Here is a 55,824-nt window from a genome sequence, read left to right on the forward strand (position 1 = left end):
GACCCGGTCGGCGCCCGCCACCAGCCGGCGCAGCTCGTCGAGGGTCGCGGGCTCGTGCCGCGCGCGGGCCGACCACGTGACGTTGCCCGCCCAGTTGGTGCCGGTCATGCGGTGGCCTCCCGGTCGGTGCTGGCTTCCTCGGTGAGGGCGGCGCAGAGCGCGTCCAGCGCCGCCTCCACCTGCGTGGTGGAGTATCCGCGCAGCGCCACGGGCAGCCCGGCGGCCCGGGCCCGCTCGATCTCCGCCCGGGCGGCCCGCCGCTCGGACGGCCCGCCCTGGGCGAGCGCCTCCCGGGCGCGGTTGACCAGCCGGTCGACCTCGCGGACGTCGTAGCCGCGCAGCCCGACGGTGAAGTCGAGGTCCACGCCGGCCGGCCCGGTGCGCGCGTCGGTGAAGCGGTCGCCCGCGTACCGGGCCAGCGCCGCGGTCACCTCGTCGGGGCTCTCCCGCACCTGCGTGAGGTCGAGCAGCTCGACGGCGGGACGGCCGTCGCGCGGGTGCCGGGCGGTCACGGGCAGGCCCGGCGGCAGGCCGGCGCCGGGCACGCCGACCAGCCGACCGGCGTCGTCGAGGGCGAGCGCCGCGAACTGCTCCCAGCGGTACGTCCCGCGCAGGCCCGGCCGGCGCACCTCCAGCCCCTCCGGGCCGAGGACGCAGCGGAACGGACGCAGGGCGCCGACCAGCACCTTGACGCCGATCGCCACGATGCCCAGGGCGACCAGCATCCGCAGCACCGGCCCGTCACCGGCCACGGCGAGCACCATCACCCCGCCCGCCACGCAGACGAGGGCCAGCGGCAGGACCCCTCGGTTGCGGTGCAGCTCCACGTCGTTCCCCCCGTTCCCGTCCCCGGTGTCCGGGTGCATCATCCGCCAATCGCGCAAGCCGCGGTTGCCCCGCCGCCTCGTAGGGCACCCTGTGGACATGAGCAGCTACCGCGACCCGAGCCTCCGCGGCGACGTGTATCCGTCGGAGGAGGAGATCGACCCGACCGGCGTGGGCCCCGAACCGGTCGGTGGGCCGTACGCCACGGCTCCGGCACCGCCGCCGGCCCCGGAGCCGGAGCCCGACCCGATCCCCCACCCGGGGCCGCCGCCCCGCGCCGCCGGGGGACGGTCGATCGTCACCCGGCACCTGGACGGGTCGGTCGAGGTGGTGACCGACCTCGACGGCGACGGGGTGGCCGACGTGGTGCAGTTGGATCTGGACGGCGACGGCGTCCCGGACCTCACGTACCTGGACAGCGACCGGGACGGCCAGCTCGACACGGTGCGGCGCGGGCCCGCCCGCTGAGCCCCGCCCACGCGCCGCGCGCACCGCGCGCCCGGCTCAGACCTGCCGCATGACCTCGGCGGCGACCAGCTCCAGGTGGTCCAGGTCGGCCAGGTCGAGCACCTGGAGGTAGACCCGCTCGCTGCCGGCCTCCGCGTACCGGCCGAGCTTGTCGACGACCTCGGCGGGCGTGCCGGCGGCGCCGTTCTCGCGCAGCTCCGCGGGCTCCCGGCCGATGGCCGCGGCGCGCCGGGCCACCTCGGCGTCGTCCCGGCCGCAGCAGAGCACCAGGGCGTTGGACCAGGTCATGGTGGCGGGGTCGCGCCCGGCCTCGGCGCAGGCGCCCTTCACCCGCTGGAACTGCGCCGCCGTGTCCTCGACCGAGGCGAACGGCAGGTTGAACTCGTCGGCGTACCGGGCGGCGAGGCGGGGCGTCCGCTTCGGCCCCATGCCGCCCAGCAGGATCGGCGGGCGCGGCTGCTGGACCGGCTTGGGCAGCGCCGGGGAGTCGCTGACGGGGTAGTACTTGCCGGGGAAGTCGAAGGTCGACCCGGCCGGCGTCGCCCAGAGCCCGGTGATGACCGCGAGCTGCTCCTCCAGCCGGTCGAACCGCTCGCCGAGCGGCGGGAAGGGGATGCCGTACGCGGTGTGCTCCTCGGCGAACCAGCCGGCGCCGATGCCCAGCTCGACCCGGCCGCCGCTCATCTGGTCGACCTGGGCGACGGTGATGGCCAGCGGGCCGGGGAGCCGGAAGGTGGCGGCGGTCATCAGGGTGCCGAGCCGGATCACCTTGGTGTCCCGGGCCAGGCCGGCGAGGGTCGTCCAGGCGTCGGTGGGACCGGGGTCGCCGCTCACCGAGCCCATCTTCAGGTAGTGGTCGGAGCGGAAGAAGGCACCGAAGCCGGTCTCCTCCGCGCGGCGCGCCACGGCGAGCAACTGGTCGTAGCTGGCACCCTGCTGGGGTTCGGTGAAGATCCGCAGTTCCATGCCCCGAGCATAGGAAGCGGCCGGGTTCGCCGCTCCGGCACCCAGTATTCCTTGACAGGCATATGAACGTAGCGGCATATTGGGGAGGTGTCCGGGGATGCCTTCACCGTGCTGGCCGAGCCCACCCGGCGCCGCATCCTCGACCGGCTGCGCCGGTCGGAGAGCAGCGTCGGCGACCTCGTGGACGCGCTCGGCATGAGTCAACCGGCCGTCTCCAAGCACCTGAAGGTGCTGCGGGAGGCGGGCCTGGTCAGCTGCCGCACCGCCGCCCAGCAGCGGATCTACCGGCTCGACGTCGGCCCGCTGCGCGCCGTGGACGACTGGCTCGACCCGTACCGGCGGATGTGGTCGGCGCACCTCGACGCCCTGGAACGCCATCTCGACAGTGAGGAGTGACCATGGACCGCGACAGCTTCCGCCCCGGCCCGCTCGCCGACGTCTCCTGGGCACCGGCCGGCGACCGGTGGGACCTGGTCCTCGTCCGGGACCTGCGGCACCCGCCGGAGAAGGTGTGGGCGGCGCTCACCGAGCCGGACCGCCTCGCCCAGTGGGCGCCGTTCCTCGCCGACCGCGATCTGGGCACGCCCGGCGCGGTCACGCTGAGCACCGTCGACGGCGAGCGGCGCTGGCCCGACGCGGCCACCGTGCGCCGGGCCGAGCCACCCACCCTGCTCGAGTACACCTGGGGCGACGGGCTGCTGCGCTGGGAGCTGACCGGGACGGAGAGCGGCACCCGGCTGACCCTGCGGCACCGCTTCGACGACCGGGCGCTGGGCGCCAGCATGGCCGCCGGCTGGCACCTCTGCCTCGACGTCGCCGGTCACCTGCTCGACGGCGACCCGGTGGGCCCGATCCGGGGCGCCGAGGCCAAGGAGTTCGGCTGGGACGAGCTGCGCGCCGCGTACGACGAGCGCCTGACGGACTGACCGTCAGCGGGCGGCGGCCGGCGTGTCCGGCAGGGTGATCGCGCCCGCCGCCCGGCGGATCGGCTCGGTGACCCGGCGGATCATCCGCTCCCGGCCGGGCAGGCGCGGCATGAGCCGCAGCATCGACGTCTGGAACCGGATCCGGGCCGCCGACGACAGCACCATCCCGGCCAGGTTGCGCTCGGCCAGCCGCTGGTTCGCCTCGACGAACGGGCGCATCCGCCGCTCGTACGCGGCGAACCCGGCCACCGGGTCCCCGCCCGCCTCGGCGAGCGCGGCGGCCAGCACGTACGCCCCGACCAGCCCGAGGCTGGTCCCCTGCCCCGAGGCCGGGGAGGGGCCGTAGCCCGCGTCACCGACGAGCCCGATCCGGCCGGTCGACCAGCGGTCCATGCGCACCTGGCTCATGGGCGCGAAGTAGAAGTCCGGCGCGTCGGCGGCCGCGGCGAGCAGTTCGGGCACCCGCCAGCCGGCTCCCTCGAACGCCCGGGCCAGCGCGGCCCGCTGGGCGGGCAGGTCCCGGTGGTCGGGCTCCTCGGCGGGCGAGGGGAAGAGGAAGAGCGCCCGCGCGTCGGGCGCCCCGGCGGTGCGGTAGACCCCGACGCTCCGGCCCGGCGCCGGGTGCATGAGCTCGACCCGCTCCTCGCCGAACTCGGCCGGGACGGCGCAGATGGCGATGTGGTGCCCGAGCGGGCGCAGGTGCGTGGCGGCCGGGCCGAACGCCAGCCGGCGTACCGTCGAGTGCAGCCCGTCGGCACCGACCACCAGGTCGAAGCGGCGGCGCCCGCCCCCGGCGAACGTCACGTCCACCCCGTCGGCGGCCGGCTCCAGCGCGGCGATCGAGTCGCCGAAAAGGTATTCCACGTCGCGGGTCGCGTCGACGAGCAGCCGGGCCAGGTCGCCGCGCAGCACCTCGACGTCGTCGCCCTCCCGGCCGCCGAAGAGCGCGGCGTCCATGGTGGCCAGTTGCGCGCCGGACGCGTCCACGAAGCGGGCCAGCCGCATGCCGGTGTCGCGCCGGCGCACCTGCTCCAGCAGGCCCATCCGGTCCAGCACGGTCAGCGCCGCGCCGCGGACGTCCACCTTGTAGCCCCCGTCGCGCAGCGCCGGGGCGCGCTCGACGACGGTCGGCCGGAAGCCCTGGCGGCGCAGCCACCAGGCGAGCGTGGGGCCGGCGACACCGGCGCCGGAGATCAGCACGTCAGTCATGCCACCGACGGTACAAGCGTGTCAGACGTTTGTGCAAGACACTTGTTCAAGGAATCCGTTAGGCTGCCGGCATGGGAAATCGGGAGGACCTCCTCGCCGGGGCCCGGCGCTGCCTCATGGAGAAGGGCTACGCGGCCACCACGGCCCGGGACGTGGCCGGCGCGGCCGGCACCAGCCTGGCCGCCATCGGCTACCACTTCCGCACCACGAAGGCGCTGCTCAACGAGGCGCTCGTGGAGGCCCTGGCCGAATGGGGCGAGGAGCTCCAACGCGCCCTCGCCGAGGACGCCGGCCCGGACGCCACGCCCGAGCAGCGCTTCGAGGCGGCGTGGGAGCGGATCATCGAGTCGTTCGCCCGGCTACGGCCGCTGTGGGCCGTGCAGTTCGAGCTGATCGCCCAGCTCGACCGGGCGCCCGAGCTGCGGGAGGCGTTCGCCGGGGCCACCCGCGAGGCCCGGCTCGGGCTGGCCCAGGTGTTCCACCGGCTCGACCCGGCCCTCGACGAGCCGGACGCGCTCGCGCTCGGCGCCTTCCACCAGGCGCTCATCGGCGGCGTCGCGGCCCAGTGGCTGGTCGACCCGGCGGCGGCGCCGTCGGCGCGGGACCTGACCCGCGCGCTGCGGGCCCTCGCCGCCGAGTTCCGTCAGGGCTGACCGAGGCCCGCCTCCCGGACCCCTGTCAGGGCTGACCGAGGCCCGCCTCCCGGGCCCGGACGATGGCCTGGGCGCGGTCGGCCACCTGGAGCTTGGTCAGCACGTTCGACAGGTGGTTGCGGACGGTCTTCGGGCTCAGCGTGAGCCGCCGCGCGATGACCACGTTGCTCAGCCCCTGGGCCACCAGGTCGAGCACCTCGCGCTCCCGCTCGGTCAGCTCCGGGAAGGGGGCCGCCCCGGCGCCGCGCGCCCCGGACAGGTAGCTCACCGCCCGGCTGGCGATGACCGGGCCGAGCAGCACCTCGCCGTTGGCCACCGCCCGGACCGCCCGCTCCACCTCGGCCGGGGCGGCGCCCTTGAGCAGGTAGCCCCGGGCCCCGGCGCGCAGCGCCGCGAAGACCCAGTCGTCGTCGTCCAGCATGGTCACCACCAGCACACCGACCCCCGGGTGCCGGGCCACGATCTCCCGGGTCGCCGCGACCCCGGACCGGCCGCCCAGGTGCAGGTCCATGATGATCACGTCGGGCCGGTGCTGGTCGGCGACCCGCAGCGCGGCGTCCGCGTCGGCGGCCTCGCCGACCACCTCCAGCCCCGGCGTCGAGGCCAGCAACGCGCTCATGCCGAGCCGGAACACCGGGTGGTCGTCGACCACGGCGACCCGGATCGTCTCCCCGCTCACGGCGCCACCGCGAGCGGTTGCCCGGCCGCGCCCGCCGCGGCGTCCCCGGACAGCCGCGCCACCGGCACCCGGACGCTGACCGTCGTGCCGCCCTCCGGCCCCGGCGCGACCACGCAGACCCCGCCGATACCCTCGGCCCGCTCCCGCATCGAGCGCATCCCGATCCCGGCCGGCGTGCCCGGCACGATGCCGCTGCCGCCGTCCTCGACCCGGAGGGTCAGCCCCTCGTCGTCCCGGTGCACGGTCACCCGGCAGTCCGTCGCACCCGCGTGCCGGTGCGCGTTGCGGACCGCCTCGGACACGATGCCGTAGATCGCGGTGGCCACCGGCTCGGGCAGCGGCAACGGCTCGGCCGCCACCCGCACGGCCAGGCCGGAACCCGCGTACCGCTGGGCCAGCTCGTGCAGCGCCGGGACGAGGCCGCGCTCGCCCAGCACCGGCGGGAGCAGCCCGCGGGCCAGGTCCCGGACGTGCTCCACCCGCTGGTCGGTCTCGTCGCGCAACCGGTCCAGCAACCGGCCGGCCGCCTCGGGATCCACGGTGAGCAGGTTACGGGCCGCCTGCAGGCCCAGCGCCACCCCGGCCAGCGCCGGACCCAGCCCGTCGTGCAGGTCGCGGCGCAGCTTGCGCCGCTCCTCCTCGCGCGCCTCCGCCAACCGGGAACGGGAGGCCGCCAGCGCCCGGCCGGTGGCGGCCAGGCTCGCGGCCGAGGCGACCACCGGCACCAGGTCCAGCAGCGCCGCCCGCGTCCGCCCGTCCAGCCGCTCCCCCGCCCGGGCCCAGGCGACCAGCCGGCCGATCTCGGTGCCGCCCCGGCGCAACGGCAGCACGAGCGGCGCGCCGACCGGACCGCCGGAGGACCCGTGCGCCGCGTACGGCTCGGGGCCGTCCACCTCGATGGCGCAGGCGCCCAGCCGGAGCAGGTCGGTCACACTGCTCGCCACCCCGTCCAGCACGTCCGCCGGGTCGGCCGAGGCGCTGATCCGGCGGCCCACGCCCCGGACCACGCCGAGCGGCTCCACCGCCTCGCCGTGGATGAGCCGGTCCACGCCGCGCTGCACCCGGGACCGGGCCGGTTGCGTGCCGGCCGCGACCAGCGCGGTGACCAGCACCCCGGGCACGGCCGGCGACGACGGCAGCAGCCCGTCGAGCAGGCTCACCCCGATCACGTACGCGGCGACCAGCAGGAAGGTGAGCAGGAACCAGACCAGGGTGCGGCGCACGGCGATCTCGATCCCCCACAGCCGCTGCCGGAGCACCACGGCCAGCACGGCGGCCGGGAAGAACGCCTGCGAGGCGAGCATCGCGGTCGGGGCCAGCCAGTCCGGGACCGCACGGGCCCAGGCGGCGGGGAACCCGAGCGGGGCGAAGCTCACGGCGAGCAGCAGCGTGCCGACGGCCAGCCAGCCCAGCCCGACCCGCTCCCCCGGCGGCCCGGTACGCCACCGCCGCAGCACCCCGGCGGCGGCCACCAGCCCGAGCAGCGGCACCACTCGGAACAGCCACGGCTCCCCGGCCACCACGAACTCCGCCCAGCCCGGCGCGGTGACCGGGAACGGCGCGCCGGAGGGGTGTCCCGGGCGCCCCGGCCAGGTCAGGTGGAACACCGCGATCCCGCCGGTGGCCAGGGCGCCCGCCGCCACGGCGGCCCGGGCCGGTACGGGCGCCCGCCCCTCCCGCACCAGCCACGGCACCACCGTGATGAGCGACAGCATCCCGGGCACCCACGCCCAGTCCCGGGCCGAGGTGAGCAGCACCGGCGCGGGCAGGCCGGGCCGGACGGCCAGCAGGTCCACGTACTGCGCGCTCAGCGCGGACAGCCCACCGCCCAGCCCGGTCGCCGCGAGCAGCCAGGCCACCGGGTGGCCACGGCGCAGCAGCACCAGCCAGGCGACGATGCCGTAGACCGCGCAGTCGGTGAAGTCGACCAGGAAGTAGAGCTGGGACAGGCCCCACGGCCGGCGGGCGGCCACCCAGCACACCGCCGTACCGACGAGCAGCAGCGCGCAGCCGGCGGCGACCAGCCGGGCGGCGACCGGGCGGCGGCGGTCACCGCCGGCGCGGGACGGCACGGGCGTCGGCTCGGCGGGCATGGCCCTGATCCTGGCAGTCACCGGGTCAGTTGCCGAGACCCCGCCGCTCCAGCGCGAATGTCAAGCCGGCGACAGTCGCCCAGAGCGCCGCCGGGGCCAGCGCCAGGTACTGCAGCGGCACCGCCTGCGTGACCACCACCAGCAGCGTCATCACGAGGCTGAACACCGCCAGCCACCGGCTCACCGACCGGCGGCGCAGCCCGGCCACCGCCACCGCGCCGGCGCTCAGCCCGGCACCGGCCCACACCCACGGCAAGGTGCTGTAGAGGGCGGCGAGCGCGGCGACGGTGTCGGCGTCGGTCTCGGCCAGGTGCCGCAGGTCCCAGTACAGCTCGGTGGACACCCCGCCGCCGACGAGCAGCAGCGCCGCGGTGAGCAGCAGGCCGGCCGCCGCCACGTCGGGCAGCAGGCCGCCGGCCGGCTCGCGGGCGGCCAGCCGCCGCCGCAGCCCGGCCGCGAAGACCGCCAGACAGCCGGCGGCCAGCACGGCCAGGACCTGGAAGACCCAGAGGTACGCCTCGCGGCCGTCCATGGCGGCCACGTAGCGGGCGTTGTCCGCGAGGAGCGCGGTGTCCACCTCGGTCAGCGCCGGGCTGAACTGGAACAGGGCGATGCCGGTGAGGCCGGCGACGGCTCCGGCGACCGCCCAGCCCCGGCGGGGGCGGTCGGTGGCGGCCGGCACCGCGGTGCCGTCGAGCAGGGCGCTGGTCATGGTTCCTCCTTGGGGTACGCGGGCGCGGCGGAGCGCCGCTCGGTGCAGCGTCACCGTCCCGGCGTCCCGGGCACATGGGCCGGGGTGTCCCGACCACCCGGGCGGTTCCGCCGGCGTACCCGGGTCACGCCGGTGTCCCGGCCGGCCGGTGCCGGTGTCCCTGGCGGCCGGGACACCGGGCCGCCCACCGTGGAGCGGCCACACCGATGCCGAGGGAGGCCACCGATGGCGCACGACCTGCTGACCGCCGTACGCGAGCTCACGCCCGAGCTGACGGCGCGGGCCGCCGAGATCGAGCAGGCCCGGGAGCTGCCCGCCGACCTGCTCGACCGGCTCCGCGCCGCGGGCTGCTTCCGGATGTTCGTGCCGCGCAGCCACGGCGGGTACGAGCTGGACCTGCGCACCGGCATGGCGGTGCTGGAGACCCTGGCCCGGGCCGATGGTTCGACCGGCTGGACGGTGATGATCGGTGCCGAGACGCCGCACCTGCTGGCCCTGCTGTCGCGGGAGCGGTTCGACAAGCTCTACGCGGCCGGCCCGGACGTCGTGGTGGCTGGTGGCTTCGCCCCGCAGGGCCGGGCCGAGCTGGCCGACGGCGGCTTCCAGGTCAGCGGGCGCTGGGCGTTCGCCAGCGGATCCCGGCACGCCGACTGGATCTTCGGCAACTGCCTCGTCACCGCCGACGGGCAGCCGCTGCAGGGCGCGGACGGCGGCCCCCCGGAGACCCGCTCGATGCTGTTCCCGGCCGAGCGGGTGACGGTGGTGGACACCTGGCATGTGCTGGGCCTGCGCGGCACCGGCAGCCACGACGTGGTGGTCGACTCGGACTTCTGCCCGGCGGAGGCGAGCTTCGACCTGTTCACCGGCGCGCCGTGCCTGCCCGGGCCCGGGTTCGTGGCGCCCCTGGCGCAGTTCGTCCTGCACCTCGGCGCCGTGGCGGTCGGCATCGCGCAGGGCGCCCTGGACGACATGACCGCGCTGCTCACCGGCGACCGGCAGCGGCTCTACGCACGGCAGCCCCTCGCCGACTCCCCTTCCTTCCGGATCCACCTGGGCCGGGCCGACCTGAACGTACGCGCCGCCCGGACCCTCCTCGCCGACCTCGCCGACGAGCTCTGGGCGGCCTGCGCCCGCGACCCGGAGCGCATCCCGGCCCTGCAACCGACCATCTCCGCGGCGCTGCCCTGGGTCACCGAACAGGCGATCGACGCCGTGGCCACCTGCTACCGGGCGGCCGGCGGCGGCGCGGCCCGCGACTCGTCCCCGCTCCAGCGCCGGTTCCGGGACATCCACACGTTCGCGCAGCACGCGGCCGCCGCCGAGGGCTGGCTGGGCAACAACGGCGCCCAGCTACTGGGCCGGCCGGTGACCCTGGCGTACTGACATCTGTCGTGGTCTTCGAGGGCGCCCCGGCCCGGCCGCTTCCGGTCACCGTGTCGCCCGGCGCCGGCGTAGCCAGCCGGTGCCGCCACTGACCACCGTCGCGCCGATGGCGGTGCCGATGGCGACCAGCGCCGCCCCCACGGCCCAGAGCCCGGTGTCGTCCGTGGACGCCGCCCGCGCCGCCCAGGCCGCCGTGAAGGTCACCGTCAGCACCGGCGCCACCAGCCACGGACTCCAGAACCAGCCGCCCACGGCGGCGATCACGATCAGGGTGAGCACGGCGGCGGCGACCTGCCAGACCGCGTACGGGCCGCTGGTCGCGCCGGTCTCCGGGTCGACGGTGTAGCCCGACTCCCAGCCCAGCCAGGCCCACCAGGCCCCGACCGTCGCCGCTGCCAGGAGGAGACCGCCGAGCAGGGTATGCGCCGTCTTCGTCACGGCCCGATCCTGCCGGGTCGCGGAGCCGGACGGATGAGCATCCGTACTCGGGTGGTGGTTCGCTACGGCGGCACGACCCGCACCCCGGGCCATCGCCTGCCCGGCTCGTGACGCGCGAGGCGTGCGCGGGACTGCTCGACCGTGACCCGCCGGGGGTTGCGCCGCCACACCCCGTCGAGCAGGTCGTCCAGCCCGACCGGGGCACAGACGTGCAGCGTCCCGGCGGCATCGAGACGCACCGCCACGGAGGTCGCGGTCTCCGGCCAGGTGGCCACCGCCTCGGCCACGGAACGGAGCGCGCCGACCGGGCCGGTGCCGAACACGCTCTCGTACCAGGTGTGCACGGCGGCCTGATTGGTCGCCTCCCACGGGACCGCCGGTTCGTGACGGCGCAGCAGGTCGGTCGCCGCGAGGTCAGCGCTCCGCCCGAGATCGTGGAGATCGAAGAACGCGACGTCGACGTCCCGCACGGCCCGCGGGTCGAAGCCGTCGCCGTACCGCCTGCCCCAGACCAGATCCCGGAGGACGCCCGCGCCCACCCAGGCGTCCGGCAGACCCGCGTCCCGCACGACCGTCAGCACCCCGAGAAGCCATGGACACGCCGCGATCAGCTCGGCCAGCTCGGCCGGCCGGGGCCCGCTCGGCTCGGTGTTCATGACATGGTCCTCCCGGGAACGGCCTCGCGGATCACGGACGGGGCCGGCGCCAGATCGCTTCCCACTGGGTCCACTGCCCCGGCGCGGGTGGTGTCCGCTCGGTGCGATGAGCCCTGATCGGCAGCACCGCCGGCCACCCGTCGAACAGCTGCTGGAGTTCGTCCCCGCTGAAGAAGTGGATGTCGAGCCCGTTCTTCGCGCCGGCGGTGTAGCTGACGCTGAACCCTCCGTCGGCACCGCGCTCGGTGACCTCGTGAGCCGGCCACACGTCGGTGCCGGCCGCATTGACGCGGACGCACAGCAGGCCCCCGGGCTCGACTCGCCGCTGCGCGGCACGGATGTGCCGGTGCGCCTGGTCCCGGTTGCCGTGCTGGAACACCTGGATCCCGATCACGAGCGGCCAGGTCCGGCCGACCGGCAGGGACTCCAGGTCGCCGTGGCGGAGCCGGTCCGCCCGGTCGGGCCGGCGCCGGGCGAGCTGACGGACCGCCTCGGCGGAGACGTCCAGGCCCATGACGTCCAGGCCGCCGTCGACCAGAGGCAGGAGATTACGGCCGTTGCCGCAGCCGACGTACAGGCCGGAGTCGATGCCCTCCCGGGCGGCGGCCGCGAGGATGTCGTCGACGAACGCCACGGGCGGCTCGCCGGCGTACCGGCCCCGCCGGTATTCCTCGTTCCATGCGTCAGAAGCAGTCGGCAGCACACCCATCACGCCAGGCTGGCAGACGACCGGCGTCTGCGCGACCCGCTCACTCCATCGTCCACTTGATCTGCGGCGGCCGGACCCGGGCACACAGCGGCCCGCCGTCCGCGCCGGTCAACCCGAGCCGGCCGACCAGCACACCGGCGCCGTCGTGTCCCGTGCGGAGCAGCCCGGTGGGGATGTCACCGAACATCAGCTTGGCCCGCCGGAACATCTCGAACCGGCCGTCCGTCACCGCGCCCCAGCTCAGATAGAGGAACCGCGCGCCGGGCCGCCCGTGCACCCACGGCCCGCCGACGTCGAGCAGCCCGTCCACCTCGCGGGTGGTGACCTCGACCTGCCAGGCCGCTTCCCGCGCGTCCGCAGGGATCCGGTCGACCACCTCGGCCCTGCGCTGCATGCCCACGTGCACGTTGCGCAGCCGCAGCAGGTCGGCCTCGGCGCCGCCGCGCCGCCCCGGCAGGTCGCTGCCCTCGATCCGGATCAGCATCCCCCGACTCTAGGGCCGGCACCGACGCTTCCGCCCTCCGTGTGGTGGCCGTCCTCTAGCCGGCCCGGTCCTCGTGCGGGACGGACACGAAGCCGTCACTCCACTCGTCCCGGTCCAGGGTGTGGTGGGCGATGAAGAAGCAGTCGGGCTCGTCGCGGAAGCCCGGCAACGTCCGGGCCCGCGCGATGCGGTCCCGCGCTCGCCCCTCCGACGAGTACGCCCCCAGGAGCTTGAGATCGTCGCCGTCCTCCTCGTCCCAGACCAGCTCGCCGGCCTCGTCGCGATGCGTCGTCGGCCGCCCGTCGCGCCAGCGGGCATGGCGGACGTGCCAGAGCAGGAAGACCTCCATGCGGCGGACGCTACCGACCGGCGAGCTGGCACGCGGGCCGTAGCGTCGATGGCATGAGGGCGATGGTGGTGACTCTCGTGGTGTTCGTGGCGCTGCTCATCGCGGTGATCGGCTACGTGAGCTGGCGAGACCGGAACCGGCGCTCGTCCCTCGAGGACTCGATGGCGGTACGCAACGACAGGGCCGATCAGGCCCGGCACGAGGCGGAGCGTCACTTCGCGCAGGGTGAGGCGGCGAGACACCGCACTCCGGACGGCACCTGACGGAACCGGTGCGAGCAGGGCCGGCACCCGCCGCTGACGTACGCTGCGCAGGTGACCACGGGCCGGACGGTCGCCGCCGTCTCCGTCGGAGTGATCGTCGCCGTGCTCGCCGGCTGCGGAGCTGTGGTCATCGGCTGCGCCGGCTTCTGGGTCGTCTCCGGTCCGGTGAACTACCGCGGCTGCGGCACCGAGCGCCCCGCCGGCATCACGGCGGCCGAGGTCTCGGGCTCCTACGTGACGGAGGACGGCGGGCGGCTGGAGTTGCGTCCGGGCGGCACCCTCACCGCCAGCGGTCTGGACAACTCCGGCGATGTCGAGTCGCGCCCGTCGTTGTCCGGTCCGGGGACGTGGTCACTTCAACCCGTCGGACAACAAGTTTGGTGACCTCGACGTGTCCTTAACGTCCCCGCCCGGGTACAGCGGTGGCTACAGCACCCACCTCGACATCTCCGGCAGCCGCAGCGATCCCTGGCTGTACTGGTACGTCGGAGATCCCGACAGCTGCGTCCTCTACCGATTCAACCGGTTCTGACCACTACGCCCGCAGCAGCATCCGTAGCAACGAAGGCTGCGCGTCGCCGCCACGGTGGCTGACCGGAGGGTGCCTGCTGCGGCGGGCGGGGGGCGGGTCGCGGTGTCCGATATTCAGTCCCGGGATCGCTCCGGGGACCTACCCGTGCCCGCCCCCCATTGCCGCGCTGTCCCCCGTGAGGGTGCTCTGACCGGCCAACTGCGGCGCACCGTAACAGCCGGCTGCGACATCGCGTTTCGGTCCCTCATCGACGGGCAGCGACGCCTTTATCCTATCGCTAGAATGCTGGCGTGGAGTTGACCGCGAACGAGCTCACCGTGCTGGGCCTGGTCATCGAGCGCCCGCAGCACGGCTACGACCTGGAGCAGGTGATCGAGCAGCGCGGCATTCGCCAGTGGACCGACATCGGGTTCTCCTCGATCTACTACCTGCTCGCCAAGCTGGAGACGCGCGGCCTGCTCCACGTCCCGCACGCTCCCGCCGCCGCGAAGTCCCGCCGCGTCTTCCACGCCACCGCCAGAGGCCGCGAGGTTGCGGCGCGCACCACGCTGACCCTGATCGCTGAGGCACGGCCGGTCCCGCACCCGCTGCTGGTCGGCCTGGCCAACCTGCCACTGCTCTCGCCACGGGAGTACGCGCAGGCGCTGCGCAGCCGGTTGGCGCAGGTCGAAGCCCGCCTCGCAGCGGTCGAGGCAGCGCAGCAGTCACCGGTTCCCCTCCCGCTGGCGGCGCGTGAGGTGTTCTCGTACTCGCTGAGCCTGCTGCACGCAGAGCGGCAGTGGCTCACCACCCGAGCCGAGGTACTCGATGACGAACAAGATTGACTTCAAGAAGACCTTCGACACCTACCGGGCGGTACGAGGCCGGTTCCGGATCGTCGACGTGCCCGACATGCAGTACCTCATGATCGATGGCCGCGGCGATCCCAACACGTCGCCCGCCTTCACCACGGCGGTCGAAGCGCTCTATCCGGTGGCGTACAAGCTGAAGTTCGCCAGCAAGGCGGACCTGGGGCGCGACTACGTCGTTCCGCCCCTGGAAGGTCTGTGGTGGGCCGAGGACATGGATTCCTTCACGGCGGCGCGGGACAAGTCGCGGTGGAACTGGACCCTGCTGCTCATGGTCCCGGACTGGACCGACCAGGCCATGTTCACCACCGCCGTCGCCCAGGCCGGGGCGAAGAACCGGTCAGCGGGTCTCGATGACGTCCGCCTGGAGACCCTGTCCGAGGGGCGGTGCGTGCAGACACTGCACGTCGGCTCCTTCGACGACGAGGCCGGCGTCCTCGCGCAGATGCATCACGAGTTCATCCCCGGACAGGGACTCCGGATGGTCGGCCGTCACCACGAGATCTATCTCAGCGACTTCCGCAGGGTCGCCCCCGACAAGCAGCGCACCATTCTCCGGCAGCCCGTCACCACCGCCGCCGCGGTCGCCGGGTAGTCAGGCGCTGCGTGTGCAACGGGACTGGCAGCCTGGACCTACCATCCTGCGCATGAACGCGTCGCGGGTCCGCCTGCTCAGCTGCCTCGTCATGCCGCTGCTGGCGGCCTGCGGCACCGACTCCTCCGGCGTGGTGACGGCGGCACCGGTGAGTTACCGCTGCTGCGAGGCGCAGGACATCGAAAGGCCGTACCAGCCTGGCCAGACCCTGACTGTGCACTGGACGGTCGAGTCCCCGGACGGGCCGGGCGGAGGCCACCCGCAGGTCGAGTTGACCGCGCGCCTGACGGGTCCGTTCGCCACCGTGAGCGACCTCAAGGCCGCGACAGAAGCCAACCCGAACGCGCCGGGGCCGGTCACCTTCGCGGCTGCACCGGTCCGGCCATCGGGCCTGCCCGACGAACGTCCCGTCAGTTCCGTCGTGATCGGTCCCGACGCCAGGCCGGGTTACTACAACCTGGTCACCTCCGTGGTCGATGGCGGCAACACGGCGAGCGGCGGCGGCAGCATCGTCCGGGTGGTGCCCCGGCCCTGAGCGTCCTGGCTCGCCTCACACTTCAGGCGAACGGGCTGGACCAGCTCTGCCCATGCCTCAGACAGGCGCCCAGGGCGTCGGCTCGGATCTCGACGCCGTCCCCCGGCACCATGCCTTGACCAGGATGTTTCCGTGGTGGGGCGGGCGGGGTTCGAACCCGCGACCGAGGGATTATGAGTGGCCCTCGCGACGGAGACTGCGGCCACTAGCTGCAACTACAGCCACAGTCGAGGCGACTCCATAGCACTACAACCACTTGAACCGCTCTCGCTTCGCACCACAAGCGGCACCACGCGGTCTATGCCGATCAGTCGATCCCGTGAGAACCTGAACGCCTGATGTGATCGCACGACTACCTGCGGCTACCCTCGCTGGAGGCGCGCATGGCGCAGATGTCGCTCTTCGGTTCAAGCGAAGCCGGTCCTGGCCCGAAGCCGGCTGACGACCGCACCGTTCGGCTACAGCTCCTGATCACGGTGAAAGCTGCACCGAACCCCTCAGAGAAGTACGGCGAGACCGTCTGCGTAGCGGGGCTGCGGACGGACGTTTTGAGACCGACGTGGGTGCGCCTCTACCCGATCAACTTCCGGCATCTCGATAGCGACGAGGCGTTCAAGAAGTACGACATCATCTCTGTCGATGCCAAACCGGCGCGGCAGGATCAGCGGCGCGAGAGCTGGAAGCCGATCATGGACAGGATCCAGAAGGAGCGCCATCTCGACGGTTGGAGGTCGCGACAGCCATTGCTTGACCCGGCTGTCGAAGACTCGATGTGTCGCCTCAACCGCGACGCTCAGGAGCGCGCTGACGCGCAGTCGCTGGCACTCGTGCGTCCCAAGGAGGTTCGCGGTCTCAAGGTCACGCCGCACCCTGGCTGGACGGCTGACGAGCAGCGCAAGATCGAAGCTTACGCGAGTCAGCCGGACCTCTTCAGCGGACGTAGTAGGTCCCCGCTTCAGGCGCCCCGCTTCAAGGCGGCGTACCACTACCGCTGCCACGAACGCGGGTGCAACGGACACAAGCAGCACGTCATTGACTGGGAGCTGGTAGCGCTACAACGCCGGCTCGTCGGCTACTCGGATGCTGCACTACAGGAAGCGCTTGAGGCCAAGTTCCTGGGAGAGATGTGCGCGGCAAACCGTGAGGTCGCCTTCTACGTTGGCAACCAGGCCAAGCGCGTTCACGTCTTCAGCGTGCTGGGCGTGTACTGGCCGAAGCGATAGGCATTCGGTCTTCGAGTGCGCGCATCACGACCTGGCGGTGACACCGGCTCTCATCCGCCTCGAAACAGAGCAGCGCCACCAGCTCGCGTTGCGCCGTCTGGGCGAGCACGTCGAGCGCGGCCAAAGATTCAGGGTGGTGCAGCCGAGAGGCGTAAACCGCCCGCGCGGATCGCAACTCCTCAGGGTTGCCACCGAACCCAGGGCGGTTTTCCTTTGGGTTACCAAGCTCCCGCCGGTGCTCGTAAGCGATGCCATGCGCTGCGAGTGCCCCACAGAGGGCCGACTTGCTGAAGCCACGCTTGCGAGAGATCGGAGTCATCCGGACATCGACTAGGCGCGCGACGCCCATGTCTGCGAGACCGGTCACGAACTCATCAATGGAGCGGCCCTCGTAGCCGACACCCAGGATACCGGCCCGGTGACTCACAGCTAAGGTGACGCTCATCGGGACACCCTTTCATGACTCGCCTGCCAAGACCATCGAGACGGCCAAGAAATGTGCCGCCCTGCACAGCTCCGAACGGAAACGACCGGGGAAGGCAACCGGAACGATCGGATGGAGCTGGCTGTGAGGTGCGTGCCGCTACAGGGCGCTCCGCAGCGTCAATGCAGCCGCATCCAGGTCGACGGCGGACCACCGAGTCTGATGGGCTAGTGGCTGTAGCGCCGAGCACCCGACTTAGGGAGCCGATACCGGTAGCGCGTCGGCTTCAAGGATGCCTGAGCTGGCACCCACGACTCCCACACTCGGACCCGACCACCGGACGTCTCAACGGCGCCGTCCGGCAACCGCCGCCAGTCGATGTGGTCTACGACAATGAGATGGGTGTCAGTCGCAGAGGCATGCTCAACCTCATTGAACGTGAGCTCCACGGCGTCAGCATCGCCGGACGACCCCTTGACCTCGATGTGAAGCTCACGCTGCTCAGTCACAGCGAGCACGTCGTAGGACTTCGTGCTGCCCACATCTTTCACGTCGTAGCCGCGGCTGCTGTAGTGCCGCAGTGCCCAGTCGACGGCGTGGCGTTCGATTGCCAATCGAACCACCTCGTCACGTAGGTATCCCGCACCCCGTCGCTTCCGAGCCGCGACCGCGAGCTCGGATGATGCTGGGCGTTGCCTCGGGATTCGACCCTGGTCTACCTGAGGCACCTGCTTCAGCTCCGGAACCGCTGAGATGACGGCCGCAGGCAACTTCACCAAGTAGCCCTGCGCCGCTCGCACGGGACGCTTGTCAGAGAAGGCGAACGGAAAGTAGAGGCTTCCCGGGTGGCGTATCTCTAGCTGCTCCTTGATCCTCCGAAGCTTGCCTTCGGCCTTTCGGAAGGCATCCTGAGTAACAGGGCGCGCCAGGGCCGTGTAGCCAGTGAGGGCGTAGCGCCATGAGGGCTCGGGCCCCGCAAGCGGGCGGGTTCGACCGTAGGTGCCCTGAGACGCCCAAAGGATCTCGTCTTCCTCCGGCCCCTCGGCAGCCGTCGAGTAACCGACGATCCCCGGGGCGCCGAGAAGTGACTTATGCCAGTGAAGGACTACGTCTCCCGGCTGCACTGCGGTGACCAGAGCGTAAGACCAGTACTCGCGCCCGGCGTCGTCAACTTGTGGGGCATGAAGGTCGGCACCGAGATCGGTGCGGTCGGTGATTTCCATCCAGTAGCGCTCGGCCGGATCACTGTGCCACCACTCATTGATCGCCACGGGACATGTCTACCGGACCGGCCGCGCAGACGTCGTCCCCGACCGCGACTGTCCCCGTCATCGCCTAGCAGTGACAGTGGGCGTGCGCTCGGTTTACGGTCGCATACATGACCGAAGAGACGCTCATCGCACTGCTCAACTACGACTGGTTGGTCCGCAACCGCGGACTCGACGCCGTAGCGCTGGATTGGGACTCAAACACCCTGGTCCACGGCGACGGCGGGACAACGATGGAGACCCTGTGCGACCCCGGCTTCACCCCTGCAACTAGCGGCGACTGGGCGCAGCGGTCGGCAGATGCCGCCCAAGAGTCGACACCCTGGGCGGCGCCAGGGGGACCGAGCGGTTACAGCGCTTAGGCGAAGGGGCAGGCGCGGCATTTCAACAAGCGCGTGCGACCGCGAGTGCCGTCTAGCCAAAATCTCGGTGTGCCGGCGCTTGCGGTGGCATAGGCCAATTCGGCTCAGGGGCTCCTAGTGGGCGGATCTACGCGAGCCGGTAGCGGTGGTCGGCGCTCGTTGTAGGAGGGGCTGAACCATCTCCGTCCAGGGCATGAAGGCCGGATGCCTTGGCGTCCTCGGCGTATCCGACGTCGTGAAGCCACGCTGCGGCTACGAGGGTCCCGCCGTCCTGAGGCTCGCACAGTCCCGCAGCAGCCTTGGCCTTAGCCGCTACGGACTGAACGCGGGCCCACCGCCGAGGCAGCGCGACAGCGAGGGCATCACGAGCCAGGCGCTCCGCATCGGTCACTAGGTCCACGTGGTCAGGGTACCGACCGCGAGATCGCGGGTCGCTCTACTGCAGGCGCACAACCTATCCTGGCCAAGGTGAGCACACTCTCCTCCGCGCAGCTACTCAAGTCGTCCCAAGAGTGGGGGCGCCGGGCGTTCGTTTCCTACTTGACGAACGACCGCTCAGCTCTGCTCATTGACGCCGCAGTGTCACTCGAACATCTTTCCAAGGCATACCTCTATGGCCAACACCCAGCGCTACTGATTGACCTCGGCAAGAAGGACTTCGATTCCCTTCTACACCTATGCAGTCTATCCAAGCATGCGCGACGACCACGCATGGCCACAATCAGCGGAACGGAAGCCTTTAATAGGGTCCAAATACTGCTACCTAACATGAAAACCTCGGCAGCATCGATCAAGACCCTAATCGAAGTGCGGGATGGAACGATACATGCCGGCCAACTTCCGCCGGGCGATATCACCTCAACTTTTGCTTCCTTCGTCAGAGCGAGCGCCGAGATATGCGAGGCGCTAGGCATAGATCTTGAAGATCATTGGGCTGAGCACAAAGCACTTGCCGACTCATTGGCTTCGGATTCGATCACCAAAATCGAACAGAGAGTCTCGGAGCTGATAGCCGCGGCTAAGCTCCGCTTCAAGGCCCTGACCGATAGCATTCCCCAGGGCGAACAGGCAGGAATCTTCGAAGCGATGAGGGCAGCAATTGAAGGCGCTCTGCTTGGCGACGAGGTGGAAGAGTCACCCTGCCCTAGCTGTTCGCAGGCCGCATATTGCTCCGGCAAGTACGAGGTTGACTATGACGTCGATGTTGACGTTGATGACGGGATCGCTGTCGCCTACCCGGCAAACACCCTGTTGTTCTACCCCGCCATGTTGACGTGCGGCGTGTGCAAGCTTTTCTTGAAGGACAGGGATGAACTGAAGGCGGCCGGCGTCAACCAGACGTGGGAGATTGACGACCCGGAACTGCTCGGCGAATACATGGACAGAGACCAAGGCCTGATGCCTTCACCGACCGAGGTGTAATCAGCGAATGCATCGAATCGAACGGCGTCTTGGGCGGGGCCAGGACTGAATGTACAAGCGTGAACAGCAGGTCATTGCAATGACCTGCTGTTCACCTTGCGCCAAATGCTGCTCGCCTGGCCAGTTCAGCGCCCGAGCCCTGATGCTCGAGTGTCAGTGAGCTCTAGGAAAGTGTGGAATTCAGGAGACTGAAGAGCCTCTCGAATCGGGCAACCGTGTCGCTCTTGACCTCAGCGAAGAACTCCTCCCGCCGTTGAGTCAACATATGTGCCGGCAGAGCATGATCGAACTTGCCTCGCGCAATCTCGATGCGGCGAAGGATTGGCTCCTTGGTCTGGGGCAAGTCATCGGTCTTGATTCGAGCATCAAAAGCCCAGTTGTAAAGCCTAAGATAGTCTTCAGCTTCGAACAAATCTTCGATGTCCGCGTTGGCCGGAAGATCTTGGCTTGCCTGAGCGCACGTCACAATTGCGCTTTCTGCGACACCATTGCTGCGGGCCGCCGCTTTCACACGCTCCACCTTGCTGCTCGTCCTAGCCCCATCGATGAGCGCAGACACCTTCAGCCGGCGCCCCAGGAGGGCAACGAACGCTGGCATATTGTCGGCTCCCCCAACTGGAATCATGGCAAGGCGTGGATCGAGGCCAGCCTTGCCCTGAAGTTCGAGGTGCTCAGTAAACCGCTGGAGATAGACGAAGTCACTGCTACCTTCAAGCGCGAGATGATGCCCCGCGCCCAAGAATAGGTGCTGGCTGATGGAGTAACCGAGTGCCGACTCTACCGGCAGCACAGTTTCCCGATCAGCCGACAAGTCGATCCGGCCGATCTTCACACCCTGGTTGGGATCCCTGCGGGTCGCACGGTCATGTACCGCTCTGAGCTTCTCGTAGCGACCCGGGTCAACCATGAATTGAGAATGGGTGGTATACAGCGTCTGCTTCGACGCCCCCAGTTCCTCGAAGACGAACCGCACAAAGTCCTTCTGAGCATCGCCATGCAGGCTCGTGCCCGGCTCGTCGAGCAGGACGATGATGGGCTCCTCTGACGATTGGTACTCGCTGAAAGCAGCAAAAAAGGAGAAGAACCATTGGAAGCCTGTCGACCTGGTCGAGAAATTCGTCTCAACGCCGCCGTGCCGACCGTCACGAATTTCAATTTTCAAAAATCTGTGCGTGGTTTGACCGCCGTTCGGATGGTTCCTAACGGCAACGTTGTCAGTGTCGAACACCACTTCCAGGTCGGGATTCTGTTTCCAGTATTCAAACACACGACTGCTTAATTCGGCACTCGCGGCCTGAAGCTCCGCCTTTCGACTGTCATAGTCCGCATCCATGAAGTCCGCCGGCTCCTCGCCGGCATGCGCCAACAGCGCTACAACAGTCCTCTCGGCCTCTGTGAGCTCCTCCTTATCCTCAACCTTCGCAGCGAGTTCCGTGAGATTTGCCTCACCCGGCAAGATATTGTATGACGAAAAATAGAAGAACTTGGGCAGCCGGGCAGCCAGAGCATTGGCAGCCTCTTGACCAATCACCGTGATGCCCCGCAGATAGTCCAGAGACCCGATCGCCGTGGCGAACGCAGTGAGAGCTTTGGCTCGCAACGGCGATTCTTCTTTAACTTCCTTAGAAAGTTCTTTCGCGCGAGACTTGATCTTAGAAATCGAAGTGCCTTCGAGGAGTTCGGGAAGATCCTCCTCTGCGACCGAACTCTCGTTGGCTGCCGCGCGTACCAACTTGTCGAGATCGCACCTCAACCAAATCACGAGCCCGTTTGCATAGGTGCGGGCAGCGAAGCAAACGGTACCCTCAGGCGGAGCCGCTGGGAGAAGGTCGGAAATCTCGGTGAGATCTGCCTCTTCTAGCTCAAACTCTGCGACGATCGGACGAAGCTCACTCAAGTCTTCCTGGCGTCGATCACGCGCTAGCCGCCAGCGCGGATACTCCGTGGTAACGTCGAACTGGCGCCCGACTCCGTTGGCAGGGTTCAGGCGATGCATCGCCTTCAAGACCGTCGTTTTCCCGGCCTCATTCTTGCCCACGAGCCCGGTCACGTCGTCTTCGATCTCGATGCGTTGGGCATCAACGATGTTCTTGAACTTCTGCACGGTTACTGCCCGCAGTCTCAACCTACGCCCCCTCAAGCACATCCGGATCACGACCGCCTATAGCCCGGCTAAATCCTGAACCTTTGCCCGCTCCTACTGATCTATACGCTGGTCGGGCTGACTGTACGCCGGCAGGAGTCCCAGCACGACCCCGCGACATCGCTGCTCGCTAACAGAATCCAGCCGATTCGCGCCCTTCCCCGGGCACCATAGCGTTGTGGACCGACAGTCCCTGTCCATCAGGCTTTCCGACGTCAGCGCGGTCGGCTTGGCATGCGGGCCGCAAGGGTAGTTGCAGCCCGTTGGTCCGACTCGGACAGCCAGGCGGCGTACACCCGCAGGGTGGTTGCGCCTCCCCCGCCGTGGCCGAGTCGGCCAGCAACGGTCCGAACGTCGACACCTGCTGCGATTAGCTCCGTGGCCGAGTGGTGCCGAAGGGCGTGAAGGTTCGTTGCGATGCCGAGTCGCGCCGCCATCCGGCTAAATCGCTGGGTGGCCGTGTCCGGCGTCAACGGCGTATCGCCGTCAGGATCCGGCGAGAATACGTAGCCGTCACCCCGCAGCGACAACGCGAGGGCCGACGCGCGATCCTCGGAGCGCGCAAGCTGGTCGCGCAGGACCTCTACCGTCTCCGCGTCCAGGGCCACGCGCCGCTGCTGGTGCGTCTTGGTGTCCTTTTCCCGCAGTTTCCCCGCGTCGTCCACGTAGAGAGCGCTCCGCAACGTCAGCACGGCGGCGTCTAGGTCGACGGCGGACCACCGCAGAGCGCAAAGCTCACTCCGTCGCGCCCCCGTCGTCATGGCCAGCCACACGAACGCACCCCAGTCAGGCTCCTTCCACGCCTGAGTGACCAGTAGGGCCGCTTCCGGCGCCGTTGGCGGGTGCGGGTTGGGCTGAGGCATCCCGGGCTTCTCCGCCTGATCGGCCGGGTTGACGGCGATCCAGCGCCACCGAACGGCGCGGTTCAGCGCGCCGGACAGGATCCAGTGGATCTGCCGGATCGATGCTGGGGCGAGCGGCTTGCACTCGTGCGGCCGGCACTTGTCGGTGCAGTCATGCGGCCCCGCCTTCCGGTGCTCGATGGCCTTTCGGGCGCCTCCACAGTGATCCCGGCACTTCCGCAGCACGGCGTAGAAGGATTCCAGCGTCTCAGCGTCCAGCCGGCCCACCGGCAGCTTGCCGAGCAACGGCCGTACGTGCTTGTTCAGCTTCTTGACGTACCCCTGCCGGGTCGACGTCTCCACGTCGAGCACTTCAAGCCACCGGTCAAGCAGCTGGTCGACGGTGGCACGGGTGCGCGGGTTGCGCCGGTCGTCCACCTGGGCGAGGAACCGCGTACGCGCCTTCTCGGCTTCCTTGCGGGCGGTCGGGCCGGCCGGGATGGTCTCGGTCAGGTAGTGGCGCTTCTTCGTGATGGGGTCGATGCCCGCGTAGACCTTCACCCTGAGTGAGCCGCTCGGCAGTTCCTCGATCTCGCCTCGTTGGCGCTTCGCGCGCCCGTTCGCCGTCGCCATGGGGCCGACCGTAGCGCGCTCGCGCCACGAGTAGCACCACGGGAAGATCCGGGATCTAGCATTTGCGCTGGTGGGGCGGGCGGGGTTCGAACCCGCGACCGAGGGATTATGAGTCCCCTGCTCTAACCCGCTGAGCTACCGCCCCGCTACCGCGCCGGATCGTAACCCGCTCAACGGATCACCGGCCATCACCCGACGGGCCAGCATCAAGATCCGACCGGCACGATGGGCAACGCGAGGATAACAGCGCGCAGCGGACCCAACGGCCGCGCAGGCAGAGGCCGGATGGGTGCGGCGCTCAGCCGTCGCCCCGCAGCTCCGCGAGCACCGCACCAGCCGCCCGCCACCCGCTGGCGAGAGCCCCCTGGATGGACGGGCTGTCCCGGTGGTCGCCCGCCACGAAGAGCCCGTCGCCGAGCGTGACCGGCTTGCGCAGCCGGCCCTGTGGCGGCGGCGCGGCGGGAAGCGCGTCCGGGACCGACACGGTGGCGAGGTGTGTCCAGTCGGCGGTGGGGCGCCCGTAGAGGCGGTCCAGCTCGCGGCGGATCAGCGGCTCGGGCGGGGCCTGCGGGCCGACCACCGAGGTGGCCACGAGGTGCTTCCCGGCCGGCGCGTAGGTGGGTGCCGCGTTGCTGAGCACCACCGTGTTGGCGACCAGTTCCCGCCGATCCCCGTCGAGCAGCAGGATCGGCTCGGCCAGCGGCGGGGTGTCGGTGCTGTGGTAGTAGGTCGTGTAGCTGTGCATGCGTACCCGCTGGAGCCGGGGCAGCAGCGTGGCCGCCGCGGGCGGGTCGGCGGCGACCACGACGGCGCGGCAGGCGATCTCGCCGGCCGGGGTGCGGACCCGGCCGGGCGCGATCTCGGTGACCGGGGTGTCCAGGTCGATCAGTTCGGCGGGCAGCGGGGCGGCGACGGCCGCGGGCAGCGCGGCCATCCCGCGGGCGGGCAGCCCGATCCGGCCGCGGGCGAACGCGCGCAGGATGACGGCCAGCACGTGGCTGGAGGTGGCCAGCTCGCGGTCGAGCAGCACCCCGGAGAGGAACGGCCGGAGCACTTCCTCGACGAACGCCGGGGAGAGCCCGGCGCGGCGCAGCGCCTCCTCGGCGGTGGTCTCGGGCGCGTTGAGCAGCCGGCCCACCGGCAGGGTGGCGCAGCCGCCGGCGAGCGCGGCGAAGCGCAGCCGGTCGACCAGCGAGCCGACGCCGGCGGCCAGCGTGCCGGGCGCACCGGCGGGGTCGCGCAGCGGGTTGACCAGGCGTTCCAGCCGGCCGCCGCGGCGGACCAGCACCCCGGCCGTGAACCAGCCGAGGTCGAGGGCGCGGAGGTCGACCAGGCCGCCGAGCCTCGGGTACGCCGTGTTGAGCACCTGGAAGCCCCGGTCCAGCAGGTAGCCGTCGACCTCGTCGGTGGCGACCCGGCCACCGAGCCGGTCGGCGGCCTCGATCAGCCGCCAGGGCACGCCGGCCCGGTGCAGCCGGCGGGCGGCGGCGAGGCCGGCCAGGCCGCCACCGACGACGACCACGTCGGTGTCAGCGGGCATGCTCCACCTCCGCCCCGGCCCGGTCGCCGTTCCGGTTGTTCCGCGACAGCCCGCCGGGCCACCAGATTTTCGGCCCGATGTCGTACGCGAGCGCGGGCACCAGCAGCGAGCGGACCACGATGGTGTCGAGCAGCACCCCGGCGGCGACGGCCACGCCCAGCTCGACGAGCACCACGAGCGGCAGCACGGCGAGCGCGGAGAAGGTGGCGGCGAGCACGATGCCGGCGGAGGTGATCACGCCGCCGGTGACGGCCAGGCCGGTGAGGACCCCGGCCCGGGTGCCGCGCCGCACCGACTCCTCGCGGACCCGGCTCATCAGGAAGATGTTGTAGTCGATGCCGAGCGCCACCAGGAAGACGAACGCGAACAGCGGGAACGACTGGTCGACCCCGGGGAAGTCGAGGATGTGCCGGAAGATCAGGGCGCAGAGGCCGAGCGTCGCCAGGAACGACAGCACCACGGTGGCGATGAGCAGCACCGGCGCGAGCAGCGCCCGCAGCAGCACCGCCAGGATGACGGCGATGACCAGCAGCACCACCGGGATGATGACGTTGCGATCCCGGGTGGAGGCGTCGGCGGTGTCCACGTTGATGGCCGTGAAGCCGCCGACCACGGCGTCCGCGCCGGGCACCCGGTGCACCGCCACGCGCAGCTCGCGGATGGTCCGCTCGGCGCCGTTGCTGTCCGGGGGGTCGGCGAGGGTGGCCTGCAACTGCACCCGCCCGTCGACCACCTCGGGCGACCCGGTCCCTCCCGGACGGCTGAACGGCCGGACCGAGGACACCCCCGGCACGCCCTGCGCCACCCGGGCGACCTGCTCGGCGGTGCCCTGGCTCGTGAAGATGGTGGCCGGGCTGCCGGTGCCGGCCGGGTAGTGGCGGGCGATCACATCCTGCCCGGCCACCGAGTCGGTGCTCTTCGTGAACAGGTCGGACTGGCCGAGGGTGGTGGCGCCGAGCTGGGTCACCCCGAGGGCGAGCGCGGCCAGGACCACCGCGGTGACGATCCAGACGGTACGGGCGCGGCGCGCCACGAAGCCCGCGATCCGCCCCCAGATGCCGTGCTCGGTGCGCGGGTCGGCCTGGTCGAACCGGGGTCGCCGCGGCCAGAACGCCCAGCGTCCGCCGAGGAGCAGCAGGGCGGGGAGGAAGGTCAGCATCACGAGCAGGGTGGCGGCGATGCCGACGGCGCTCACCGGGCCGAGCGCGCGGTTGGAGTTGAGGCTGGACAGCAACAGGCAGAGCAGGCTCACGATGACGGTGGCGCCGGACGCGATGATCGCCGGGGCGGCGCCCCGCCAGGCCGCGCGCATGGCGTCCCAGGGCCGCTCGTGCCGGTGCAGTTCCTCCCGGTAGCGGGCGATGAGCAGCAGCGCGTAGTCGGTGCCGGCGCCGAAGACGAGGACGGTGAGGATGCCCTGGGCCTGGCCGTTGAGCTTGATGACGTCGTTCTTCGCGAGGACGTAGACGAAGAGCGAGGCCAGCGAGTACGACATCCCGGCGGCGAGCAGCGGGAAGACCCAGAGCACCGGGCTGCGGTAGACGATCAGCAGGATGACGAGCACCACGACGAGGGTGACCAGCAGCAGCGGCCCGTCGATGGCGGTGAACACCTCGATCAGGTCGGCGAGGAGGCCGGCGGGGCCGGCCACGTCCACGGTCAGGCCGTCCCGGTCGCTGCCGGTGATCTCCCGCAGCCGGTCGACCACCGCGCCGATCTGTTCGCCCTCGGCGGCGTCGATCGGGACGACCACCTGCACGGCCTGCCGGTCCTGGCTGACGATCGGCGGCGGCAGGGGGCCGACGACGCCCGGCAACTCGGCGAAGCGGGCCGCGTCGGCTTGGACCCGCTGCTGGTCGGCGGGGGTGATGCCGGAGGTGCGCTCATAGACGACGAGCGCCGGGGTGGTCTCCCGGTCCACGAAGCCGGCGGCGAGGTCCTGCGCACGGGTGGCCTCGGCGTCGGCGGGCAGGAAGGCGGCGTTGTCGTTGGTGGCGACGTCGCCGAGCTTTCCCGAGTAGGGCCCGGCGAGGCCGCCGACCACCAGCCAGCCCAGCACCACGACGACCGCGATCAGCGTCGCGGTCCAGCGGCTCCGCCCTCCGGCCATCGCCCCACCCTCGAAATCGACGCGGAAATCGACGCAGCGCGAGTCTAGGCCGACATCGCCCATCCTGCCGGGCGAACCAGCACCGCCGGGCGGAAACCTCGCGTACGGAGGCGCTGATCATGAGGTTGGCGGCACTGGAAAGGGGCGTTCCGCGCCGCTAACCTCATGATCAGCGGGGCGCGAGGGGCGTACGCGGAAACGCCCGCCGGCTGGGCCGGCGGGCGTCGTGTGGAGTGAAGCTCCCCCGTTTGGACTCGAACCAAAAACCTGCCGGTTAACAGCCGGCTGCTCTGCCAATTGAGCTACGGGGGACCGTAGATCGCGCGGTTGCGGATCTCTCCGCGCCGTGCGACGGGGACAAGAGTACAGGACATCGGGGGGTGCTGCGCCAGGGGGTTAGGAGGACTTCCCCCGACCGCCGACCGCAACAGAATACCGGACAAATCGCCATCTCGGCACAGGGAGGCATGAGCGGAGAGCAGGATGGGTAGTTAGCCGCCGACAGAGAACGAAGGCGCGAGAAGGTCGCTCCCCGCCGGGTCCCCCCGGTCGGGATCGGCGGCGCGTCAGGTACGGAAGGAGCCGCCATGCGCGGAAAGATCATGTTTCTTGGCGGGCTGGCTGCGGGATTCGTCCTGGGCGCCCGTGCCGGCCGGGAGAAGTACGAGGAGCTGGTGGTCCGGGGCCGCAAGGTGCTCGACCACCCGACCGTCCAGGAGGCGGCGGGCGTCGCGCAGGCTCAGGCGACCCGGCTCTACTCGGAGGGCAAGGACAAGCTGGGGCAGACCAAGCTCGGCGAGAAGCTGGGCACCGGTAACGGCAACGGCAGCAAGCAGGGGCTGACCGACGCCGACAAGCCGTTCGCCGGCACGCCGGCCGCCGTCGGCGCCAAGTCCGGCTCGACCGGCACGGGCTCGACCAGCTCGACCAGCTCGTCCACCAAGTCGTCCGGCACGAGCACCAACCTCTGACGCCACCCGAGAGCGGGCCGGTCGCCGTCAGGCAACCGGCCCGCTCTCGTCTGTCCGAAGGAGACCGCCTCCCACTTTCGCTCATCCTGAACAAAAGTCGTGGGGATTAATCGAAAACTTTTGGCGTCAACCTCTTCTCTTTGGTCTCGGGCGCAAATATCGTCTCGCGTAGAACCTGGCCAGGCTCTCGTCACCTTCCAGCGACCTCCTCAGCCTCGTCCCGACGCTGAGGCGGACCCGCCCGACAAGAGCGAGGTTCGATGCGCAGAAGACCGTTCGGCCGCAGGGCCGCCATCCATCTCAGCGTGCTCTCTCTCGTCGCCGCGACGCTCGTCGCGACGGCGGAGCGGGCCCCGACTCCGGCGCAGGCCGCGCCGGTGCTCACCGCCCCCGCACCCGCCAGCAACGGCATCCAGTACAAGGTCCTCGTCTTCACCCGGTCGGCCGGCGGCAGCAACGCCGCCACGGCGGCCGGCGTGCAGGCCGTCCAGCAACTCGGCCGGGAGCGCCGCTTCACCGTCGAGGTCACCAACGACCCGCGCAAGTTCGACGAGCCCCACCTGAAGCAGTTCCGTGCCGTGGTGTTCCTGAACACCGTCGGCGACGTCCTCGACGACGCCCAGCAGGCCGCCTTCGAGGCGTACTACCGCGACGGCGGCGGCTTCGTGGGCGTCCACTCCGCCATCGAGGCCGAGCCGGACTGGTCGTTCCTCACCAACGTGCTCGGCACCCGGGCCACCGGCGCGCCGACGGCCGCGAGCCGGGCCACGGTCACCGTCGCCGACCGGGTCCACCCGGCGTCGGAGACGTTGCCGCAGCGCTGGTCCACCACCGACCGGTGGTACAACTTCGTGGCCAACGTCCGAGGAGTCTCGCACGTGCTGGCCACGGTGGACGAGAAGACGTACGCCGGCGGCAGCATGGGCTTCGACCACCCGGTCACCTGGTGCAAGGACTACCAGGGCGGCCGCTCGTTCTACACCGGACTCGGCGCCACCCCGGCGAGCTACGACAGCGCCGACCTGCGGGCCCACCTCGGCGGGGCGATCCAGTGGGCGGCCGGCGTCACCGACGGCGACTGCGGCGCGACCGTGCTCGCCAACTACCAGATGACGGTGGTCGGGGCGCAGCCCAACGTCAACGAGCCGATCGGCTTCGACGTCCTCCCCGACGGCCGGGTCATCCAGACCGACCGGCGCGGCGGTGTCCGGCTGCACAACCCGGAGACGAACCAGACCACCGTGCTGGCCCAGATCCCGGTCTACACCAACAGCGAGGACGGGATGTACGGCCCGGCGGTGGACCACGACTTCGCCACCAACAAGTGGGTCTACCTCTACTACGCGCCCCCGCTGAACACCCCCGCGGGCAGCGCGCCGACCACCAGCACCGACCCGGCCGCCTGGGACCAGTGGAAGGGTTACTTCCAGCTGTCCCGGTTCAAGTTCGTCGACGGGGAGACGCCGTCGCTGGACGTGAGCACCGAGCAGAAGATCCTCCAGGTGCCCGTGGACCGGGGCGCCTGCTGCCACGTGGCCGGCGACATCACGTTCGACTCGAAGAACAACCTCTGGCTGGTCACCGGGGACGACACCCCGGCCGGCGGCGGCGGGTCGGGTGGCTTCTCGCCGCACAACGACTCGGTGAGCGCCACCGGCGTCTACCAGGCCCCGTTCGTCGACGCCCGGCGCAGCGCGGCCAACACCAACGACCTGCGCGGCAAGATCCTGCGGATCACGGTCGGCGCGGACGGGTCGTACACGGTCCCGGAGGGCAACCTGTTCCCGGCCGGCACCGAGAAGACCCGCCCGGAGATCTACGCCATGGGCTTCCGGAACCCGTTCCGGATCACCCTGGACAAGAACGACGTCGCCTACATCACGGACTACTCGCCGGACTCATCGGTCGCCCAGGTGGGCCGCGGTCCCGCCGGCACCGGCCGGATGATGGTGGTGGACAAGCCGGCGAACTACGGCTGGCCGATGTGCGTGCAGCCGAACCTGCCGTACATCGAGATGAACTGGACCACCAACCCGATCTCCCCGGTGGCCCCGTTCGACTGCGCGGCGCCGAGGAACACCTCGCGGCACAACACCGGTCTCACCGACCTGCCGCGGGTCGAGAGGTCCGAGCTGTGGTACTCGTTCCAGGCCCCGACGCCCTGCCCGGAGTCGTACCTGTCGACTCCGACGCAGACCTGCCCGGTGCTCTTCCCGGAGCTGGGCACGGGCGGCGTCGGCCCCCACGGAGCGGCGAAGTACGACTTCGACCCGGAGCTGAGGTCGGAGACGAAGTTCCCCGAGTACTACGACGGCGCGATCTTCTTCGGTGAGTTCACCCGGGACACCCTCAAGGAGATCCGGCTGGACGACCAGGGCGACATCCTGAAGATCAACAATGTGTTGAACTGCGGGCAGGCGCCCACCACGCCGGCGAAGCCGTTCCTCTGCGACAACCCCATGGACATGCGCTGGGGGGCGGACGGCAACTTCTACCTGCTGACGTACGGAGACGGCTTCTTCAACATCAACCCGGACGCGGCGATGCTCAAGTTCAGCTACGTCAAGGGCCTGCGGGCGCCGACGGCCGTGCTGAACGCGACGCCCACCAACGGCCGGGCGCCACTGACCGTCGCCTTCTCCAGTGACGGCTCGGCGGACCCGGACCCGGCGGACTCCATCTCGTTCGCCTGGGACTTCGACGGCAACGGCACCACCGACTCGATCGACCCGAACCCGTCGTTCACCTACACCGCCAACGGCGTCTACACCGCCCGGCTCACGGTGACCGACTCCAGCGGCAAGAGCGCGTCGGCGAACACCACCATCACCGTCGGCAACACGGCGCCGACCGTCACGGTCAACACCCCGCTGGAGGGCGGCTTCTTCAGCTGGGGCGACGACATCCCGTGGACGGTGACCGTCACCGACCCGGAGGACGGGCCGGTCGACTGCAGCAAGGTCGAGGTGACCTTCGTGCTCGGCCACGACAGCCACGGGCACGGCGAGGCCAACCAGTTCGGCTGCTCCGGGGTGCTGCCCACGGACGCCGACGACGCCTCGCACGGCGGCTACATCTACGGCGTGGTCAGCGCGTCGTACACCGACGGGGGCGCCAACGGCCAGCCGGCGCTGACCACGGTGGACCAGCAGATCGTCCAGGCCAAGCGGCAGGAGGTCGAGTTCGCCACCGAGGAGTCCGGCACCACGGTCGGCACCACCAGCGACACCGGGGGCGGGCAGCAACGCGGCAGCCTCGACCCGGGCGACTGGATCGCGGTCAACAACACCGTGAACCTGCGGAACATGCAGTCGGTGACGCTGCGCACCTCCGGGGGCAGCGCCGCCACCGCCGGGCAGCCCCGGTTCGGCGTCCAGTTCCGGCTGGACTCCCCCACCGGTCCGCTGCTGGCCACCGCCACGGTCAACGCGACCTCCGGCAACAACGCCTTCGCCAGCACCACCGTGCCGATCACCGACCCGGGCGGGACGCACAAGCTCTACCTGGTCCTGACCACGGTCCCCGGCGGTCCGGCCGGCGGCTTCGGCAACCTCAACTGGGTCGAGTTCGCCGGCCCGGGCATCGGCGTCACACCGTGACGCACCGGGTGGGGCCGCCGCCCGGCGGCCCCACCCCACGCTCCTCCGTCCACACCAACCAGCACCGTCAGAAAGGCAGTGGGACATGAACGACACATCGCACGGGATGAGCCGGCGCCGGGTCCTCGGCACCATCGCCGGGGCGGCGGGCGCCGTCGCCGTCGGCGCCGGGCTCGGCCCGTCGGCCGCCTTCGCCGGTAACGGGGTGCTCGTCCCGACCGGCAAGCGCGGGATCATCCTCTACAGCGTCCGCGACCGGATCAGCGCGGCCCCGGACGCCACCGGCGTGCCGTACGGGTTCGAGCGGGTGCTCGGCCGCCTCGCCGAGATCGGCTACAAGGAGGTCGAGTTCGCCGGGTACACCCAGCACACCTCGATCCTCGGCCGGCAGATCACCCCGGAGGAGATCCGCAAGATCCTCGACGACAACGGGCTGCGCGCCAACGGCTCGCACGCCTCCGTCCCGAGCACGGTCAACCCGACCACCATCGCCCAGTTCGAGCAGACCCTCGACACCGCCGAGATCCTCGGCATGACGCACATCGGCACCGGCAGCGACCCGACCGGCAGCAACTACAAGGCCGACTGGGACGCCGCCGTCGACCGGTGGAACACCTTCGGTGAGATGGCCGCCGCACGGGGCCTGAAGCTCTACACGCACAACCACGACGCCGCGTACGACTTCCTGCGCGACAGCGGCCCGCTCGACGCGCAGGGCCGGCCGACCCGGTCCTCGGGTGTGCGCAAGCTGGAGTACTTCATCGCGCGGACCAACCCGGAGTGGGTCTGGTTCGAGATGGACATCTACTGGGCGCACGTGGCCCAGCACCGGTTCCGCAGCTACACCGACCCGGACGGGGTGACCCAGACCAGCATCTTCGACCCGCTGGCCGTGGTCGCCGCGCAGACCATCCGGTTCCCGCTGTTCCACGCCAAGGACGGCACCTACGACCCGGCCAGCGCGGCCGGCTACTCGATGGTGCCGCTCGGCGAGGGCGACATCGACTACGGCACCTTCTTCGCGAACATGGGCGCGAAGGGTTACCACAACCCGATGTGGGAGCAGGACAACGCACCGGGCGGCGCCGCCGACCCGGGCCGGTCGCTGCGCTACGCGGAGGTCAGCTACCAGCACATGTCGGGTCTGCGGGGCTGACGGACTCGACACCGGATCACAGGGGGGCCGCACCGGGAGACCGGGGCGGCCCCCCTCGCGTCACATGGCGGTGACACCGGTGTGGCACATTCGGGGGGAGGTGATCGTGATGACGATGGTCGGACCGGAGACCGCGGACCAGGCGCGCCTGCTGCGCCTGCTGCGCGACGACGGCCCGCGCTCGCGGGTCGAACTGGCCGACGCCCTGGGCCTGCCCCGGGCCCGGTTCACCGCGGAGGCGGACCGGCTGGCCGCGCAGGGGCTGGTGGAGACCGCCGGGCCGGCGGCGTCCCGCGGTGGCCGGCGCTCCTCCCTGCTGCGGGTCGGCCGGCAGGTGCGCTTCGGCGCAGTGCGGGTCGGCGACGGGCGGCTGGCCGTCGCGCTCACCGACGGCGAGCTGACCCTGCTCGCCCGGCACGACGAACCGGTCGACGTGCGGCTCGGCCCGGAGGCGGTGGTCGGCCGGGCGGTCGAACTGCTCGGCAAGCTGCGGGCCGAGGCCGGGCTGGCCCGGCTGGCCGGCGTCGGGGTGGCGCTCCCCGCGCCCGTCGCGGTCCGCGAGGGCGCCCCGGTCTCGCCGCCCGCCCTGCCCGGCTGGCACCAGTTCCCGGTACGCGACACGATCGTCGCCGAGCTGGGCTGCCCCGTGCAGGTCGACAACGACGCCAACGTGATGGCCCTGGGCGAGCGGCACGCCGGCACGGGACGGCCGTTCGACGACTTCCTCTACGTGAAGCTGGGCGGCACCGTGGGCTGCGGGCTGGTGCTCGGCGGGGCCCTGTACCGGGGCGCGGCCAGCGGCGCCGGGGACATCGGGCACCTCCAGCTCACCGAGGACGGGCCGCTCTGCGGCTGCGGCAACACCGGCTGCGTCGAGGCGTACTGCGGGGACGCCGCCCTGGTGCGGGAGGCCGTGACGGCCGCGCGGGCCGGGCGCTCGGCGGCGCTCGCCGACCGGCTGGCCGCCGAGGGCGCCCTCACGGTGGCCGACGTGGCCGCCGCGGCGACCGCCGGGGACCCGGCCGCGCAGACGCTGGTCCGCGACGCCGCCCGCCGGCTCGGGCAGGTGCTGGTCGGCCTGGTCAGCTTCGTGAACCCGGCCATCGTGATCATCGGCGGCGCGGCGCCGGGCATCGGGCCGGTCCTGCTCGCCGAGATCCGGGGCGTCGTCTACCGGCGCTCCACCCCGCTGGCCACCGGCAGCATGCCCATCGTGCTCTCCGACCTCGACGACCGGGCCGGCCTGATCGGCGCGGCCCGCCTGGTGAGCGACCAGGTCTTCGCCGCCCGCTGAGGGCCGCCGCCGGGACCGGCCGCACCGGCCCCGGCGGCCCGGGCTCAATCCCGGCTGCTGAACGCCGCGTCGAAGGCGGCGGACGGGGCGTCGAAGGCGAGCCGGCGGACGAACTGGAGCGCCTCGGGGGCGCCGACCAGGCGGTCCATCCCGGCGTCCTCCCACTCGATCGAGATCGGGCCGGTGTAGCCGATCGCGTTCAACGCGCGGAAGCAGTCCTCCCACGGCACGTCACCGTGGCCCGTGGAGACGAAGTCCCAGCCCCGCCGCAGGTCCGCCCACGGCAGGTGGGAGGAGAGCCGGCCGCGCCGCCCGTCGCCGGTGCGCACCTTCGCGTCCTTGCAGTCGACGTGGTAGATCCGGTCGGCGAAGTCGAAGATGAAGTTGACCGGGTCCAGCTCCTGCCAGACGAAGTGCGACGGGTCCCAGTTCAGCCCGAACGCCGGCCGGTTGCCGATCGCCTCCAGGGCCCGCTTGGTGGTCCAGTAGTCGTAGGCGATCTCGCTGGGGTGCACCTCGTGGGCGAAGCGCACACCCACCTCGTCGAAGACGTCCAGGATCGGGTTCCACCGGTCGGCGAAGTCCTGGTAACCACGTTCGATCATGGCTGGCGGGACCGGCGGGAACATCGCCAGGGTGTGCCAGATCGACGAGCCGGTGAAGCCGACCACGGTCTTCACCCCGAGCTTCGCGGCCGCCCGGGCGGTGTCCTTCATCTCCTCGGCGGCGCGGCGGCGTACGCCCTCCGGCTCGCCGTCGCCCCAGATCCGGGCGGGAAGGATGTCCTGGTGCCGCTCGTCGATCGGGTGGTCGCAGACCGCCTGCCCCACGAGGTGGTTGGAGATGGCGAAGACCTGGAGGTTGTGCTTGGCGAGGGTGGCCCGCTTGCGGTCCACGTACGACTCGTCGGCGAGCGCCTTGTCGACCTCGAAGTGGTCGCCCCAGCAGGCGATCTCCAGGCCGTCGTAGCCCCACTCGGCGGCGAGCCGGCAGACCTCGTCGAACGGAAGATCGGCCCACTGGCCGGTGAAGAGCGTGATGGGTCGCGCCATTTGTCCTTCTCCCCTGTCGTGATCGGGGGATTCCGTAGCGGACCGGGGCGAGGGCGACCGGGTGCGGGCGACCCCGGCGGGCACCGGTGGACGCGGTCGCGTCTGGGGCCGACGGGTTGCGCCTCCCGCCGGGTCACCGGCCACCTCGCGGTCGCCGCCCTCACTCTAGGTCGGCCGGGCCCGGCACGGAAGGCCCGCGACCGTCAGGCCGGCACGGAAGGCCCGGGACCCTCAGGCCGGCACGGAAGGTCCGCGACCGTCAGGCCGGCTCCGCCTCGTCCTCCGGGGCCGGCAGCTCGGCGCGGACCACCCAGCCGCCCTCGGGGCGCGGCCCGGCGTGCAAGGCGCCGCCGGCCGACTCGGCCCGCGCCCGCAGGCCGGCGACCGGGATGGCGGCCCCGTCGCCGCGTACCTCGACGGTGAGGCCGGCCGGGTCGTAGCGCAGCCGGACCGCGACGGCCGCGTCCGGCGCGTGGCGGCGGGCGTCGGTCAGCGCCTCCTGGATGATCCGGTACGCGGCCACGTCGACCGCGGGCGGCAGCGGGCGGGGCTGGCCGCCCACCCGCCAGCGCACCGGACGGCCGGCGAATTCGTCGATGAGCGCGTCCAGCCGGGTGAGGCTGGGTGCGGGCCCGGTGGCCGGCGACCGGTCGCGGCGCAGGACGGCGCGCAGCATCTCACCGACGCTCGGGCGCGCCCGGGCGACCCGACGCCACCGCTCCAGGCGTCCCACAAGGTCACCGTACGGCAGCACCCCGGCGGCGGACCGGGCGGATCCCGCAGGTCGCCCGGCCCGCCGCCGGCTCGCCGGTCAGGGCAGGATCCACCGCTGGTTCGCCGCGCCGGTGCAGGTCCAGAGGTGTACGGGGGTGCCGTCGGCGGAGTTGTTGCCGGACACGTCCAGGCACTTGCCGGACTGCGGGTTGCGCAGGGTGCCGTCGGACTGCGCCGACCAGTTCTGCGCCCCGGTGCCGTTGCACGTCCACAGCTGGATCTTCGTGCCGTCCGCCGAGCCGCCGCCGGAGACGTCCAGGCACTTGCCCAGCGCCCGCACCGTCGCGCCGGGCGTCACCGTCCAGGTCTGCGCGCTGCTGCCGTTGCAGGTCCAGAGCTGGATCTGCGTGCCGTCCGCGGTCGCGGCGTTGCGCACGTCGAGGCACTTGCCGGCCAGGCCCCGGACCGGGCCGGTCCCGCTGCCGCCGCCCCGGACCAGGGTGAAGTCGTCGACGTCGAACAGGCCGGAGCCGGTGCCCGCGAAGGTCAGCCACACCGTCTGGCTGCCGGTCGGCACGCCGGCCAGCGTGGTGCCGACGTCGGCGAAGGTGGTCCAGCCGCCGGTGTTCGGCACCGCCACCTGGCCGAGCACCGGGCCCGTCGGGGAGCCGGTGCGCAGCTGGAGGGTGCCGCCGGGGCCGCCGGAGACGACCCGGGCCCGCAGCGCGGTCACCCCGGTCAGGTCGAGCCCCTGGTACGCGGCCCAGTCGCCCGGGTCGACGTACCCCAGGGTCTGCCCCCCGTTGGCGCCCGCCTTGGTGAACGCGCTGACGCCGCTGGCCGAGCTGAACGCCTCGGCCTGCACGGTGGTGTTCCCGGTCGGGGTGCCGCCCAGTTCCCTGATCCGGATGTTGCGGAACGAGACGTCGTCGCCGGTGCCGTGGTTCTGGACGCCGATGTGGCCGGCGAGCGAGCGGGCCGGGTCGGTGTTGGTGAAGTCGTTGATCTTCACTCCGTTGAGGAGGACCTGGAGCCGTTCCCCCTCGACCAGCAGCTCGTAGGTGTTCCACTCCCCCGCCGGGTTGAGCGCCGCGTCCCGGGCCGGCAGGTCGGCGGACTTGAACGTGTAGACCGCGCCGGTCGTGCGGTCGGGACTGTCGGTCGGGTCGATCTGGATCTCGTAGCCGTTGTCGACGGCCGACCACGGGTCGCTCGACGGTGGGAAGCCGATGAAGACGCCGGAGTTGTCGTCGCCGGCCAGCCGCCAGTCGAGCTTCAGCGAGTAGTTGGTGAACTGCCGGGCGCTGTACCAGTACAGGCCCATCCCGCCGACCGAGGTGAGGGTGGCGTCGGCGTTGGTGAAGCTGCCCGGCCCGGCCTGCGACCAGCCGGTGGTGGCGCCGTTGTAGAGCGGCGTGTAGCCGATTTCCGGGCGGCAGTCGGCCTTGGCGCGGCCGGCCGCGTACCGGATGCCGCCGAGCAGGTGGGCGCGGAACGCGGCGTCGGTGTAGGACGCCTGGGTGTGGCCGCCGCCGGTGTAGAAGGACCGGCCGCCCGCGTACGCCTTGCACCAGGCGTGCGGGTGGTCGCCACCCATCGACCCGCCGGAGTACGACGACTCGTCGAGGGTGGCCAGCACGTGGGCGGTGGACCGGGCGTTGGTGCGGTAGTTGTACCACTCGTCGGTGCGGTTCCAGGTCTGTGGCAGGTGGGCGGTGGCGGCGTGCGCCCGGTCCTCCACCTTCACGTTGGCCGGCTGGATGGCCGGGTGGGACGCGAACCAGGCGCCGACCAGGTTGCCGTAGAACGGCCAGTCGTACTCGGTGTCGGCGGCGGCGTGCACGCCCACGAAGCCCCCGCCCGCCCCGATGTACGCCTCGAACGCGGTCTGCTGGGTGGCGTTGAGCACGTCGCCGGTGGTGTTGAGGAAGACCACCGCCTCGTAGCGGGCGAGGTTGGCGGCGGTGAACTGGGCGGCGTCCTCGGTGGCCGTCACGGTGAAGTTGTTGGCCGCGCCGAGGTCGCGGACGGCCTGGATGCCGGCCGGGATGGCGTCGTGCCGGAAGCCGGCGGTCTTCGAGAAGACCAGCACGTCGTACGGGGCGTCGGCGGCGGCCGCCGGGGTGGCCGGCGTGGTGCAGGCGAGGGTGGCGAGGACGGCGGTGGCCGCGCCGAGGGCGGTGCGGAGGAGTCTCATGTCGTCTCCCGGGTCTTCACGGCAGGATCCACTTCTGGTTCGCCGCGCCGGTGCAGGTCCAGAGGTGTACGGGGGTGCTGTCGGCGGAGTTGTTGCCGGACACGTCGAGGCACTTGCCGGACTGGGGGTTGCGCAGCGTGCCGTCGGCCTGGGCGGACCAGTTCTGCGCGCCGGTGCCGTTGCACGTCCAGAGCTGGATCTTCGTGCCGTCGGCGGTTGCGCCGCCGGACACGTCCAGGCACTTGCCGAGCGCCCGGACCGTCGAGTCCGGCGTCACGGTCCAGGTCTGCGCCGCGGTGCCGTTGCAGGTGTAGAGCTGGATCTGGGTGCCGTCGGCGGTCGCGGCGTTGCGCACGTCGAGGCACTTGCCGGCCAGCCCGCGTACTGGACCGGTGCGGGCCGCGGACGTGGTGAGGGTGAACGAGTCCACGTCGTAGAGCGCGCCCGCGCCGCCCGCGAAGGTGAGGTAGAGGGTGGTGGTGCCGGCGGGCGGGTTGGCGACCGTGCCGGTCACCGTGGTGAACGTGTCCCACGCCCCGGTCACGGGCACGGTGGCCGAGCCGAGGACCGTGCCGGTCGCCGAGCCCGCCCGGACCTGGAGAGTGCCGCCCGCTCCGGCCGAGGAGACCCGGGCGCTGAAGCCGGTGACGTTGCCCAGCTGGTAGGGCTCGAACGCGATCCAGTCCCCGTTGTGGATGTCACCGACCGTCCTGCCACCCTCGGCGGTCGCCTTGTCGAAGGTGTTGATCCCGGCCGAGGTCCTGAAGTGCTCGGCCTGGCGGTGCCGGGGCTGGAGGGTGTGCTGCGTGTGCGTGGTCAGGCCGCCGGCGTCGGTGTACTCGGCGTCGAAGATCGCGAAGATGTTCGCGGCGTCGTCGTGTTCGCCGTCGACCGGGATGCTGATCGACCCGGTGCAGCCGGTGGCCGAGGTGATCTGGTGGCCGTGCTGGTCGTGGCCCAGCACGTAGGTCATCTTCACCCTGGTGCAGTCGATCGTGCCGTCCTCCGGGTCGGTGACGGTGATCCGGAACGGCACGGTGTCGCCGAAGGAGAACAGCTGCCCGTTGCCGGGACTGTTCACGGTCACCGTGGGCGCGGTGTTGCCGACGGTGATGACCACGCTGGCGGTGCCCGTGGCGCCCTGCGGGTCCCGCACGGTGAGCGTGGCGGTGTAGCGGCCGCTGGCCGTGTAGGTGTGCGACGGGTTGGCCGCCGTCGAGGTGCCGCCGTCGCCGAACGCCCACGCGTACGTGAGCGCGCCGCCCTCCGGGTCGGACGAGCCGGCCGAGGAGAAGGCGACGGCCAGCGGGGCCGCGCCGGAGGTCCGGTCCGCGGCGGCCCGGGCCACCGGGGCGCGGTTGCCGCCGCCCAGGTAGTCGAAGCGGTACAGCGCCGAGTTGGCGTCACCGTTGAAGTAGCCGGTGCCGTAGTCGAGCACGTAGTAGGCGCCGTCCGGCCCGAACGCGGAGTCCATCACCTGCTTGCCGGTCCACGGAAAGGCGTCGATGGTGCCGGGCGAGCCGTCGGCGTTGAGGTGGATGGGCTTGATCCAGCCGCGGCCGAACTCGGTGGCGAAGAACTGCCCGTCGAAGGACTGCGGAAACTTCGTGGTGGACGGGTTGGCGGCGTCGTACCGGTAGACCGGGCCGGCCATCGGCGACTCGGAGCCGCCGCCGAACTCGGGCGGGCTGCCGGCGTCGCCCGCGTACCGGATCCAGGCCGGCTTCGCGGCCGGCAGGGTGGCCTGGCCGGTGTTGCGGAAGGAGTTGTTCGTGGGGCCGCCCGTGCAGTTGTACTTCGCGCCCGCGGTGCCGGTGGCGAAGTCCCACTCGGCGTAGGTCTCGGCCGCCGTGTTGGTGCCGGTGCAGTACGGCCAGCCGTAGTTGCCCGGCCCGGTGACCCGGTCGAACTCGACCTGCCCGGACGGGCCGCGCGCCGAGCTGGTGCCGGCGTCCGGGCCGTAGTCGCCGACGTAGACGATGCCGGTGGCCCTGTCGACGCTCATCCGGAACGGATTGCGGAAGCCCATGGCGTAGATCTCGGGGCGGGTCCTCGCGGTGCCGGCCGGGAAGAGGTTGCCCGCGGGGATCGCGTACGAGCCGTCGGCGTTCACCCTGATGCGCAGGATCTTGCCGCGCAGGTCGTTGGTGTTGCCGGCGCTGCGCTGCGCGTCGTACGCGGGGTTGCGGTCGCTCCGCTCGTCCAGGGGCGCGTAGCCGCCGGAGTCGAACGGGTTGGTGTCGTCGCCGGTGGAGAGGTAGAGGTTGCCGGCGGCGTCGAAGTCGATGTCGCCGCCCACGTGGCAGCACATGCCCCGGTCGGCGGGCACGTCCAGCACGTCGACCCGGCTGGCCTGGTTGAGGGTGAAGTCGGCGTTGAGGGTGAACCGGGAGAGCCGGTTGACGCCCCGCCAGGCGGAGAAGTCGCTGCCGGTGGCGGGTGCGTCGCCGGCCGGGGTGGACAGCGGGGGCGCGTAGTAGAGAAAGATCTGCCGGTTGCTCGCGAAGCCGGGGTCGACCCCCACGCCCTGGAGGCCCTCCTCGTCGTGGCTGTAGACGGGCAGGGTGCCGATGACGGTGGTGACGCCGACGGCGTCGGTGCGCCGCAGCGTGCCGTTGCGGGCGGTGTGCAGGACCGAGCGGTCGGGCAGCACCGCGAGGGACATGGGCTCGCCGGTCTCGGCCACGCCGCGGGCGAGTTCGACCTGCTGGAAGTCGCTTGCCTGGATGGGGTGAGCGGACGCGGGGACGGGGGTGGCGGTCAGGCCGACCGCGCCGGCGGCCGCCGCGAGCAGCAGCGCCGATCCGGCGGGGAGCCATCGTCGGGTGGGGGTGTGGTGGGGGCTGGACATGCCTCTGCTGTCCCTTCCTGACGCGCGCAGCCTGGATCGGGCGCGCGTCGCGCCGGATGCCGTGCGGGGATGCTGCGCCGGGCCCGCCGGATGAGGCTCGGTGGGCCGTGACCGCCGGTGGTTGCGGCCGGCCGGCGGTCACCTCGTCGAGGGTGCCGGGTACGGGCGGGTCACCTCGACGAAACAGCTCTGTGCTTGGGCACGACATTAAGACCTTTCGATGGCCATGTCCATAGCTTCCGCTGGTTCCGGAACGACTTTCGTCGATGAGTGACAAAAGTTGCCGTCAGCGGCGCCGATCCACGGCCCGCGCCGCCAGGTCGGCCAGCGCCGCCCGGGCCGGCTCCGCCAGCGGCAGCCCGTCCAGCGCGGCCAGCGCCGCGTCGGCCCGGGACCGGATCATCCGCTCCACGGCCGACCGCGCCCCGGAGGCCGCCACGATCCCGCGTACCTCGGCGGCGCCCGCCGGGTCGAGCGCCGGGTCGCCGACCAGCGCCCGCAACCGCGCCGCCGCGGCCGGCCCGGCAGCCTTCCGGGCCAGCGTCAGCAGCACGGTCGGCTTGCCCTCCCGCAGGTCGTCCAGGTTGGACTTCCCGGTCACCACCGGGTCACCGAAGACGCCGAGCAGGTCGTCTCGGAGCTGGAAGGCGTCACCGAGCGGGTCACCGAACCCGGCCAGCGCGGCCACGACGCCCGGGTCCGCCCCGGCCAGCGCGGCGCCGACCTGCACCGGCCGGGTCACCGTGTACCGGGCCGTCTTGAGCCGGACCACGGCGAGGGCGCTCTCCACCGAGCCGTCCCCGGCCGCGGCCGCCACGTCGAGGTACTCCCCCGCGATGACCTCGGCGCGCATCCGGGCGAGCAGGGCATGGCCCCGGCGCAGCCGCTCGGAGTCCAGCCCGCACCCGTGGAACATCTGCGCCGACCAGGTGGCACAGAGGTCGCCGCAGAGCAGGGCCGCCTGCCGGCCGTACGCCTCCGGGTCGCCCCGCCAGCCGGCCCGGGCGTGCCGTTCGGCGAAGACCCGGTGCACGGTGGGCCGGCCGCGCCGCCGGTCGCTGCGGTCCACGATGTCGTCGTGGATCAGCGCGAAGGCGTGGAACAGCTCCAGCGCCGCCGCGGCCGTCACGATCGGGGTGCCGTCACGGCCGCCGAAGCCCCGCCAGCCCCAGTAGCAGAACAGCGGCCGCAGCCGCTTGCCGCCGGCCAGGACGAACCGGCGGAGCACGGTGTGCACGGCGCCCGTGCCGTCGTCCGGCCGACCCGGCCCGCGCTCGTGCAGGAATGCGGCGAGCGCGGCGTCGAAACGGTCCCGCAGCAGGGCCGGGTCGGTCGGCGCGACGGTCACGGTCATGGCGCCTCCCGGGCCGCCCGTGCCGGGCAGATCCCGAGCCGGTCGGTATCCATGGCTGACAATACCGCGCGTGCCGGTCCCGTCACCTCCACCGGACAGCCCCGGTTCAGACGCGAGGCCCCGCGAGGTCGGCGAGGTCCAGCCGGCCGGACTGGCCGTAGAACTCGACCGGGTTGCGCCACAGCACCCGGTCCACGTCGTCCTCGGTGAACCCGGCGAGCAGCATGGCCTCCCCGGTGGCCCGGGTGAGCAGCGGATCCGAGCGGCCCCAGTCGGCCGACGAGTTGACCAGCATCCGCTCGGTCCCGTACGCCCGCAGCAGCTCGACCATCCGCGGCGGCGTCATCGTCTCGGCGTAGATGGAGAATCCGAGCCAGCAGCCGGTGTCCCGGACCAGCCGCACGGTGACCTCGTTCAGGTGGTCGACCAGCACCCGCCCGGGGTCGATGCCGGACTCGGCGACCACCGCGAGGGTGCGCTCGACCCCACGCGCCTTGTCCCGCAGCGGTGTGTGCACGAGGGCGGGCAGGTCGTGTGCCACGGCCAGGGCGAGCTGCCCGGCGAAGGCGGCGTCCTCGGCCGGCGTCATCGAGTCGTAGCCGATCTCGCCGACCGCCACGACACCGTCCTTGTCGAGGTACCGCGGGAGCACGTCGAGCACCGGGTGGCAGCGCGGGTCGTTGGCCTCCCTCGGGTTCAGGGCCACGGTGGCGTGGTGCCGGACCCCGAACTGGCCGGCCCGGAACGGCTCCCAGCCGAGCAGCGAGTCGAAGTAGTCCACGAAGGTGTCCACGCTGGTCCGCGGCTGGCCCAGCCAGAACGCCGGCTCCACCACGGCACGCACCCCGGCGGCGGCCATCCGCTCGTAGTCGTCGGTGGTCCGGGACGTCATGTGGATGTGCGGGTCGAAGATGCGCATCAGGCCTCCCGGGCGCCGAGCCGGTCGAGCAGGTCGGCGGCGTCGGCCGGCATGCTCCGGCCGGCCGCGTGCCGCTCCTCGGCGAGCCCGGCCAGCATGGCGGCCAGCTCGCCGTCGGCCCGGCCGGCCAGGTCGTCGACGACGGCCAGCGGCACGCCGGTGAAGACGCACTTCAGCACGGCCTGCCGCCAGGCCGGCTGTTCGAGGTGCCGGGCGTAGGGGCCGAGCGCGGCGGCCAGCAGCCGGGTGTCGTCGGTGCGGATCGCGTCGTGCAGCAGCGGCACGCACTCCGCCCCGATGGGCAGCAGCGGCAGGGCCCGCAGCACGGCCCGCTTCTCGGCGGCGTCGCCGTACCGGTAGAGCGCCTCGGCCGCCGCGGCGTGGCCGGCGGGCAGGGCGGTGAGCAGCAGCGCCCGGGCGGCCTCGTCGACGGTCCAGCCGGGCGGGTCGGGCAGCGGCCCCCGGCCGCACCTGCGGGCCGCGCCGGCGAACAGCCGCGGGATCGCCGCGGGATCGGTCGCGACGCGGCGCAGGGCCGCGTCCAGCCACCGCGGATCGGGTACGCCCCGCAGCGCGGCGCGCAGTCGGTCGGGTGTCATGGGCGGCTCCCCTCTGAGCCGGGTGGCAGGCGTTCGCCTCGGCGTCGTCGGGCCGGTCGGCCGGTGCGGCCGGGGAATCCCGGTCCGGCCGCACCGGACGGCCGTGCTGGTTCGCGCCGGTCGCGGGTTCTCCCGCGGCGGCGCGCTCTCCGGGGCCGGCCTCGTCCCCGCCGCGGGGCGCAACCGTGGCGGGCCCTCGCCGGTCGGCACCGGAAAGCCCTTCGGGGCGGCGCGCGGGGCGCCGCCGTGGATCGGTCAGGCGGCCACTTCGGCCAGGGCGGGTTCCACCTCCGTCCACGCGGCCCGCTCGGCCGAGCGGGTCACCGCGTCGAGCACGAGCTGGACCTGCAACGCGTCGGCGAACGACGGCGCCGGGTCCACCCCGGTGGCGACCGCCTCGACGAAGTCGCGCATCTGGTGGGTGAAGGAGTGCTCGTAGCCGATGATGTGGCCGGGCGGCCACCACGCCGACAGGTACGGGTGCTCCGGCTCGGTCACCAGGATCCGGCTGAAGCCCTGCTCGGCGGCAGGCCGGGTGGCGTCCAGGAACTCCAGTTCGTTGAGGCGTTCCAGGTCGAACACCACGCTGCCGAGCGAACCGTTGATCTCGACACGCAGGGCGTTCTTGCGGCCGGTGGCGAAGCGGGTCGCCTCGTAGGTGGCGAGCGCGCCGCCGTCGAGCCGGGCCACGAAGACCGCGGCGTCGTCCACGGTGACCGGGCCGGTCGCCCGGCCGTTGCCGTCGGCCTGCGCGGCGAGACCGCTCGACCCCGCCGGCAGCGGCCGCTCCTTGACGAACGTCTCGGTGATCGCGCTGACCCCGGTGATGAGCTGCCCGGTCACGTACTGGGTCAGGTCGATGATGTGCGCGCCGATGTCGCCGAGCGCGCCGGAGCCCGCCCTGTCCTTCTGCAATCGCCAGACCAGCGGGAACTGCGGGTCCACGATCCAGTCCTGGAGGTAGACCGCCCGGACGTGCCGGATCTCGCCGAGCCGCCCGTCGGCGACGAGCCGCCGCATCAGGGCGACCGCGGGCACCCGCCGGTAGTTGAAGCCGCACATGGCGCGTACCCCGGCAGCCTGCGCCCGGGCGGCGGCGGCCGTCATCCGCCGGGCCTCCTCGACGGTGTTGGCCAGCGGCTTCTCGCACAGCACGTGCTTGCCCGCGGCCAGCGCGGCGAGGGCGATCTCGCAGTGGCTGTCCCCCGGTGTGCAGATGTCGACCACATCGATCTCGTCGGACTCGACGAGCCGCCGCCAGTCCGTGGTGTGGCCGTCCCAGCCGAGTCGGCCGGCGGCCTCGGCCACCTTCGGCTCGTCCCGGCCGCAGACGAGCGCCATCCGCACCTGCGCCGGCAGGTCGTACACGCGGTTCACGGTGCGCCACGCCTGGGAGTGCGCGGCGCCCATGAACGCGTAGCCGACCATGCCGACCCGCAGGACATTGTCGTGAGTGGACAAGGTGGGTCTCCCCCCGTGTGTCAGAACCCGAGCTTCAGGTAGTTGCTCGCGTTCTCCTTGGTGATCGTCTCGGAGGCGAGCACGATCTCCTTCGGTACCTGGAGTTCGACCAGGTCGGACATGCCCTTGCCCTGGCCGATGAGGCGGGCCAGGGAGATGGCCGAGGAGGCCATCGACGGGCTGTAGGTGACGGTGGCCTTCAGCACCGTGTTGTCGGCCGCGATGTCCTCCATGGCCTTCTTCGAGCCGGCGCCGCCGACCATGAAGAACTCCTTGCGGTTGGCCTGGTTGACCGCGGCCAGGACGCCGATGCCCTGGTCGTCGTCGTGGTTCCAGATCGCGTCGATCTTCGGCAGGGCCTGGAAGAGGCCGGTGGCAGCCTGCTGGCCCGAGTCGGCGGTGAACTCGGCCGGTCGGCGGTTGGCCACCTTGAGGCCGAGCGAGGCCAGCGTGTCGGCGAAGCCCTTGGAGCGTTCCTGGGTCAGCTCCAGCGAGTCGATGCCGGGGATCTCGCCGATGACCGGGTTGCTGACGCCCTTGGCCTTGAGTTGCTCGGCGATGTAGGTGGCGGCGGCCACCCCCATGCCGTAGTTGTCACCCTTGATCTGGAGCCGGTAGGCCCGCGCGTCGGGGAAGGCCCGGTCCAGGTTGACCACCGGGATGCCGGCCTTCATGGCCTCCAGGCCGAACGCGTTGAGCTCCTTGCCGTCGTGCGGCAGCAGCACGATCACGTCGGGCTTCTGGGAGATCAGCGTGGACAGCGCCGCGCGCTGGGCCGCCGCGTCCGCGCCGGCCTCCACGCTCTTCAGCTCCACGTCCGAGTACGCGCCGGCCTGCGCCTTGGCATTGTTGGTGATGGCGGCGATCCAGCCGTGGTCGGCGGCCGGGGCGGAGAAGCCGATGGTCACCTTCTTGCCCGGCTCGTTGTTGGCGCCGGTCGCCGCGGCCTTGGTCTGGGCGGCGGTGGGGGCCTGCTCGTTGCTGGTGCAGCCGGCGAGGAGCACGCCGGCGGAGAGCGCGGCCCCGCCGAAGAGCAGCCGGCGGCGTGACAGGTCACTTGTCATGACGGCCTCCTGAAATGAGGTGGTGGGGTGTTTTCGGGTGCGGGGAGCCGGACCACCGTCGCGGGGACGGCGGTCTGGCGGGCGCGGTGGGATCAGGTGGTGGTGGCGCGGTTGCGGGCGAGGAACTGGGAGAGGCTGCGGAACTGCACCTGCTGGACCAGGACGGCGGCGACGATGATGCCGCCCTTGACCATGTTCTGGGCCTCCGTGGAGAGGCCGTTGATGGCGAAGAGGTTGGTGATCGTGGAGAAGATGATCACCCCGAGCAGGGAGCCGATGATGGTGCCCCGCCCGCCGCTGAGCAGCGTGCCGCCGATGATCGCGGCGGCGATCGCGTCCAGCTCGTAAAGGTTGGCCATCGCCGCCTGGGCGGAGGTGGCCTGCGCGGTCAGCATGATCGCGGCGATGCCGCAGCAGAGGCCGGAGAGCGCGTAGAGCAGCACGGTGTGCCGGCGGACGTTGATGCCGGCGAGCCGGGCCGCCTCGGGGTTGCCGCCGACGGCCACCGTGCGGCGGCCGAAGGTGGTGCGGTTCAGCAGCACCCAACCGGCCAGCACCACCGCGGCGAGGATGTAGACCAGCAGCGGGATGCCGAGCACGTTCGTGCTGGCGATGCCGTTGATGAAGGTGTCGTTGGAGACCTGGGTCTGCTTGTCGGAGATCTCGGCGGCGAGGCCGCGGGCGGCGACCATCATGGCCAGCGTGGCGATGAACGGCACGAGCCGCCCGTACGAGATGAGCAGGCCGTTGACCACGCCGACGGCCAGCCCGACGGTGAGCGCGCTGAAGATCATGCCGCCGGCGCCGTAGCTCTGGGTGGCGAGCGTGGTGCACCAGACCCCGGCGAGCGCGACGATCGCGCCGACCGAGAGGTCGATGCCGCCGCCGATGATCACGAAGGTCATGCCGACGGTGACCACACCGACCACCGAGGCCAGCTTCAGGATGGTGAGCGTGTTGCCCCACACCCAGCTCGCGTCGCCGTAGAGGTCGGGGCGGGTGAGGATGCCGATGACCACCAGCACCACCAGCGTGGCCAGCAGGCCGATGTTGCGCTTGGCGCCCTCCCCGCCGTCGCCGCGCCACCAGGAGAGCCGCGCCGACGTGTCGGCCTTCGCGGTCTCGGCCGGGTCGACCGGCGGTGACTGGGCCGGCAGGCCCGCCGCCCGCTCCGGCGCCGCCGTGGGTGTCGTGTCGCTCATGCTGGCGCGCCTTCCATGAGGGACCCCGCCATGACGAGGTCGAGCACGGTGTTCTCGTCTAGTTCGCCGGCCGGGGCCTCGCGGACCACCCGGCCCTCCCGCATCACCAGCACCCGGTCGGCCAGGCCGAGCACCTCGGGCACCTCGCTGGAGACCAGCAGCACCCCCACGCCCCGCGCCGCGAGTTCCCGGATCACCTGGTAGAGCTCGGCCCGGGCGCCCACGTCCACGCCCCGGGTCGGCTCGTCGAGCAGCAGCAGCCGGGTGTTCCCGAGCAGCCACCGGCCGACCACCACCTTCTGCTGGTTGCCGCCGGACAGGGTGCGCACCGCCCGGCGGACGTCCCGGGGGCGCAGGTCCAGCGAGGTGGCGATCCGGTCCGCCGCCGCCCGTTCCCGCCCGGCGTCGGTGAAGCCGAGGCGGGCGTACCGGCCGAAGGTGGCCAGCGTGACGTTGCGGTAGATCGGTTCGCCGAGCAGCAGCGCCTGGCTCTTGCGCTCCTCGGGGGCCATCCCCATGCCGGCCCGCACGGCCGCGCCGACGCTGCCCGGGCGCAGGATCCGCCCGCTCATCCGGACCGTGCCGGCCTGCGCCCGGCGGGCCCCGTAGATCGTCTCCAGCAGCTCCGAGCGGCCGGAGCCGACCAGCCCGGCGATGCCGACGATCTCGCCGGCCCGCACGTCGAGCGAGACGTCGGCGAACTCGCCGTGCCGGGTCAGCCCGTCGACCCGCAGCAGCTCGTCGCCCGCGGGGTCGTCGGCGGGGCGGTCCGGGAAGACGTACTCGATGGTCCGGCCCGTCATCCGGGCGACCAGGTCGCGGGTCGGCGTCTCGCGGGCCGGCAGGTTCGCCGCGGTGGTCCGGCCGTCCTTGAGTACGGTGACCCGGTCGCCGATCTCGCGGATCTCCTCGAGGCGGTGGGAGATGTAGATGACCGCGATGCCCTGCGCGGTGAGCTCCCGGATGATCCGGAACAGGTTGCCCACCTCGTCGTGGGCGAGCACGGCGCTCGGTTCGTCCATGATGATCAGCCGGGCCTCGTGCGAGAGCGCCCGGGCCATGCTGACGATCTGCTTGCCGGCGGCCGGCAGGTGGCGGACCAGCCGCCCGGGCGGGATCTCCGGGTGGCCGAGCCGGGCCAGGATCTGCCGCGTCCGCCGGGCCATGTGCCCGCGCCGGACGAAGCCGAGGCGCCGCGGCTCGTGGCCGAGGAAGGCGTTCTCCGCCACCGACAGGTCCTCGACCAGGTCGAGTTCCTGGTAGATGGTGGCGATCCCGGCCCGCATGGCGGCCTGCGGGTTGGCGAACGTCGCCGGCTCGCCGCGCCACACCACCTCGCCGGAGTCCGGCCGGTGCACCCCGGCGAGCACCTTGATGAGGGTGGACTTGCCGGCGCCGTTCTGCCCGAGCAGGCAGTGCACCTCGCCGGCCCGCACCTCCAGCTGCACGCCGTCCAGCGCGCGTACGCCGGGGAAGGTCTTGACCACGTCGGTGAGGCGCAGGACCACCTCGCCCGCGACGGTGTCGGCGGGCGCCTCGACGAGCGGTTCGTTCGTCACCTCGGCCTCCTCGCTGTCGTTCATGACGCCTCCCGGCTCACTCGTCGCGCTCACAGCGCCTCCGTAGTTCGCGACTGCGGGGCTCGCAAACCCGGCTCACTCCTCGCGCTCACGCTGCTTCGCCGAACGCGAGGTCGCTGGCGAGCACCGCGGCGCCGGCGACGCCGGCGCGGGGACCCAGCTCGGAGAGGACGACCGGCAGGTTGCCGGTGGCCAGGGGCAGCGAGCGGCGGTAGACCACGCTGCGGATCTCGGCGAGCAGGATGTGGCCGAGCTGCGCGAGCCCGCCACCGATCACGATCATCGACGGGTTGGTGAAGCTGACCAGGCCGGCCAGCACGCTGCCGACCCGCCGGCCCCCGTCGCGGATGAGCTGGATGCAGGTGACGTCCCCCTCGACCGCCCCCTGCGCCACGTCCAGCGCGGTGACCGCGCCCTTCTCGGCGAGCCGCTCGACGAGCGCGGGCGACACCTCGGCGCGGGCCGCCGCGGTGGCCGCCCGGGCCAGCGCGGCCCCGCTGAACACCGCCTCCAGGCAACCGAGGTTGCCGCACGAGCACATCGGACCGTTCGGCTCGACCTGGATGTGCCCGATGTCGCCGGCGCACCCGTCGGTGCCCCGGTAGACCTCGCCGTTGAGGTAGATGCCGCAGCCGATGCCGGTGCCGATCTTGATGAACAGGAAGTCGTCCACCGAGTGGGCGACGCCGCCGTGCCGCTCGCCGATCGCCATGATGTTGACGTCGTTGTCGACCACCGCGGGGCAGCCGTGCTCGCGGGTGAGCAGCTCCCGCACGGGGAAGCGGTCCCAGCCCGGCATGATGGGCGGCGAGACCGGCACCCCGTCCCGGAAGCTGACCGGGCCCGGCACGCCGATGCCGATGGCGTCGAGCCGCTCGTACGCGCCGTCCACCCTGGCCTTGTGCAGCAGCTCGTTGACCCGCTGGAGGGTCACCTTCGGGCCGGAGCGGATGTCGGCGGCCTCGGTGTAGGCGGCCACCGGCTCGAGCCGGCCGTTCACCACCTCGACGTCGATCGAGCTGGCGCCCAGGTCGACCGCGGCGAAGCGCAGGTGCGGGCTCAGCTCGACCAGGGTGGACCGGCGGCCGCCCCGGGAGGCGGCCAGCCCGGCCTCGGCCACGTAGCCCAGGTTGACCAGGCGCTCCAGCTCGGCGAGCAGGCGCGGCCGGGGCATCTGGAGGCGGTCGCCGAGCTCCGCCCGGGAGACGGGGCCCTCGTCCCGGAGCGTGCGCAGGAGCTGGACGTGCAGCGGGTCGATCGTCCGCACCGGGACTCACCTCCGCATCGGAGTCGTGCACATCGACGCGCTGGCGATGTGTCGTGTCCGACACAGTAGGAGTCTTCCAGGTCACATGTCCATAGCTTCGGCACATCTGGCGGAAACTTTTGTCCATCTGAGCAAAAGCACAGAGTGGATCATGAAAAGCGGGCCGCCCCCGCCGCGTCCAGCGCGGCGGGGGCGGCTCGGATCGTCGCTGGTCAGCGGCGGCTGGCGGCGTTGCGCTTCTTCTTGAGCTTGCGGTCGTCGCGCAGCTCGACGTACGGCTCCTCGTCGGCCGGGTGCCCGGCCGCGATGGCGCGGCTGCGCTCCAACTCGGCGTCGAACTCCGCGCCCAGCAGGATGGCGATGTTGCTGAGCCAGAGCCAGACCAGGAAGACGATCACACCGGCCAGCGCGCCGTAGGTCTTGTTGTACGAGGCGAAATTGCCCACGTAGAGGGCGAACAGGCCGGAGATGACCAGCCAGATGACCACGGCCAGGATCCCGCCGGGGCTGACCCACCGGAAGCCGCCGTGCCGGGCGTTGGGCGAGGCCCAGTAGAGGATCGCGAACATCAGGCTGACCAGCACCAGCAGCACCGGCCACTTGACGATGTTCCACACCGTGACGGCGGTCGAGCCCAGCCCGATGGCGTTGCCCGCCTGCTCGGCGAGGCCACCGGTGAAGACCACGATCACCGCACTGATCAGCAGCATCACGCCGATCACGGCGGTCACGCCGAGCCGGATCGGCAGCGTCTTCCAGATCGGCCGCCCCTCCGGCACGTCGTAGATGCTGTTCGAGGCGCGCATGAAGGCGGCGACGTAGCCCGAGGCCGACCAGAACGCGGCCAGCACACCGATGATCGCCGCGAGGCTGGCCAGCCCGCCGGACGCGCCGGCCTGGTCGATGGCGCTTTCGATGATCTTCTGGACGCTCTCCTCGGGCACCGCCTGGTCCACGGTGTCCTTGATCCCCTGGGTCGCCCGAGTCCCGAGCAGGCCGAGCACGGAGACCAGCACCAGCATTCCCGGGAAGATCGACAGCACGCCGTAGTAGGTGAGCGCGGCGGCCCAGTCGGTCAGGCTGTCGTCCTGGAACTCCCGGACCGTGCGCTTGAGCGTCGCCACCCAGCCCGTGCGGGACAGGTCGGTGGGGCTGTCCGGCCCCTCGTCCGGGCCCACCGGCCCGGTGCGGTCGCGCCCGTGCCGGGCGGAAGACTCGTCGGCGGCCATCGCCCCTCCCTCGTCGTCTGTGTCGTCCCAGGACATGCCCCGAGGGAAGGGCCGGTTAACCACCTACTTGTACAGCAGCCTGCTCATCCGCCCGGAGGCGAGCGCGAGCATGCCGACGGTCAGCGCCAGCAGGTAGGCCACGTCGAGCAGCCAGGACCAGCCGGACCCGCCCACGCAGATGCCCCGGATCAGGTGCACCGACCGGTAGAGCGGGGTCACCTCGACCAGCCAGCGCAGCACCGCCGGGTAGGCCTCGGCCGGGACGAAGGTGCCGGAGAAGAGGAACAGGGTGAACTGGGCCGACCCCATGAGGTCGAAGTCCTGCCAGCTGCGCATCAGCGTGGAGACGGTCATGCCGAGCGCGCCGAACGCGAAGCCGACCAGCACCGCGGCCGGGAACGCGGCGAGTGCCCGGCCGGCGGTGGTCAGGTCCATCGCCACCATGATCAGCAGGAACGCGGCCGAGTAGAGGCTGCCACGGACCATGGCCCAGCCCAGCTCGCCGAGGGCGATTTCGAACGGCTGCACCGGGGTCGCGATGACCCCGTCGTACAGCTTCATGTACTTCATCTTCCCGAAGAAGTTGAAGGTGGTCTCCGACAGCGCGCCGCTCATCGCCGACGAGGCCAGCATGGCCGGGGCCACGAACGCCGCGTAGGAGACCACCTGGCCGCCGGGCAGGGTCAGGTCGCCGACCAGCGCGCCCACCCCGACGCCGATCGAGAAGAGGTAGAGCACCGGCTCCAGGAATCCGGAGATCAGCACCAGCCAGTAGGCGCTGCGCAGGGCCGTGAAGTTGCGCTCGGCGACCGAGGCCGAGCGGCGGGCGCCCGCGGTGTTGACCAGCCGGGGCAGGACGAGAGCGACCACGACAACCTTCCCCTAGACGACGAGCTGACGCTGGAATACGCGCCGGGCCAGCCACCAGCCGGCGGCTGCCCAGAGCGCGAGGTAGAGCAGGTGGCCGGTGACCGACCACTGCGGAGCAACGCCGAGCGTGGCGGCGCGGCACAGGTCGACCGCGTGCCAGAGCGGAGTCGCGTAGGCGATCGCGCGAAGCCCGCCCGGCAGCGACTCGACCGGGAAGAACACCCCGGCGAAGAGGGTCATCGGGATGATCGCGAAGCGGAACAGCAGCGCCAGGTAGCTGTCGCCCGGCACCGCGGCGGCGAACGCGAAGGTCGGCGCGGCGGCCGCGAGACCCAGCAGCAGGCTCACCAGCGGGACGGTCACCGCCCAGGGCGAGCGCAGCGCCCCGAACAGCGCCGTCACCAGCAGGAACGCCAGCGTGCTGGTGACCACCCGGAACAGTACGAAGGCGAGGTGCCCCGCCAGGATGTCGCCGACCCGCAGCGGCGCCGCGACCTGCGCGTGGTAGGTGCGGATCCAGCGGAAGTTGCTGAGCACCGGCCAGGTCGACTCGGCGACGGCGACCTGGAAGGCCGTTGAGGCGATGAGGCCCGGCACCAGCCAGTCGAGGTAGGGCACCCCGCCCACGCCCTGGTCGACGTAGGCGCCGACCCCGACCCCGAAGCCCAGCACGGTGAGCACCGGCAGCAGGAAGGACGAGAAGACGCCGGCCCGCCAGGTGCGCCGGTAGCCGACCAGGTGGTGCGAGAGCACCGCCAGGGCCGGCACCCGGGGCAGCGCCCGGCCGGACCGTTCCACCACGGTCACGTGGACCACCCCCGTTCTCCGCCCACGTCGGCCTTCCTACCCCTCGGGTACGACAGGCCGCCGGTCACCCTACGACGGGCGGCGGACGGTGTCGCCGTGGTTTCTGCGAGGTCGGGCAGCTACGGGCGGGCGGCGACCCGCGTGGTTTCCGCGAGGTCGGGCAGCTACGGCCGCCCGGCGACCCGCGTGAGGAACGCGCGCCACGCGGCCGGGCCGAAGGTCAGCACGGGACCGGCAGGGTCCTTGGAGTCGCGCACGGCGACCACGCCGGGCACGTTCCCGGCCACCTCCACGCAGGCGCCGCCACTGCCGTTGCTGCGGGTGCTCTTGCGCCACCGGGCGCCGGTCAGATCCATGTCTCCGCCACTTCCGAGATCAGGTCCAGGGACTGCTGGTGCGACAGTGCCTCACCCCGGATCGCTTCCCACACCTCGACCATCTGCTGCACGAACTCGGCGCGGTCCACCACCTGGCCATGGCGCTGACCCTCCAGGTAGACCACGTCCTCCTGGCCGGTCGAGGTGGCGATCACGCAGGGACCGTCGAGCCCAGCGTAGGCCCCGGCGGAGAGCGGCACGACCTGGATTCGGACCCGCGTCAACGTGCGGCCGAGCTTGACCAGGTGCGCCAGTTGCTCGCGCATCACCTCCGGACCGCCCACCCGGCGGCGCAGCACGTACTCGTCGACGACGGCGGTGAACAATGGTGGCCGGTCGCGGGTGAGGACGCTCTGCCGGTCGAGCCGCGCCGTCACCTGCTGTTCGATCTCGTTGGGCGCGAACAGGCCGGCCCCGGCCAGCACGGCACGCGCGTAGCCCTCCGTCTGCAACAGGCCCGGCACGTAGAGCGGCTCGAACCAGCGAAGCGCGGTCGCCTCCTGCTCGATGCCGGCCCAGTCGCGGAACCACGGCACCACCGTCTCCCGGCTGATCCGCCGCTGGATCCGCTCGAACCGCCCGTCCGTGCCGAACACCGTGTCGCACCGGCGAGCGAAGTCGAGGCCCGGCCGGCGCTCGCAGGTCTCCACCTTGGCCACGAGGGCGCCCGAGTAGCTCAGGGCCTCGGCCAGCGCGCTCTGCGACAGCCCACTGGTGGCGCGGGCGAGGCGCAACTCCTCGGCGAAGTGGTCCAGCATGGACGAACGGTCCACGGACAGCCTCCGTACATCCTCGTACCGCTCCGGGCCGGCCGCCGTACGCCCTGGTCGTCGGCGCGCGGGATCTCCCACCGTAGTCGTCTGATCACCAGACTGTCACGCAGCGGAACCGCTCACGGGCACCGGACGGCGGGCGGAACCAGGCCGGGGGTGCCCGCGCACGACGAGGTGCGCGGGCACCCCCATCCCACGACGGAGGCCCAGCTCATGCGACTCAGGTTCGGCCGCCCGAAGCCGCACCGCGGCGAGGAGGACGTGCGCTGATGCCCCGCTACCGCCCGCACGTCGCGGCACGCCCCTCCTGGCGCTGCCGTGCCTGCGGGGCCCCGTGGCCGTGCTCGCCGGCCCGGCTCGCGCTGCTCGGCGAGTATCGCGAGGACCGGATCGCCCTCCTGGTCCATCTCGGCACGCTCCTCTGCGAGGCGACGGCCGACCTCGCCGACGCGCACGGGCGGAACACGCCGCAGCGCCTGGCCGACCGCTTCGTCACCTGGGCCCGCGCGCGGTGACACCCGTCGACGGTCGGCCGCCGCGCGACACCTCGGCCCGCCAGCGTGTTGATCAAGAAGTTTGCGTCGAAATTCTCGTGAAGGGCGACGCAAACCTCTTGATCGACGGCGGCGGCGGCGGACGGCGGCGCCGGGTCAGCGGGCGGGAGTGGGGCGGACCGGGAGGAGGTTGCGCTCCGCGAAGACCTTCTTGGCGACGAGGGTGGCGTTGACCGCGCGCGGCACCCCGCAGTAGACGACCGCCTGCAGCAGCGCCTCGACTATCTCGGACGGCGTCAGTCCGGCGTTGAGCGCGCCGTTGACGTGCACCTCGAGCTGGGATCCGGTGTCACCAAGGGCGGTGAGGACGCCGAGGCACATCAGCTCCCGGTCGCGGCGCGCCAGCTCGGGCCGGACGTAGAGATCGCCGTAGGACCAGGCGACCGACCGGTAGCTGAGCTCGGGTGAGACGTCGGCGAGGGCTTCCAGCAGCTTCTGCCCGGCGCCGCTGTCGGCCTCCCGCAGCGCCTCCAGACCTCGCTCGTACTGTTCGTCTCCGCTCATGGTCCTGCCCTACCTCTGCCCAGTCGTCCGGTCGGCTGGCCGCGGTTACCCGTGGTCGGGCCGGACAAACGGCACAGCTTCCGCCGGCCGGGTGGTCAGGCGAGGCGGCGCTCGGCTTCAGCTCCGACGGCCTGGTGGTC

55 protein-coding genes and 2 tRNA genes (2 of these 57 running past the window's edge) are annotated in these 55,824 nt (G+C 71.8%); 18 read left to right on the forward strand and 39 right to left on the reverse strand.

Annotated elements, in window-relative coordinates:
• Together GCE86_RS18265 and GCE86_RS18270 are read right to left on the reverse strand one after the other, a co-directional pair.
• Positions 1-108, reverse strand: partial view of an FAD-binding protein gene (locus tag GCE86_RS18265; RefSeq protein ID WP_154228088.1) — the 5' end (the start) only. Its footprint begins 1,119 nt before the window's first position; the window shows 108 of its 1,227 coding nt (coding positions 1-108); the start codon lies at positions 106-108; its stop codon lies beyond the left edge, outside the window.
• On the reverse strand, positions 105-869 hold the full coding sequence (locus GCE86_RS18270) for a PH domain-containing protein (RefSeq protein WP_154228089.1): 765 nt from the start codon (positions 867-869) through the stop codon (positions 105-107). The genes GCE86_RS18265 and GCE86_RS18270 overlap by 4 nt, the downstream gene beginning before the upstream one ends.
• A gap of 55 nt (positions 870-924) precedes the next feature.
• Here GCE86_RS18270 and GCE86_RS18275 point away from each other — a divergent pair, with 55 nt between their 5' ends.
• Positions 925-1,293, forward strand: coding sequence for a hypothetical protein (locus tag GCE86_RS18275; RefSeq protein ID WP_154228090.1), 369 nt, complete (start codon positions 925-927; stop codon positions 1,291-1,293).
• 36 nt (positions 1,294-1,329) lie between these two features.
• On the opposite strand, the gene GCE86_RS18280 is transcribed toward GCE86_RS18275, so the two are convergent.
• Positions 1,330-2,259, reverse strand: a complete 930-nt coding sequence (locus GCE86_RS18280; RefSeq protein ID WP_154228091.1) for an LLM class F420-dependent oxidoreductase — start codon at positions 2,257-2,259, stop codon at positions 1,330-1,332.
• 87 nt (positions 2,260-2,346) lie between these two features.
• On the opposite strand from GCE86_RS18280, the gene GCE86_RS18285 reads away from it, so the two are divergent.
• The gene (locus tag GCE86_RS18285; protein WP_154228092.1) at positions 2,347-2,655 is read left to right on the forward strand and encodes an ArsR/SmtB family transcription factor; all 309 of its coding nucleotides are present in this window, start codon (positions 2,347-2,349) and stop codon (positions 2,653-2,655) included.
• A 2-nt stretch (positions 2,656-2,657) separates the two neighbouring features.
• Positions 2,658-3,185 (forward strand): SRPBCC family protein, encoded by a 528-nt coding sequence (locus tag GCE86_RS18290; RefSeq protein ID WP_154228093.1) that lies wholly within the window; start codon positions 2,658-2,660, stop codon positions 3,183-3,185.
• Positions 3,186-3,188: 3 nt separating this feature from the next.
• Here the strand turns inward: GCE86_RS18290 and GCE86_RS18295 are convergent, their stop codons facing one another.
• Positions 3,189-4,394 (reverse strand): FAD-dependent monooxygenase, encoded by a 1,206-nt coding sequence (locus GCE86_RS18295; RefSeq protein ID WP_154228094.1) that lies wholly within the window; start codon positions 4,392-4,394, stop codon positions 3,189-3,191.
• A gap of 71 nt (positions 4,395-4,465) precedes the next feature.
• On the opposite strand from GCE86_RS18295, the gene GCE86_RS18300 reads away from it, so the two are divergent.
• Positions 4,466-5,047 (forward strand): TetR/AcrR family transcriptional regulator, encoded by a 582-nt coding sequence (locus tag GCE86_RS18300; protein WP_154228095.1) that lies wholly within the window; start codon positions 4,466-4,468, stop codon positions 5,045-5,047.
• Positions 5,048-5,072: 25 nt separating this feature from the next.
• Here the strand turns inward: GCE86_RS18300 and GCE86_RS32400 are convergent, their stop codons facing one another.
• The 3 genes from GCE86_RS32400 to GCE86_RS18315 are packed head-to-tail and all read right to left on the reverse strand — an operon-like array spanning position 5,073 to position 8,531.
• Positions 5,073-5,726, reverse strand: coding sequence for a response regulator (locus tag GCE86_RS32400; RefSeq protein WP_280116430.1), 654 nt, complete (start codon positions 5,724-5,726; stop codon positions 5,073-5,075).
• Positions 5,723-7,819, reverse strand: a complete 2,097-nt coding sequence (locus GCE86_RS18310; protein ID WP_154228096.1) for a histidine kinase — start codon at positions 7,817-7,819, stop codon at positions 5,723-5,725. The genes GCE86_RS32400 and GCE86_RS18310 overlap by 4 nt, the downstream gene beginning before the upstream one ends.
• Before the next feature lie 25 nt (positions 7,820-7,844).
• Entirely contained in the window at positions 7,845-8,531 is a 687-nt protein-coding gene (locus GCE86_RS18315; RefSeq protein WP_154228097.1) for a hypothetical protein, read from the reverse strand.
• Between the two features lie 225 nt (positions 8,532-8,756).
• Between GCE86_RS18315 and GCE86_RS18320 the strand changes: the two genes are divergently transcribed.
• Positions 8,757-9,914: an acyl-CoA dehydrogenase family protein gene (locus GCE86_RS18320; RefSeq protein WP_154228098.1), complete on the forward strand. Its 1,158-nt coding sequence runs from the start codon at positions 8,757-8,759 to the stop codon at positions 9,912-9,914.
• Between the two features lie 45 nt (positions 9,915-9,959).
• Here the strand turns inward: GCE86_RS18320 and GCE86_RS18325 are convergent, their stop codons facing one another.
• From GCE86_RS18325 to GCE86_RS18345, 5 genes are all read right to left on the reverse strand, one after another.
• On the reverse strand, positions 9,960-10,352 hold the full coding sequence (locus tag GCE86_RS18325) for a hypothetical protein (RefSeq protein WP_154228099.1): 393 nt from the start codon (positions 10,350-10,352) through the stop codon (positions 9,960-9,962).
• A gap of 62 nt (positions 10,353-10,414) precedes the next feature.
• On the reverse strand, positions 10,415-11,008 hold the full coding sequence (locus GCE86_RS18330; RefSeq protein WP_154228100.1) for a nucleotidyltransferase family protein: 594 nt from the start codon (positions 11,006-11,008) through the stop codon (positions 10,415-10,417).
• Between the two features lie 31 nt (positions 11,009-11,039).
• Positions 11,040-11,717 (reverse strand): class I SAM-dependent methyltransferase, encoded by a 678-nt coding sequence (locus GCE86_RS18335; RefSeq protein WP_154228101.1) that lies wholly within the window; start codon positions 11,715-11,717, stop codon positions 11,040-11,042.
• Between the two features lie 40 nt (positions 11,718-11,757).
• A complete protein-coding gene (locus GCE86_RS18340) occupies positions 11,758-12,201 on the reverse strand; it encodes a DUF5990 family protein (protein WP_154228102.1) in 444 nt (147 codons plus the stop codon).
• Between the two features lie 55 nt (positions 12,202-12,256).
• The gene (locus GCE86_RS18345; RefSeq protein ID WP_154228103.1) at positions 12,257-12,550 is read right to left on the reverse strand and encodes a hypothetical protein; all 294 of its coding nucleotides are present in this window, start codon (positions 12,548-12,550) and stop codon (positions 12,257-12,259) included.
• Between the two features lie 53 nt (positions 12,551-12,603).
• On the opposite strand from GCE86_RS18345, the gene GCE86_RS18350 reads away from it, so the two are divergent.
• The 6 genes from GCE86_RS18350 to GCE86_RS18375 all read left to right on the forward strand — a co-directional run bounded on the left by GCE86_RS18350 (position 12,604) and on the right by GCE86_RS18375 (position 16,546).
• A complete protein-coding gene (locus tag GCE86_RS18350; protein ID WP_154228104.1) occupies positions 12,604-12,813 on the forward strand; it encodes a hypothetical protein in 210 nt (69 codons plus the stop codon).
• Between the two features lie 51 nt (positions 12,814-12,864).
• Complete coding sequence (locus GCE86_RS18355; RefSeq protein WP_154228105.1) at positions 12,865-13,197, forward strand: hypothetical protein; 333 nt, start codon at positions 12,865-12,867, stop codon at positions 13,195-13,197.
• A 438-nt stretch (positions 13,198-13,635) separates the two neighbouring features.
• On the forward strand, positions 13,636-14,169 hold the full coding sequence (locus GCE86_RS18360; protein WP_154228106.1) for a PadR family transcriptional regulator: 534 nt from the start codon (positions 13,636-13,638) through the stop codon (positions 14,167-14,169).
• A complete protein-coding gene (locus GCE86_RS18365) occupies positions 14,153-14,788 on the forward strand; it encodes a GyrI-like domain-containing protein (RefSeq protein WP_154228107.1) in 636 nt (211 codons plus the stop codon). The genes GCE86_RS18360 and GCE86_RS18365 overlap by 17 nt, the downstream gene beginning before the upstream one ends.
• A 52-nt stretch (positions 14,789-14,840) precedes the next feature.
• Positions 14,841-15,323 carry a hypothetical protein gene (locus GCE86_RS18370; protein ID WP_239542884.1) on the forward strand — a complete coding sequence of 161 codons (483 nt, stop codon included), beginning with the start codon at positions 14,841-14,843 and terminating at the stop codon, positions 15,321-15,323.
• 383 nt (positions 15,324-15,706) lie between these two features.
• A complete protein-coding gene (locus GCE86_RS18375; RefSeq protein ID WP_154228108.1) occupies positions 15,707-16,546 on the forward strand; it encodes a hypothetical protein in 840 nt (279 codons plus the stop codon).
• On the opposite strand, the gene GCE86_RS18380 is transcribed toward GCE86_RS18375, so the two are convergent.
• Positions 16,512-16,991: a DUF488 domain-containing protein gene (locus GCE86_RS18380; protein WP_204342521.1), complete on the reverse strand. Its 480-nt coding sequence runs from the start codon at positions 16,989-16,991 to the stop codon at positions 16,512-16,514. The genes GCE86_RS18375 and GCE86_RS18380 overlap by 35 nt on opposite strands.
• A gap of 206 nt (positions 16,992-17,197) precedes the next feature.
• The gene (locus tag GCE86_RS18385; protein ID WP_154228109.1) at positions 17,198-18,241 is read right to left on the reverse strand and encodes a protein NO VEIN domain-containing protein; all 1,044 of its coding nucleotides are present in this window, start codon (positions 18,239-18,241) and stop codon (positions 17,198-17,200) included.
• A 107-nt stretch (positions 18,242-18,348) separates the two neighbouring features.
• On the opposite strand from GCE86_RS18385, the gene GCE86_RS18390 reads away from it, so the two are divergent.
• Both GCE86_RS18390 and GCE86_RS18395 read left to right on the forward strand, forming a co-directional pair.
• Entirely contained in the window at positions 18,349-18,600 is a 252-nt protein-coding gene (locus GCE86_RS18390) for a hypothetical protein (RefSeq protein ID WP_154228110.1), read from the forward strand.
• Between the two features lie 468 nt (positions 18,601-19,068).
• Positions 19,069-20,022, forward strand: coding sequence for a hypothetical protein (locus GCE86_RS18395; RefSeq protein WP_154228111.1), 954 nt, complete (start codon positions 19,069-19,071; stop codon positions 20,020-20,022).
• A 163-nt stretch (positions 20,023-20,185) separates the two neighbouring features.
• Here GCE86_RS18395 and GCE86_RS18400 read toward each other — a convergent pair whose 3' ends face one another.
• The 6 genes from GCE86_RS18400 to GCE86_RS18425 all read right to left on the reverse strand — a co-directional run bounded on the left by GCE86_RS18400 (position 20,186) and on the right by GCE86_RS18425 (position 27,602).
• Positions 20,186-22,126 (reverse strand): AAA family ATPase, encoded by a 1,941-nt coding sequence (locus GCE86_RS18400; RefSeq protein ID WP_204342520.1) that lies wholly within the window; start codon positions 22,124-22,126, stop codon positions 20,186-20,188.
• Between the two features lie 254 nt (positions 22,127-22,380).
• Positions 22,381-23,640, reverse strand: a complete 1,260-nt coding sequence (locus tag GCE86_RS18405) for a tyrosine-type recombinase/integrase (protein WP_154228113.1) — start codon at positions 23,638-23,640, stop codon at positions 22,381-22,383.
• Between the two features lie 68 nt (positions 23,641-23,708).
• A tRNA-Ile gene (locus tag GCE86_RS18410) sits at positions 23,709-23,785 on the reverse strand.
• A gap of 153 nt (positions 23,786-23,938) precedes the next feature.
• Positions 23,939-25,180 carry an FAD-dependent oxidoreductase gene (locus GCE86_RS18415; protein WP_154228114.1) on the reverse strand — a complete coding sequence of 414 codons (1,242 nt, stop codon included), beginning with the start codon at positions 25,178-25,180 and terminating at the stop codon, positions 23,939-23,941.
• Positions 25,170-27,290 (reverse strand): MMPL family transporter, encoded by a 2,121-nt coding sequence (locus GCE86_RS18420; RefSeq protein ID WP_154228115.1) that lies wholly within the window; start codon positions 27,288-27,290, stop codon positions 25,170-25,172. Before GCE86_RS18420 ends, GCE86_RS18415 begins: the two co-directional genes overlap by 11 nt.
• Positions 27,291-27,529: 239 nt before the next feature.
• Positions 27,530-27,602, reverse strand: a tRNA-Asn gene (locus tag GCE86_RS18425).
• A gap of 275 nt (positions 27,603-27,877) precedes the next feature.
• Between GCE86_RS18425 and GCE86_RS18430 the strand changes: the two genes are divergently transcribed.
• The 4 genes from GCE86_RS18430 (at position 27,878) to GCE86_RS18445 (ending at position 34,310) form a co-directional block, all read left to right on the forward strand.
• The gene (locus GCE86_RS18430) at positions 27,878-28,261 is read left to right on the forward strand and encodes a hypothetical protein (protein WP_154228116.1); all 384 of its coding nucleotides are present in this window, start codon (positions 27,878-27,880) and stop codon (positions 28,259-28,261) included.
• Between the two features lie 260 nt (positions 28,262-28,521).
• A complete protein-coding gene (locus tag GCE86_RS18435) occupies positions 28,522-31,860 on the forward strand; it encodes a ThuA domain-containing protein (protein ID WP_154228117.1) in 3,339 nt (1,112 codons plus the stop codon).
• An 85-nt stretch (positions 31,861-31,945) separates the two neighbouring features.
• On the forward strand, positions 31,946-33,016 hold the full coding sequence (locus GCE86_RS18440) for a sugar phosphate isomerase/epimerase family protein (protein ID WP_239542883.1): 1,071 nt from the start codon (positions 31,946-31,948) through the stop codon (positions 33,014-33,016).
• 109 nt (positions 33,017-33,125) lie between these two features.
• Positions 33,126-34,310 carry an ROK family transcriptional regulator gene (locus GCE86_RS18445; protein WP_154228118.1) on the forward strand — a complete coding sequence of 395 codons (1,185 nt, stop codon included), beginning with the start codon at positions 33,126-33,128 and terminating at the stop codon, positions 34,308-34,310.
• Between the two features lie 44 nt (positions 34,311-34,354).
• Here GCE86_RS18445 and GCE86_RS18450 read toward each other — a convergent pair whose 3' ends face one another.
• The 17 genes from GCE86_RS18450 to GCE86_RS18530 form a co-directional block, all read right to left on the reverse strand.
• The gene (locus GCE86_RS18450) at positions 34,355-35,362 is read right to left on the reverse strand and encodes a sugar phosphate isomerase/epimerase family protein (protein WP_154228119.1); all 1,008 of its coding nucleotides are present in this window, start codon (positions 35,360-35,362) and stop codon (positions 34,355-34,357) included.
• Between the two features lie 259 nt (positions 35,363-35,621).
• Entirely contained in the window at positions 35,622-36,095 is a 474-nt protein-coding gene (locus GCE86_RS18455; RefSeq protein WP_154228120.1) for a sensor histidine kinase, read from the reverse strand.
• A 78-nt stretch (positions 36,096-36,173) separates the two neighbouring features.
• Positions 36,174-38,273, reverse strand: coding sequence for a ThuA domain-containing protein (locus GCE86_RS18460; RefSeq protein WP_154228121.1), 2,100 nt, complete (start codon positions 38,271-38,273; stop codon positions 36,174-36,176).
• A gap of 16 nt (positions 38,274-38,289) precedes the next feature.
• Entirely contained in the window at positions 38,290-41,124 is a 2,835-nt protein-coding gene (locus GCE86_RS18465) for a ricin-type beta-trefoil lectin domain protein (protein WP_154228122.1), read from the reverse strand.
• A 286-nt stretch (positions 41,125-41,410) separates the two neighbouring features.
• Positions 41,411-42,478 (reverse strand): polyprenyl synthetase family protein, encoded by a 1,068-nt coding sequence (locus GCE86_RS18470; protein WP_154228123.1) that lies wholly within the window; start codon positions 42,476-42,478, stop codon positions 41,411-41,413.
• 106 nt (positions 42,479-42,584) lie between these two features.
• Complete coding sequence (locus GCE86_RS18475; protein ID WP_154228124.1) at positions 42,585-43,397, reverse strand: TatD family hydrolase; 813 nt, start codon at positions 43,395-43,397, stop codon at positions 42,585-42,587.
• The gene (locus GCE86_RS18480; protein ID WP_154228125.1) at positions 43,397-43,996 is read right to left on the reverse strand and encodes an EboA domain-containing protein; all 600 of its coding nucleotides are present in this window, start codon (positions 43,994-43,996) and stop codon (positions 43,397-43,399) included. The genes GCE86_RS18475 and GCE86_RS18480 overlap by 1 nt, the downstream gene beginning before the upstream one ends.
• 255 nt (positions 43,997-44,251) lie before the next feature.
• Positions 44,252-45,457, reverse strand: a complete 1,206-nt coding sequence (locus GCE86_RS18485) for a Gfo/Idh/MocA family protein (RefSeq protein WP_154228126.1) — start codon at positions 45,455-45,457, stop codon at positions 44,252-44,254.
• A gap of 20 nt (positions 45,458-45,477) precedes the next feature.
• Complete coding sequence (locus tag GCE86_RS18490; RefSeq protein ID WP_154228127.1) at positions 45,478-46,521, reverse strand: substrate-binding domain-containing protein; 1,044 nt, start codon at positions 46,519-46,521, stop codon at positions 45,478-45,480.
• A gap of 92 nt (positions 46,522-46,613) precedes the next feature.
• On the reverse strand, positions 46,614-47,723 hold the full coding sequence (locus GCE86_RS18495) for an ABC transporter permease (protein WP_154228128.1): 1,110 nt from the start codon (positions 47,721-47,723) through the stop codon (positions 46,614-46,616).
• Entirely contained in the window at positions 47,720-49,306 is a 1,587-nt protein-coding gene (locus GCE86_RS18500; RefSeq protein ID WP_154228129.1) for a sugar ABC transporter ATP-binding protein, read from the reverse strand. The genes GCE86_RS18495 and GCE86_RS18500 overlap by 4 nt, the downstream gene beginning before the upstream one ends.
• Before the next feature lie 85 nt (positions 49,307-49,391).
• A complete protein-coding gene (locus tag GCE86_RS18505; RefSeq protein WP_154228130.1) occupies positions 49,392-50,570 on the reverse strand; it encodes an ROK family transcriptional regulator in 1,179 nt (392 codons plus the stop codon).
• Positions 50,571-50,782: 212 nt separating this feature from the next.
• Complete coding sequence (locus tag GCE86_RS18510) at positions 50,783-51,799, reverse strand: YihY/virulence factor BrkB family protein (protein ID WP_167537053.1); 1,017 nt, start codon at positions 51,797-51,799, stop codon at positions 50,783-50,785.
• Positions 51,800-51,862: 63 nt separating this feature from the next.
• On the reverse strand, positions 51,863-52,669 hold the full coding sequence (locus tag GCE86_RS18515; RefSeq protein WP_154228132.1) for an ABC transporter permease: 807 nt from the start codon (positions 52,667-52,669) through the stop codon (positions 51,863-51,865).
• Positions 52,670-52,681: 12 nt separating this feature from the next.
• Complete coding sequence (locus GCE86_RS18520; protein WP_244317013.1) at positions 52,682-53,476, reverse strand: ABC transporter permease; 795 nt, start codon at positions 53,474-53,476, stop codon at positions 52,682-52,684.
• A gap of 164 nt (positions 53,477-53,640) precedes the next feature.
• Positions 53,641-53,832 carry a DUF397 domain-containing protein gene (locus GCE86_RS18525; RefSeq protein WP_154228134.1) on the reverse strand — a complete coding sequence of 64 codons (192 nt, stop codon included), beginning with the start codon at positions 53,830-53,832 and terminating at the stop codon, positions 53,641-53,643.
• On the reverse strand, positions 53,823-54,626 hold the full coding sequence (locus GCE86_RS18530; RefSeq protein WP_244317014.1) for a helix-turn-helix domain-containing protein: 804 nt from the start codon (positions 54,624-54,626) through the stop codon (positions 53,823-53,825). Before GCE86_RS18530 ends, GCE86_RS18525 begins: the two co-directional genes overlap by 10 nt.
• A 269-nt stretch (positions 54,627-54,895) precedes the next feature.
• On the opposite strand from GCE86_RS18530, the gene GCE86_RS18535 reads away from it, so the two are divergent.
• Positions 54,896-55,141 (forward strand): flavin reductase, encoded by a 246-nt coding sequence (locus tag GCE86_RS18535; RefSeq protein ID WP_154228135.1) that lies wholly within the window; start codon positions 54,896-54,898, stop codon positions 55,139-55,141.
• A 135-nt stretch (positions 55,142-55,276) separates the two neighbouring features.
• Here the strand turns inward: GCE86_RS18535 and GCE86_RS18540 are convergent, their stop codons facing one another.
• A complete protein-coding gene (locus GCE86_RS18540) occupies positions 55,277-55,684 on the reverse strand; it encodes a carboxymuconolactone decarboxylase family protein (RefSeq protein WP_154228136.1) in 408 nt (135 codons plus the stop codon).
• Between the two features lie 95 nt (positions 55,685-55,779).
• Positions 55,780-55,824: the 3' end of a hypothetical protein gene (locus tag GCE86_RS18545; RefSeq protein ID WP_154228137.1), read on the reverse strand. Its footprint extends 528 nt past the window's final position; 45 of the gene's 573 nt are visible here — the last part of the coding sequence; the start codon falls outside the window, past its right edge — the gene reads right to left on this strand; it ends in the stop codon at positions 55,780-55,782.

Origin of the sequence: Micromonospora terminaliae, from assembly GCF_009671205.1 — a bacterium.
GTDB lineage: Bacteria > Actinomycetota > Actinomycetes > Mycobacteriales > Micromonosporaceae > Micromonospora > Micromonospora terminaliae.

What these genes read in the sequence shown, in the direction of transcription:
- GCE86_RS18270 (WP_154228089.1), bottom strand. Translation starts at nt 869, where the DNA reads ATGATGCACCCGGACACCGGGGACGGGAACGGGGGGAACGACGTGGAG.
- GCE86_RS18275 (WP_154228090.1), top strand. Translation starts at nt 925, where the DNA reads ATGAGCAGCTACCGCGACCCGAGCCTCCGCGGCGACGTGTATCCGTCG.
- GCE86_RS18280 (WP_154228091.1), bottom strand. Translation starts at nt 2,259, where the DNA reads ATGGAACTGCGGATCTTCACCGAACCCCAGCAGGGTGCCAGCTACGAC.
- GCE86_RS18290 (WP_154228093.1), top strand. Translation starts at nt 2,658, where the DNA reads ATGGACCGCGACAGCTTCCGCCCCGGCCCGCTCGCCGACGTCTCCTGG.
- GCE86_RS18295 (WP_154228094.1), bottom strand. Translation starts at nt 4,394, where the DNA reads ATGACTGACGTGCTGATCTCCGGCGCCGGTGTCGCCGGCCCCACGCTC.
- GCE86_RS18300 (WP_154228095.1), top strand. Translation starts at nt 4,466, where the DNA reads ATGGGAAATCGGGAGGACCTCCTCGCCGGGGCCCGGCGCTGCCTCATG.
- GCE86_RS18310 (WP_154228096.1), bottom strand. Translation starts at nt 7,819, where the DNA reads ATGCCCGCCGAGCCGACGCCCGTGCCGTCCCGCGCCGGCGGTGACCGC.
- GCE86_RS18315 (WP_154228097.1), bottom strand. Translation starts at nt 8,531, where the DNA reads ATGACCAGCGCCCTGCTCGACGGCACCGCGGTGCCGGCCGCCACCGAC.
- GCE86_RS18320 (WP_154228098.1), top strand. Translation starts at nt 8,757, where the DNA reads ATGGCGCACGACCTGCTGACCGCCGTACGCGAGCTCACGCCCGAGCTG.
- GCE86_RS18330 (WP_154228100.1), bottom strand. Translation starts at nt 11,008, where the DNA reads ATGAACACCGAGCCGAGCGGGCCCCGGCCGGCCGAGCTGGCCGAGCTG.
- GCE86_RS18335 (WP_154228101.1), bottom strand. Translation starts at nt 11,717, where the DNA reads ATGGGTGTGCTGCCGACTGCTTCTGACGCATGGAACGAGGAATACCGG.
- GCE86_RS18340 (WP_154228102.1), bottom strand. Translation starts at nt 12,201, where the DNA reads ATGCTGATCCGGATCGAGGGCAGCGACCTGCCGGGGCGGCGCGGCGGC.
- GCE86_RS18345 (WP_154228103.1), bottom strand. Translation starts at nt 12,550, where the DNA reads ATGGAGGTCTTCCTGCTCTGGCACGTCCGCCATGCCCGCTGGCGCGAC.
- GCE86_RS18350 (WP_154228104.1), top strand. Translation starts at nt 12,604, where the DNA reads ATGAGGGCGATGGTGGTGACTCTCGTGGTGTTCGTGGCGCTGCTCATC.
- GCE86_RS18365 (WP_154228107.1), top strand. Translation starts at nt 14,153, where the DNA reads ATGACGAACAAGATTGACTTCAAGAAGACCTTCGACACCTACCGGGCG.
- GCE86_RS18370 (WP_239542884.1), top strand. Translation starts at nt 14,841, where the DNA reads ATGAACGCGTCGCGGGTCCGCCTGCTCAGCTGCCTCGTCATGCCGCTG.
- GCE86_RS18375 (WP_154228108.1), top strand. Translation starts at nt 15,707, where the DNA reads ATGGCGCAGATGTCGCTCTTCGGTTCAAGCGAAGCCGGTCCTGGCCCG.
- GCE86_RS18380 (WP_204342521.1), bottom strand. Translation starts at nt 16,991, where the DNA reads ATGAGCGTCACCTTAGCTGTGAGTCACCGGGCCGGTATCCTGGGTGTC.
- GCE86_RS18390 (WP_154228110.1), top strand. Translation starts at nt 18,349, where the DNA reads ATGACCGAAGAGACGCTCATCGCACTGCTCAACTACGACTGGTTGGTC.
- GCE86_RS18405 (WP_154228113.1), bottom strand. Translation starts at nt 23,640, where the DNA reads ATGGCGACGGCGAACGGGCGCGCGAAGCGCCAACGAGGCGAGATCGAG.
- GCE86_RS18415 (WP_154228114.1), bottom strand. Translation starts at nt 25,180, where the DNA reads ATGCCCGCTGACACCGACGTGGTCGTCGTCGGTGGCGGCCTGGCCGGC.
- GCE86_RS18420 (WP_154228115.1), bottom strand. Translation starts at nt 27,290, where the DNA reads ATGGCCGGAGGGCGGAGCCGCTGGACCGCGACGCTGATCGCGGTCGTC.
- GCE86_RS18430 (WP_154228116.1), top strand. Translation starts at nt 27,878, where the DNA reads ATGCGCGGAAAGATCATGTTTCTTGGCGGGCTGGCTGCGGGATTCGTC.
- GCE86_RS18435 (WP_154228117.1), top strand. Translation starts at nt 28,522, where the DNA reads ATGCGCAGAAGACCGTTCGGCCGCAGGGCCGCCATCCATCTCAGCGTG.
- GCE86_RS18440 (WP_239542883.1), top strand. Translation starts at nt 31,946, where the DNA reads ATGAACGACACATCGCACGGGATGAGCCGGCGCCGGGTCCTCGGCACC.
- GCE86_RS18445 (WP_154228118.1), top strand. Translation starts at nt 33,126, where the DNA reads ATGACGATGGTCGGACCGGAGACCGCGGACCAGGCGCGCCTGCTGCGC.
- GCE86_RS18450 (WP_154228119.1), bottom strand. Translation starts at nt 35,362, where the DNA reads ATGGCGCGACCCATCACGCTCTTCACCGGCCAGTGGGCCGATCTTCCG.
- GCE86_RS18460 (WP_154228121.1), bottom strand. Translation starts at nt 38,273, where the DNA reads ATGAGACTCCTCCGCACCGCCCTCGGCGCGGCCACCGCCGTCCTCGCC.
- GCE86_RS18465 (WP_154228122.1), bottom strand. Translation starts at nt 41,124, where the DNA reads ATGTCCAGCCCCCACCACACCCCCACCCGACGATGGCTCCCCGCCGGA.
- GCE86_RS18470 (WP_154228123.1), bottom strand. Translation starts at nt 42,478, where the DNA reads ATGACCGTGACCGTCGCGCCGACCGACCCGGCCCTGCTGCGGGACCGT.
- GCE86_RS18475 (WP_154228124.1), bottom strand. Translation starts at nt 43,397, where the DNA reads ATGCGCATCTTCGACCCGCACATCCACATGACGTCCCGGACCACCGAC.
- GCE86_RS18480 (WP_154228125.1), bottom strand. Translation starts at nt 43,996, where the DNA reads ATGACACCCGACCGACTGCGCGCCGCGCTGCGGGGCGTACCCGATCCG.
- GCE86_RS18490 (WP_154228127.1), bottom strand. Translation starts at nt 46,521, where the DNA reads ATGACAAGTGACCTGTCACGCCGCCGGCTGCTCTTCGGCGGGGCCGCG.
- GCE86_RS18495 (WP_154228128.1), bottom strand. Translation starts at nt 47,723, where the DNA reads ATGAGCGACACGACACCCACGGCGGCGCCGGAGCGGGCGGCGGGCCTG.
- GCE86_RS18500 (WP_154228129.1), bottom strand. Translation starts at nt 49,306, where the DNA reads ATGAACGACAGCGAGGAGGCCGAGGTGACGAACGAACCGCTCGTCGAG.
- GCE86_RS18510 (WP_167537053.1), bottom strand. Translation starts at nt 51,799, where the DNA reads ATGGCCGCCGACGAGTCTTCCGCCCGGCACGGGCGCGACCGCACCGGG.
- GCE86_RS18525 (WP_154228134.1), bottom strand. Translation starts at nt 53,832, where the DNA reads ATGGATCTGACCGGCGCCCGGTGGCGCAAGAGCACCCGCAGCAACGGC.
- GCE86_RS18535 (WP_154228135.1), top strand. Translation starts at nt 54,896, where the DNA reads ATGCCCCGCTACCGCCCGCACGTCGCGGCACGCCCCTCCTGGCGCTGC.
- GCE86_RS18540 (WP_154228136.1), bottom strand. Translation starts at nt 55,684, where the DNA reads ATGAGCGGAGACGAACAGTACGAGCGAGGTCTGGAGGCGCTGCGGGAG.